A 55,119-nucleotide genomic window follows, 5' to 3' on the forward strand; every position below is an offset into this window, starting at 1 on the left:
AGGCGCCCAAACTGACGCTTACCCCGCCCAAGCCGCCGTTGCTGTTCCAGATCGGGCTGGCTTTGGGCCTGGTCGATCCGCCCCGCGCGCCCAAGCGCAAGGCCCAGCCGACGCCGGGCGAGAAGCTGTATCTGGCGATCCGCGATTTCCTGCTTTACGACTGGCAGGTGCCGCTGATCCCGGCCTATGCGGCTTTGTCGCCGGCCACGGTGGTCGGGCTGGGTCCGCGCATCCTGGACTTCCGCGACCCGCTGAAGCTGCAATTGCTGGCTGACGAAAATATCGGCCACGCCTTGGTCGAGGGGAAGACCCCGCTGCTGCTGTCCGATGCCGGCAAGATGATCAATTCCGACAACATCGACGCCGAGATGCTGTGGAGCGTGTGCCAGAAGATGCGCCTGGGCGCCCTGTTCCCCGATTTCAACGCGACCGAGATGCGCAAGGCGGTGGCGATGATCGCGGCGACCAGCCCGGTGGCGCTGAAGGCGTTCCTGCCGGTCCTGGGCGACGACATCCGCAAGTTCACGCTGTACCTGTTCACCACCTATGCCTGCTTCGGGCCGACCCGCTATCGCCAGGTGCTGGGCGCGCACGCGCAAGGCTGGGTGATCGAGGCGATGGCCAAGCGCGCCGCCCGCGAGCCGGCGCTTTCCGGCACCCACGAGGAAATGAAGGCGACCATCGAAACCTGGCTGAACAGTGCGGTGGCTGCGCTGGATCAGTCGGACAAGGATCGGGCCGAGGCTTACCAGTCACTGGATCGGGTGAAGTAGGCAAGATTTCGCCAATTGCCGCCGACAGGCGCGCCATGCAATCATCCTTCGGGTGTTTTGGAATGATCTCATGGGCAATCTGGACCGACTGCGCGCGCATCGCGACGAAATCCTGTCCCTGGCCTCCAGGTTCGGCGCTCGTAACTTGCGCGTCTTCGGCTCGGTCGCCCGGGACGAGGACAATCCGTCCAGCGACATCGATTTGCTGGTCGAGTGGAGTGATCAGGCCAGTCTGACCGATTGGGTCGGGTTCCAACAGGAAGCCGAGCGGGTCCTGGGGACGAGGGTCGATGTCGTCTCCGAGGCTTCGTTGCACTGGTATGTTCGCGACAAGATTCTGGCGGAAGCTCGCCCGCTGCCATGAAGGACCCCCGCCTCTATCTGCTCCATATCGCCGAGTGCATCGCAAAGATCGCGCGCTATACCGCGGCGGGGGCTACGGCGATGGACGAACCTATGGTGGCTGATGCGGTGTTGCGCAATCTGCAGACCCTCAGCGAGGCGGCGCAGCGTCTGCCCGACGACGTCAAGGCACGGCACCCCGAGATTCCATGGCAAAGAATTGCCGGTTTTCGCAACATCCTGGTGCACGACTATCTTGGCGGGATCGACAATTCGCTGGTCTGGCGGGTGATCCAGGACGAATTGCCGCGCCTGAAAGCAGTAATCGAAGCGGAATTGGCGGCTTAAGCCCCCTTCTCGCGCTTTTCCACCCGCTTCATCGACAAGATCAGGCAGACCACAGCCCAGGCGATGGTGACCGCCAGCGACAGCAGATAAGCGGGCGAGGCCAGCATGGACATGGCGTCGCCATAAAAGGGCGCGCGGATGATGTTCAGCGCGTGGTGCACCGGGTTGATCGCCATCACCACATTGATCCAGCCGGCGGCGCCGGAAACCGGAAACAGGGCGCCCGACAGCATCCACAAGGGCATCAGGAACACCATCATCACCGCGTGGAAGCCCGAGGTCGATTTCATCCCCCAGGCGATCAGGAAGCCCAGGGCGGCGAAGCCGGTGCCGGTCAGCACGAAGCCGGCCAACAACAGCAGGAAGCCGCCGACGCTGAAGGACAATCCCAGGAAGGGGGCGGCGATGGTGAACAGCAGCACCTGGACCAGGGCGATCAGCACCGAGCCCATCACCTTGCCCAGAACGATGGCCAGACGCGACACCGGGGCGACCAGCACGCCTTGCAGGAAGCCGGCGTCGCGGTCCTCGATGATGGTGATGCACGAGAAGATGCTGGCGAACAGCAGCATCATCACCATCACGCCGGGATAGAAATATTCCAGATAGGTCATCTGCTCCATGCCGGCCGGCTTGAAGCTGGTGCCCATGCCGGCGCCCAGGAAGGCCCAGAACATCAGGGGCTGGGCGATGGCGCCGATGACCCTTTGCGGCTGGCGGGCGAAGCGGGTGAACTCGCGGCGTGCCAGCGAGACGGCGACGCGGATCATCTGGGTTCTCCCGGGTGGTCGGCCATCTCGGGCATGGCCCGGCCGGTGACGTGGACGAACACGTCTTCAAGGTCCGGCTGTTTGATGGAAATCGACAAGATGTCGCCCCGCCAGCGTTCCAGGATGCGCTCCAGAAGCGGCAGGCCTTCGCCGTTTTCGGTTTCTTCCAGGCGCAATTCGTCGCCGTGGCGGCGGATGGCCAGGCCCAGATGGGCGCGCAATTCGTCCCCCAGAGAGTCGGGGTCCTTGGCGCGGACCACCACCATCTCGGTGCCGATCAGGGCCCTCAGTGCCGCCGGGCTGTCATAGGCCAGCAGGCGGCCTTCGCGCATGATGGCGACACGGTCGACATTCTCGGCCTCGGCGAAGACGTGGCTGGTCATCAGCACCGTCATGGCCCGCTCCTTTTGCAGCCGGTGCAGGGCGTCCAGGAAGGCCCGGCGCGAACCCGGGTCCAGCCCGGTGGTCGGCTCGTCCAGCAGCAGGACCTTGGGCCGGGTCATCATCACCTTGGCCAGTTCGACCTGGCGGGCCAGGCCGCCCGACAGCGTTTCGACCTTGTCGTTTTGACGATCCTTGAGGTCGGTCCAGGCCAGGGCGTCATCCTTGCGCGCCTGGAACTCGGGCCCGCCGATGCCGTAAAGGTCGGCGTGGATGCGGATGTTTTCCGCCACCGTCAGATGCTTGTCGACCGCCGGGCTTTGGAACACCACCCCCATGATGCGCCGCACCTCGGCGCCCTGGCTGGCCAGGTCGAAGCCGCCGATGGTCACGGCTCCCCGGCTGGGGGTGGCCAGCCCGCACAGGATGCGAAACAGGGTCGATTTGCCCGACCCGTTCGGTCCCGACAGGATGGTGAACTGTCCTTCCGGCACGTCGAGCGACAGGTCGAACAGGGCGGTGCGCTCGGGCTGTTTGCGGCCGGCGGGATAGACGTGGCGAAGCTGGTCGATGCGGATCATGAGGTGCTGCTTACTTCAGGTGGCGGGCGGGCGCAAGCACCCCGGTCAAGCGCGGCAGTTTTATAATCATTTTAAACTTTGCGCAAGGAACGGCAGAAGGCGGCGAAGCGGGGCCCCCATGGGCTGGCGCCGACGCTGCGCAGGTGGGCATAGGTGGCCAGGGCGTTCCTGACGATCAGCCCGTCGCGGTTCTGTCCGATGCCGGCGCCGCGGACCACCTCGTAGGCGAAGCGGGCTTCGGCTTCCAGATTCTCGATGCGGGAATGGTGGAATTCGTGGGCCGGGACCACGGCGGGGCCTTGTTCCAGGCGCGGCCAGGGGAAATCGGCGGTCTCGCGCAGGCGGACATAGCCGCGCCCTTGCGGCCTTGCATGCATCACCGCATCGCCCGGCACCAGCCCGACCATCTCGCGCCGGGTGCCGTGCCAGACGATGGCGCGCGACAGATACATCAGGCCGCCGCATTCGGCATAGATCGGCAGGCCGGCCTGGGCCTTCGTCAGCAGGTCGGCGCGGAAGGATCGGTTGGCCTCCAGCCGTTCCGCGGCTGTCTCGGGGAAGCCGCCACCGATGAACAGGCCATCCAGATCGTCGGGCAGGGTGGAATCGGACAGCGCGTTCAGGAATACCAGTTCGGCGCCGGCGGCCTTCAGGGCATCGAAATCGTCGGGATAATAGAAGCCGAAGGCGGGATCCTTCAGCACGCCGATCCGCAAATCCGGCACGGGCCAGGCGGCGGGCGAGGGGAACACTTCCGTCTCGGGGGCGGTGGCGGCCAGGGCGATGATGGCGTCCAGATCGACCTGAGCGGCGACGCAGGACTGCAAACTGGCGATGGCGGCAGCGGCCTCGGCCGCTTCGTTGGCCGGGACCAGGCCCAGATGGCGTTCCATGATTTCCATCTCGGGCGAGCGATGGACGGCGCCGACCACCGGAATGCCGGTGTAATGGGCGACCACGTCGCGCAGCTTCTTCTCGTGCCGGGGGCCGCCGACCTTGTTCAGGATCACGCCGGCGATGCGAATGGACTCGTCGAAGGCCTGATAGCCCTTCAGCAAGGGCGCGATGCCCCGGGTCATGCCGGTGGTATCGACCACCAGCACCACCGGAGCCTCCAGCCAGGCGGCCAGGCTGGCGCTGGAATTGGACCCTTCCAGATCCATGCCGTCGAACAGGCCCTTATTGCCCTCGATCAGGCTGATGTCGGCGCCACGGCTGAAACGCTCGAAGCTTTCGCGGATCAGCTTGGGCGGCTGGGTGTGGAAATCCAGGTTGCGGCAGGTGCGCCCGCAGGCGGCCGACAGCCACAAGGGGTCGATATAGTCTGGTCCCTTCTTGAAGGGCTGCACCGCCAGCCCCCGGGCGGCCAGAGCGGCGGCCAGCCCGACGGTGACGGTGGTCTTGCCCGAGGATTTATGCGCCGCCGAGATCAGCAGGCGCGGGGCTTGGCGAGTGTTCATGCCCGTGGGCCTACCCACGGGCATGCAGCCGCCATTGAGGCGGCGGCCAAGGGCGCGGATGCGCCCGCCCGGCGAGGGCAAACCAAGTTCACACCGCCCCCGGGATGCGGGTCTTGATGCGGTCGCGCCACATCGCCTGCGCGGCTCCTTCGGCCTCGGCCACCGAGGCGGCGCGGCCGGAATACCGCAGCACGATGGCGATGGTGCCGGCGATGGCGGCGGCCGCCACCTCGTCCTTGTCCTCGCCGGTCCACAGCGCCTTCAGGCGCGGCAACTCCAGCCCGTCCTCCTTGTCGCGGGTGCCGGCGATCAGCGCCGGCCATTCCTCGGTGCCGGGCTGGCCGTCGGCCAGGAAGGCCACCGTGCAATCCTTCTCGGGCCGGCGCTCGACCTCGCCGCCGTCGCCCTTGAACACCGCGGCGAAACGCTCGCCCATCAGGCGCGAGCCTTCCTGGTGCACCGGCATGTAGGGCGGGTGGGTGACGCCGTTGATGGTGAAGGCGGCGCCAAACGGGTTGACCATGCGCGCCACCGTGTGGATCGGCGAGCGCAACCCCAGCAATTGGCGCAGGCCCATCACCTGATGCAGGCGGGGCGACAGGGCTTCCAGCGTCATATAGGCGAAATTGTGGGCACGCAGCTGGGCGCAGGCCTGTTCGGCGCTGGTTGCCGCCGGCACGCCCAGCGAGGCCAGGGCCTCGGACGAATAGACCCGGCCGGCGGTGTGGTTCTCGGCTCCGTGCATGAACACCGAAATGCCGTGCTGGGCCAGGGTCAGCGCTGCCAGCAGGTAATGGGGCAATTGCCGCGACTTGCCGGCATAGGACGCCCAGTCCACGTCCACCTTGGGGGCGTCGGCCGGAAGCGTGATGGAATCCTTGATGGCCAGCGCCAGGCCGGCGGCTTCCTCGGGCAGCTCGGTCTTGACCCGCAGCAGGCACAGGAAGGCGCCCAGCTGGGCCTGTTCGACCTCGCCCTTCATGATCATGGTCATGGCGGCGCGGGCCTCGTCCATGGTCAGTGGCCGCGACAGGTTGGGGCCCTTGCCGAGAATGCGGACATATTGCGCAAAGGGATGTTCCTGCGGCGTGGCGCCATGTGCACGGGGATGAGCCAAAGCCTGTCTTCCTTGATCCAGTGGGGCGGCGGTAAAGGTTCAGTTTATCCTGATATGCCGGGGGAGGCGCAAGCCTTGACCGAACCGCGGCGCACGGTCTATAAAACTGAACCGTTCAGTTCAGAGTCCGCCATGAAAAAGCGCCTGCTTCCCGTGTTGGCCCTCCTGGTCCTTGTCAGCGCCTTCTTCGGCTGGCGGTGGTGGACCGATCTGCGTTTCGAGCAGACCACCGACGATGCCTATGTCGAAGGCGACATCACCCACCTGTCGGCCAAGGTGGCCGGCCATGTCGCGGCGGTGCTGGCCGCCGACAATCAGGCGGTCAAGGCGGGCGATGTGCTGCTGCGCCTCGACGACCGCGACCAGCGGGCCAGGCGCGACGAGGCGGCGGCCCTGGTGGCGGCCAGGGCGGCGCAACTCGAGCAATTGGACGACAAAGTGGCGGTGCAACTGGCGCTGCTGACCCAGGCGGGGGCCGGCATCTCGGCGGCCCAGGCCGATCTGGTCCGCAGCCGCGCCGACCTGGAACGCACCCGCGCCCTGGTGCGCGACGATTATGTCAGCCGCCAGCGCTTCGACAAGGAAACCGCCGACGCCGCCAAGGCCGAGGCCGGGCTGAAGGGCTCGGCGGCCGGGGCCAACGCCGCCAAGCGGCAGGTGGCGGTGCTGGAAAGCGACCGCGCCATCGCCATCGCCCAACTGGACCAGGCCAAGGCGCAATTGACCCTGGCCGAAAGCGACCTGGATTCCACCATCATCCGCGCCCCCATCGACGGAATCGTCGGCAACCGGGCGGCCCGGCTCGGGTCCTATGTGCGGCCCGGCCAGCATCTGCTGACGGTGGTGCCGGTGCATGGTCTGTGGGTCGAGGCCAATTTCAAGGAAACCCAGCTGACCCGCATCCGCCCCGGCCAAGTGGCGCGCCTGAAGGTCGATGCCTTTCCCGATGTGGAATTGACCGGCCGGGTCGCCAGCTTTTCACCGGCCTCGGGGGCCAAGTTCAGCCTGCTGCCGCCGGAAAACGCCACCGGCAACTTCACCAAGGTCGTGCAACGGGTGCCGGTGCGAATCGAACTGGCGGCCGACCATCCGCTGATCGGGCGCCTGGCGCCGGGCCTGTCGGTGGTGGCGACGGTGCGGACCGGGCCATGAGGACCAATCGATGAGTCCGGCCGATCCGCGACTGCTGGTCCGACCGGAAGACCGGGTGGTATCGGTCCGCGACTGGATCGGCTTCATGGCCATGGTGCTGGGCATGTTCATGGCCATCCTGGACATCCAGATCGTGGCCAGCTCGATCGCCCAGATCCAGGCCGGCCTGTCGGCCTCGGCCGACGAGATCAGCTGGGTCCAGACCGCCTATCTGATCGCCGAGGTGGTGATGATCCCGCTGTCGGGCTGGGCGGCGAAGGTGTTCTCGACCCGCTGGCTGTTCCTGGCCTCGTGCGTCACCTTCACTGTCGCCTCGGTGGCCTGCGCCATGGCCTGGAGCATCGAATCGATGATCGTCTTTCGCGCCATCCAGGGCTTCCTGGGCGGCGCGATGATCCCCACGGTGTTCGCCACCTCGTACCTGATGTTTCCGCCGCGCAGCCAGGCCGGCATCTCGGTGCTGATCGGGCTGGTGGCGACCATGGCCCCGACGCTGGGGCCGACGCTGGGCGGCTGGCTGACCGAGGCGTTCAGCTGGCACTGGCTGTTCCTGATCAATATCGTCCCCGGCCTGGCGGTGGCGAGCCTGGTGGCGACCTTCGTCGATGTCGATCGGCCGCGCCTGTCGATGCTGAAGGGTTTCGACATGGCCGGCATCGTGCTGGTGGCGCTGTTCCTGGGCTCGCTGCAATACATCCTGGAAGAAGGCCCCGGCGACGATTGGTTCGACGAGCCGAAGATCGTGGTGATGTCGGCCCTGTGCGCCGTCGCCGGCCTGGCCTTCCTGTGGCGCGAACTGACCTGCGCCCAGCCGGTGGTCGAGTTGAAGGCCTTCGCCGACCGCAACTTCGCCGTCGGATGCCTGTACAGCTTCATCATCGGTATCGGCCTTTACGGCTCGGTCTACGTCATCCCGCTGTTCCTGGGCCGGGTGCGCGGCTATTCCGCCCTGGAAATCGGTCTGACCATGATGGTCACCGGCGCCTTTCAGTTCCTGTCGGCGCCGCTGGCCGGCAATCTGGCCCGCCACATCGACTTGCGCGCCATGCTGGGCCTGGGCCTGGGCCTGTTCGGGGCCGGCCTGTGGCTGAACCATGTGCTGACCAGCGAATGGGGCTATTGGGAGATGTTCCTGCCCCAGGCGGTGCGCGGTCTGTCCTTGATGTTCTGCTTCGTGCCGATCAACGCGGTGGCCTTGGGCCATCTGGCCCCGGCGGCGGTGCAGAACGCGTCGGGGCTTTACAATCTGATGCGCAATCTGGGCGGTGCCATTGGCCTGGCCGCCATCACCACCGCCCTGGGCGATCGCGTCGATTTCCACTATGCCCGGCTGGCGGAAAAGGTGACCTGGGACAATCTGGAAGCGGTGACCCGCCTGGGCGAGATTTCCGCCCGCATGGCGGCGATGGTTCCGGGTGATCCCGATCAGGCGGCCCTGAAGGTGCTGGTCAACCTGACCAAGCAGCAGGCCATGACCATGGCCTTCGGCGACGTCCTGCTGGGCATGAGCCTGGTGTTCGTGGCTGGCCTGGCGTTGATGCCGCTGGTCCACAAGGTCGGCCACCCGTCGGCGGGTGGCGGCGGCCACTGAAAAAAGCGCTGCCCGGGACTGAAGTTTCCTCCAGTCCCGGGCCTGCGACGTCATCCTACCACTTGATCTGTTCCAGGTTGTCGAAATCGACCACGGTCTCGCCATGGGCGGTGGTCAGGTGCACCTCGCCAGCGACGTCCTGGCCGACCGCGTCGGACAGGTCCTGCGTGTCCGCCCAGCCCGAGCCGGCACCACCGATGAAGGTGTCGTTGACGGCACCGGCCTCGATCTTCTCGACGCTTTGGACATTGCCGATCCAGATGGCGTCGTTGCCTTCGGTCATGCTCCCCAGCAAGCTTCGCATCAGGGCAGAAAGCCCGGACGCAATGCGTTCCGGGTGCATGTGAAGTCCATAGCTTGGGAAATTCTAAAAATTACAATCGCAATGTAAGTGAAGTGTAAAAAAGTAAAGAAATATTTGCGCAGTCATCCGCCTGTATTTGTCGCTATCATTTGTAATATTGTCGAATATGTTGGGCATTGTGCGTAAAAATCGTTGGTCATGTCTACGTGTGTCGTTCGTTATGGCCGTTAGTATTTTCATCATAGCGTTTGGGGCTGCGTTCTGACGTCGCCAGCATCAGGATTAGCCCGGCCCCGGCGGCAAGGCCGCCGGTGGCCGCCGGAACGATAGCCCAGGCGCGCATGGTCGCATCCAGCCTGAGATAGACGTTGGCGACCCAGCCCGTGCCGCCCAGCAGCAGCAGCAGGCCGAGGTCGCAATGCCGCCCAGGATGGCGAGCCACGCCGCCAGCCGCATTCCCTTGAGTAACATTCTTCCTGTTCCCCCCTGTGCTTCAACCCCCGCAACCACCAGAAAATCATTCCGTGAAGGGGGGGCGGCCAGCGCAAACTTTGCATTTGTTCTTATCGTTGGGGCGTTTACCCTGTTCAGCCGGATGGGCGTGGGAAATGCGTTGAAGGGGTGGGGGCAGGGGCAGCTATCGGGCACGATCGATCGCGGGTGTGCCCATTTTAGTCCCGACCGTGGCGGGGACTTTCGGCTGGGCAATGGCCTGTTCTGGATCGGTTTTTTCGTGGAGTTTAGTCTGTGGGAGTGATGCTGCGTCTGGTTGGCTACGCTGCCATTTTGTTCGGGCTGGGAGTGGCCGGGGCAATGGTCATGGTCAATTCCGGCGAACTGCAAGTCCTCTTCGGGGTCTTCGCCCTGGGCGGCCTTGGCGTCGTCGTGATTGGTGGCGTGCTGCTCGCCGTCGGCGCTCTTGTGGGACGAGGCAAGGCGAAGGAGTCGGGTCCGCGGCTTACTCCCGAGCAGCAGCAGATTTTGGACGCCCAGGAATTCCAGGCCACACGCGGTGGTGAGCAAGGGTCAGATTAGATCGCCCGGTCTGCGTGGGGGCATTCCCCTGAGAATTACCAAGAACTCAGCCGTAACCTTCCGGCAGTGGGTGGCCGACATTCACGGCCGGGACTGTCGCTCGGAAGCCATCCCAGGATGAAGGGGGGCACTTTCGAGGCGATAATCATGCCTGCGTTGTGACGGCGACAGCGCTGTTACACCAAGATTGCCTTGAGCTTCGTCGCACTGCTTCCGCAGCCCTTCTTTCGGGCTGATCGGCAATGCGTGCTAAGTGTTTGATTTAACTGGTGCCGGCGGAGGGACTCGAACCCCCGACCTTGGCTTTACGAAAGCCCTGCTCTACCAACTGAGCTACGCCGGCATCTAGGGCGGCGCCCAAGTTCGGCACCGCGAAGGCCCGGAAGTTATCCGCAGCCAAAGACAAAAGCAAGGGGTCAGGGACGGACGAACCGGGCTCGGGCGCCTCGCTCGATGGCCGCGGCAACCAGGCGATCGACCTCCAGCTTGTGGCGGATCAGTTCCAGCAAGCGCATCACCTCGGGGTGGGGCTCGCCGTCCGAGGCCGCGACGTCGCAGGCCAGCGCATAGGCGGTTTCGCGCAGCCAGGCCGGCAATGACGCCTTGATGACGTCCAACGCTCCGGCCATCCCGGTTTCAGAATCCAGCAACTCGGCGCAGGCCGCCGTGGTCTTGATCAGCAGCGCCGGATCGTACTCGCGAAAGATCGGCAGAAATCGAACGATTTCACCAATGGTTTCCAGTTCGGCGTCGGTCATGTCACCGTCACACGCGGAAACCATCACCATGACGTAAACCAGACCGGCGTGATGGCTGAGCATGGCTTATCCTCGAAAGCGGCAAACAACAGATTTCCAAGGACTTTAGGCTTGCGGCCTCACGTTCCGTCAAGCATAGAATTCCAGCGGGGTCGCGTTTGCCCGTACGGGCGACAGGAGAAGGCAGGGATGGCCACTAAAACCGTATTAGTTGTGGACGATAGCCGGGTGGCCCGCATGATGACCCGCCACCTGATCGAACAGAACCGGCCAAGCTGGATCATCGTCGAGGCCGAGACCGGCGAGCAGGCGGTCGAGCGCTTCCAGGACGTGCGGCCGGACTTCACCTTGATGGACGTCAACATGCCCGGCATCGACGGGCTGGAGGCCAGCCGGCGTATCCGCGCCATCGATCAGGCGGCGGTGATCACCTTGTTGACCGCCAACATCCAGGACCCGATCCGCCACCATGCCGACGAGATCGGCATCGGCTTCATCAACAAGCCCTTGCGTGTCGAAGCTCTGCTGGCTTTCCTGGTCGAAGAGGCGCCATGACCTTCCTCATCGGTGACCTCGAACGCGACGCCATCACGGAATTGCTGAACATCGCCATCGGACAGGCCGCCGCCGGCCTGTCGCAATTGGTCGAGGACGAGGTGCGCCTGTCGGTGCCGTTCGTCGATTTCCTGACCCCGGACCAGGCCGCCCGGCGCCTGGACATCGAAACCAAGGGCGGCGACGCCGTGGCGGTGCGCCAGCATTTCAACGGCCCATTCGCCGGCGACATCTTGCTGCTGTTCCCGGAACGGCGCAGCCTGGATCTGGTTCGCCACATGCTGGGCGACGAGGTGCCGCTCAGCCAGTTGACCGAGCTGGAGCAAGAAGCGCTGCAAGAGGTCGGCAACATCATCCTGAACGGCTGCCTGGGCAGCCTGGCAAACCAGTTGAACATGCGGGTGGAAAGCTCGCTGCCGACCTATCTGCGCGGGCCGGGCTCGCGCATCCTGGCCGGCGGCGGTGTCGGCGGCGCCCGTGACGCCGCCACGGACAGCCAGGGGCTGGCGATGTTCCTGCACGTCGATTTCGCCCTGTTGAACAAGGATATCGACGGTTACCTCGCCTTCATCATGGACATCGCTTCGGCCGAACGCTTCGTCGATGCCGTCCGTGCCTATCTGGACGGCCGGATCTAGGATGAAGGAACCGGTCCAGCCTCGCCTGCTGCATGCCCTGTCCGATGCCGCCGAGATCGGTTTGGTCCTGACCGACGGTCACGGGCGGGTGATGTTGTGGAACGACTGGATGGCCAAGGCCTCCCGCATCGCCGAAATCGACGCCAAGGGGCGTCGGCTGGACGAAATCTTCCCCCAGCTCGACGGCAAGCGGGTGGTGGCGGCCGTCGACGACGCGGTCGGCAAGGGCCTGTCGGCGGTGCTGACCTCGTCCTTGAACCGGACGCTGTTCCCGCTGTGGCACGACGGACGGATCCCCGGCAAGCCGGAGCCGATGCATCAGATCGTGGTGGTCAAGCCGGTCAATGACGATGGTGGTCAGCAGGTCTGCCTGGTCCAGGTCTTCGACGTCACCAGCATGGCGCATCGCGAGGCATTATTGCGCCAGCAGGCCCGCACCACCGAGGCACTGGCCGAGAATTACCGTCTGTCGGAGCTGCACAACCGGGCCATCGTCGACAATACCGCCGACGCCATCATCACCTTCGGGGCCGACGGCGCCATCGGCACCTACAATCCGGCGGCCGAGCGGATTTTCGGCTACGACCCCTATGAAATCGTCGGCAAGCCGATCTCGGTGCTGATCCCGGAGCTGGTCACCGATCATGGCGGAATCGATGCTGCCGCCTTGTCGGGCGAACACCGCGAGCGGTCGGGCCTGCGCAAGATCGGCGCCACCTTCCCGCTGGAATTGTCGGTCAGCGAGATGGAGTTGGGCGGCCAGCAATTGTACGTCGCCATCGCCCACGACATCACCGAACGAAAACAGGCCGAGGAAGACCTGCGCACCCAGAAGGAATGGCTGTCGACCCTGATCAACGCCATGCCCGATCTGGTTTGCTTCAAGGACGGCAAGGGCCGCTGGCTGGTGGCCAACCAGTTCTATCTGGATGTGGCCGGACTGACCGGGATCGATTATCAGGGCCGTTCCGCCATCGAGCTGGCGCGGGTGTGCAAGGGCGACAGCGATTTCCTGCTGGGCACCCTGGCCTCGGACGAGCGGGCGTGGAAGGAACGCGCCCCCATCGGCTATGAAAAGGAAATCAAAAGCCCGGGCGGGACGCCCAAGATCTTCGACGTGGTCAAGATTCCGCTGTTCCATGGCGACGGCAGCCGGCGCGGCATGGTCCTGGTCGGGCGCGACGTCACCGAGCGCAAGCTGGCCGCCGCCCGCATCGAGCATCTGGCCCATCACGACAGCCTGACCAGCCTGCCCAACCGGGTGCTGTTCCAGGAACGGCTGCGCAGCGCGCTGGGCCAAGCCAAGCGCAACGACTTCCGGGTGGCGCTGATGTTCCTGGATCTCGACAAGTTCAAGGACATCAACGACACGCTGGGCCACCATGTCGGCGACATGTTGTTGAAGGCGGTGGCCAAGCGGCTGCAACGCTGCGTGCGCGAGACCGACACCGTGGCCCGGCTGGGCGGCGACGAATTCGCCGTGGTGCTGACCAATCTGGTCGACCCGGAAGGGGCATCCAACGTCGCCGAAAGCATCATTTCCGCCATCAGCGACCCGTTCGGCCTGGACGAGCACGAGGTGCTGACCTCGACCTCGATCGGCATCACCCTTTACCCCGACGACGCCACCGATTCCGACACCTTGCTGAAGAACGCCGATCTGGCGATGTTTCGGTCCAAGGCGGAAGGGCGCAACAACTACCATTTCTACATCTCGGAAATGGACGCCGAGGTGCAGGCCCGCAAGGTGGTCGAGCGCGACCTACGCCTGGCGCTGGGGACCGAGCAGCTGGAACTGCATTACCAGCCGCTGGTCGAGGTGGCGACCGGCCAGGTGGTCGGCTGCGAGGCGCTGATCCGCTGGAAGCATCCGACCCGGGGCTGGGTCAGCCCGGCCGAGTTCATCCCCATCGCCGAACGCACCGACCTGATCGCCCCCTTGGGTCGCTGGATCCTGCACCGTGCCTGCCTGCAGGGCCGCGACTGGGCGCGCGAGGGGCTGCCGCCGATGAAGATCGCCGTCAATTTGTCGCCGGCCCAGTTCAAGCATCATCAAGGCCTGGTGGCGATGGTGGCCGACATCCTGGCCCAGACCGGCCTGCCGGCGAGCCAGTTGCAGCTGGAAATCACCGAAGGCATCGCCATGCACAATATCGACGCCACCCTCGAGGTGCTGCGTCAATTGCGCGAGATGGGGGCCTTGATCTCGATCGACGATTTCGGCACCGGTTATTCGTCGCTGAACTATCTGAAGCGTTTCCCGGTGGACAAGCTGAAGATCGATCGCTCGTTCGTGGTCGATATCGGGCTGCACCCCGACAATGCGGCGGTGGTGCAGGCCATCGTCAATCTGGGCCACAGCTTGGGCACCCGCGTCAATGTCGAGGGCGTCGAGACCCGCGAGCAGCTGGATTTCCTGATCGCCCACAAGGTGGACGAGGCGCAGGGATTCTTGTTCTCGAAGGCGCTGCCGGCCGACCAATTCGCCGAATTCGTCACCAAGCACAGCCCCTGGCCGATTCACCAGGGGTAAGTCCGGGCCTATTCCACTTCGTGGGTCAGGGCCAGGCGGGCGTAATCGTTGCGGCGATAGCTCTCGATCAACTCGTGGACGTCGGCGGCCGGCACCCCGACGGTGGTCAAGGCGTGGCCGGCCAGGTGCAGGCTGCCTTCCAGGATTTCCGGCACCACCACATGGGCGCCCAGCGCCTCGAGCACCCGGGCCTGGCGGCGGTCGCGGGCGCGCACCAGCAGACGCAGATCGGGGAAGGCGCGCTTCAGGCGCGGCACCAACTTCTCGCGCCCCGAGCCGGAATTGATGGTCATGACCACCAGGCGGGCGCGGGCGGCGCCGACCGCCTTCAGCACATCGACCTTGCGGACGTCGCCGAAATAAACCGGCAGGCCCTTGGCGCGCAGTAATTCGACCATGTGCGGGTCGCGGTCCAGGGCGACGAAGGGGATCGACTTTTCGGCCAGGATGGTGGCGACGATCTGGCCCGACCGGCCGCAGCCCACCAGGACCACATGGTCCTTGAGGTCCTTTGAATCCTCGTCGGGGACATGCGCGGCCCCTTGCAGGCGGCGGTGGCGCCGGATCACCCAATCACCGATCGCCGCCAGGATCGGGGTCAGCGCCATGCTGATGGCGACCACCGCAGTAATGGTCTCGATGGTGGCGGCGTTGGTCAGGCCGACCTGGCCGGCCTTGGCCAGGACCACGAAGGCGAACTCGCCGCCCTGGGCCAGCAGCAGGCCAAGATTCAAGGCGGTCGCCAGCGGAAAGCGGAAGGCCAGCGCCAGCCCGGTCAGGATCAGCGCCTTGCCGGCCAGCAGGGCCCCGACCATGGTCGCCATTTCGGGCAAGCGGGCCAGCACCTGATGCGGATCGACCACCATGCCCACCGTCAGGAAGAACAGGCCCATCAGCAGGCCGCGAATGGGCTGCAGGTCGGCTTCGACCTGATGGCGGAACTCGGTGCTGGCCAGCAGGACGCCGGCCAGGAAGGCGCCCAGGGAATGGGACAGTCCGGCGGCCTCGGTGGCGAAGCTGGTGCCGATCACCGCCAGCAGTGCGGCGGCGACGAACACTTCCGGGGAATGGGTGCTGGCGACCGCCTGGAACAGCGGACGCAGCGCCAGGCGGGCGACGGCGAAGATCAGCGCCATGGCGATGGCCGCCTTGGCCACCGACAGGCCCAGGGCGGTTGCGCCCGACAGGAAATCGTGGCTGGTGGCCAGCAGCGGGATCAGCACCAACAGCGGCACCACCGCCAGATCCTGCAAGATCAGCACCGCCACCGCGACGCGGCCGCCCTGGCTGTTCATGCTGCCCTGGTCCGACAGGATCTGCAGGACGAACGCGGTCGAGGAAAAGGCCAGGGCGAAGCCGATCACCAGGGCCGGGCGGAATTCGGTGCCGACCAGGGTCAGGGCCAGCGTGGCGACCAGGCCGGTCAGCATCATCTGGGCGCTGCCCAGCCCGAAAATGTAGTGGCGGATCACCTTCAGGCGTTCCCACGACAATTCCAGGCCGATCATGAACAGCAGGAAGACGATGCCCAGCTCGGCCAGGCTGCGGGTGCCGTCATTGTCGGCGATCAGGCCCAGCCCGACCGGGCCGACCACCGAGCCCGCCACCAGATAGCCCAGCACCGGGCTGACGCGCAGACGCTGGCACAGCGGCGAGATCACCACCGCGACGGCCAGGAAGACCAGGATGTCCTCGATGATCCCGTGATGCACGTCAGGCTCCGAAGAAGGGCTTCCCGTTGGTCTTAATGGGGAAGCGCCTTCTCGGTAAGTGGGGGATGCCCCTTATGGATTCTACCGGACCAGCGGCTTGTACTTGATGCGGTGCGGCTGATCGGCGTCGGCGCCCAGGCGGCGCTTGCGGTCGGCCTCGTAATCCTGGTAATTGCCCTCGAACCACACCACCTGGGAATCGCCCTCGAAGGCCAGGATGTGGGTGGCGATACGGTCCAGGAAGTAGCGATCGTGGCTGATCACCACGGCGCAGCCGGGGAACTCGGCCAGGGCGTCTTCCAGGGCCGACAAGGTCTCGACGTCCAGGTCGTTGGTCGGTTCGTCCAGCAAGATGACGTTGGCCGGACGGCTCAGCATCTTGGCCAGGTGGACGCGGTTGCGTTCACCGCCCGACAGCACGCCGACCTTCTTTTGCTGGTCGGCGCCCTTGAAGTTGAACAGGCCGGCATAGGCGCGGGAATTGATCTTGCGCTTGCCCAGGTCGATCTCTTCCTGGCCGTCCGAGATTTCCTGGAACACGGTCTTTTCGGGGTCCAGGCTGTCGCGGCTTTGGTCGACATAGCCCAGCACCACCGTCTCGCCGACGGTGAAGGTGCCGCTGGTCGGCTGCTCGGCGCCGGTGATCATGCGGAACAAGGTGGTCTTGCCGGCGCCGTTGGGGCCGATGATGCCGACGATGCCGCCCGGCGGCAGCTTGAACGACAGGTTCTCGTACAACAGATTGTCGCCGAAGGCCTTCGAGACCTTGTCGGCCTCGATGACCTTGCCGCCCAGGCGCGGCCCCGGCGGCACGGTGATGACGGCCGGGCCGGTGGCCTTTTCCTGGCTCTTGGCGACCAGATCCTCGAAGGCGTTGATACGGGCCTTGCTTTTGGTCTGCCGCGCCTTGGGGCTGGCGCGCACCCATTCCAGCTCGTCCCGGATGGCGCGCTGGCGCGCGGTTTCCTCGCGCTCTTCCTGGGCCAGGCGCTTTTCCTTCTGCTCCAGCCAGCTGGTGTAATTGCCCTCGTAGGGGATGCCGTGGCCGCGTTCCAGTTCCAGGATCCAGCCGGTGACGTTGTCCAGGAAGTAACGGTCGTGGGTGATCATGACCACGGTCCCGCTATAGGTTTCCAGGAAGCGTTCCAGCCAGGCCACCGATTCGGCGTCCAGATGGTTGGTGGGCTCGTCCAGCAGCAGCATGTCGGGGTGGGACAGCAGCAGGCGGCACAGGGCGACGCGGCGGCGCTCGCCGCCCGACAAGGTGGTCACCGGCGAATCGCCCGGCGGGCAGCGCAGGGCGTCCATGGCGATCTCGATCTTGCGGGTCAGGTCCCAGGCGTCGAGATGGTCGATCTTTTCCTGCAACTCGCCTTGTTCGGCGATCAGGTCGTTCATTTCGTCGTCGGACAATTCCTCGGCGAACTTGGCCGAGACCTCGTCGAAGCGATCCAGCAGGGCCTTGGTCTCGGCCACCGCTTCCATGACGTTGCCCAGCACGTCCTTGGCCGGGTCCAATTGCGGTTCCTGGGCCAGATAGCCGATCTTGACCCCTTCGGCGGCCCAGGCCTCGCCGCCGAATTCCTTGTCGATGCCGGCCATGATCTTCAGCAGGGTCGACTTACCGGCGCCGTTGGCGCCCAAGACGCCGATCTTGGCGCCGGGCAGGAACGACAGGGTCAGGCCCTTCATGATCTCCTTGCCGCCGGGATAGGCCTTGGTCAGGTTCTTCATCACATAGATGTATTGATAGCTGGCCATGGGATCCTCCGGGCGAGAAAAAGCTTTGGGGCGGGTTTAGACAGCAAGGCGTCAATCGTCAAGAGATTGCACCCCTGCCTTGCCCGTTTCCCCCCTTGCCAGCCGCGCCGACACCTGAAAGCATGGTGCCCTATTCGGTAAAGATGCTTGGGAGGGCCTCGATGACCGGCAAGACACCTTCGCTTCCCCGTTGTGCCGCCCTGGTCGGCCCGTTCGCCGCCGGCAAGACCAGCCTGCTCGAGGCCCTGCTGCTGCGCGCCGGCGCCATCGCCCGCCAGGGCCGCATCAAGGACGGCAACACCGTCGGCGATGCCAGCGCCGAAGCCCGCGCCCGCCTGATGAGCGTGGACCCCACCATCGTCGCCACCGACTATCTGGGCGAGAAATGGACCCTGATCGACTGCCCTGGCTCGGTCGAGTTCCAGCAAGACACCTTCAACGTCCTGGCCGTCGTCGATGCCGCCGTCGTGGTGTGCGAGCCCGATCCCGCCCGCGCGGTGATGGTGGCGCCCTTGTTGAAGTTCCTGGACGAGCGGCGCATCCCGCACATGCTGTTCATCAACAAGGTCGACAGCGCCGGCACCCGCCTGAAGGAAACGCTGGAAGCGCTGCAGGGCGTGTCGGAGCGCCCGCTGGTTCTGCGCGAGGTGCCGATCCGCGAGGGCGACAAGGTCACCGGCTTCATCGATCTGGTCAGCGAGCGGGCCTATAAGTACCAGCCCGGCCAGGCCTCGGACCTGATCAAGATCCCCGATGCCATCAAGGACGAGGAACAATTGGCCCGCCAGGAAATGCTGGAACATCTGGCCGATTTCGACGACCACCTGATGGAAGAATTGCTGGAAGACGTCCAGCCGCCCAAGGACGAGGTCTATGACGACCTGGCCAAGGACCTGGCCGACGATCTGATCGTGCCGGTCTTCTTCGGCTCGGCCGAGACCGACGGCGGCATCACCCGGTTGTGGAAGGCGTTGCGCCACGAGGTGCCGGCCCCCACCGCCACCGCCGCCCGGGTCGGCTTCGCCAATGGCGGCCCTGCCATCGCCCGGGTGTTCAAGACCGTCCATGCCGCCCATACCGGCAAGCTGTCCTATGCCCGCATCCTGCGGGGCGAGTTCGCCGACGGCCAACCGGTCGATGGTTCCCGCGTCTCGGGCCTGTACCTGCCCGCCGTCGGCGGCCCGGCCAAGGCGGCCAAGGCGGGCTTGGGCGAGGTGGCAGCATTCGGGCGCCTGGACAGCGTCAATACCGGCGACGTGCTGGGCGGCGAGGCCAATGGCGGTGCCGCCTGGCCGGCCCCGCTGGAGCCGCTGGCCGGGCTGGCGGTCGAGGCCGAGAAGAAGGGCGACGACGTCAAGCTGTCGGGCGCCTTGGTGAAATTGTGCGAGGAAGACCCGTCCTATCGCCTGGAAAACAACGCCGAGTTCAGCGAGCTGGTGCTGTGGGGCCAGGGCGAGATTCACCTGCTGGTGGCCTTCGAGCGGCTGAAAAGCCGGTTCGGCATGGCGGTGGTGACCCACAAGCCGACGGTTCCCTATAAGGAGACCATCAAGAAGGCGACCAGCGTGCATGGCCGCCACAAGAAGCAATCGGGCGGCCACGGCCAGTTCGGCGACGTCCATATCGACATCCGGCCGCAGCCGCGCGGGGCCGGCTTCGCCTTCGAGGACAAGATCGTCGGCGGCGCCATCCCGCGCAATTATATCCCGGCGGTGGAAGACGGCGTGGTCGAGTTCCTGAAGCAGGGCGCGCTGGGCTTCCCGGTGGTCGACATCGCGGTGACCTTGAAGGATGGCAGCTTCCACGCCGTCGACAGTTCCGACATGGCCTTCAAGACGGCGGCCCGCATCGCCATGGTCGAGGGCATGCCCCAATGCGAGCCGGTGCTGCTGGAACCGATCCTGCAGGTCGAGATTTCGGTGCCGTCGGACTGCACCTCGAAGGCGCAGCGCATCATTTCCGGCCGGCGCGGCCAGATATTGGGCTATGACGGCAAGGAAGGCTGGGCCGGCTGGGATCAGGTGTCGGCCTATCTGCCCCAGGCGGAAATGGGCGACCTGATCGTCGAGCTGCGCTCGCTGACCATGGGCGTCGGCACCTTCTCGTGGCGGTTCGACCATCTGCAGGAACTGACCGGCCGCGCCGCCGACAAGGTGGTGGAAGACAGGAAAGCCAGCCTGGCCAAGAAGGGGTAGGGGGGCGACTTGCAGCTTTTAGGATATGTCTTTATGCTTGCTCCCAATTTCAGGGGGCAGCATGACGACGCAGCCGGGAATCGTTCTCCAGCTTGATATCGACCTGAAGGTTGACTGGCCGACCTTCGTCAACAAACTGGCCGAGGTCGCGGCGCAAGGCTTCGTCACCGCCTTGGGTGGCGACGGCGTCAGCAGCGGGGTTTCGGCCCTGCTGGGGGCGGCCGGCGCCATCAAGACCGACCTGTCGCCGGGCCGGCGCGGCTGGGAATTGTTCTGCCTGTCCTTCGCCTGGGCCTTCGATTCGCTCAGGGCCGATCTTGGCGATCCCCAGGTTGCCAAAGATGCCGCCAAGAAGGCTTTGGCTGTCGCTCGGCAGGCCGTCGAAAAGAACGCCTTCATTCCCACTGGCTTTCTGCGCCAGCCCACCACCCTGCCGATCTATGCGGTGGTGCGCGATGCCTTCGTGAGCCAGCGCGCGTCGTTTCGGCCCCATGGAGGCGAAGAGGCCGCGGTGTTGAAGGCCCGTCTGGATTCCGCCTTCACCCGTGCGGTGTTCGAGGTGTGGTCCAAGGATACCGGCCGGTTCGCCCCCTTGGAAACAGCCTTGAAAGCGCCCGGGGCTTCGGCCAATGCCTTCGAACGGGAATGGGATGCCTATCGCCAGCGCCTGATCTGGGAATTCACCATCAAGCCGGTGTTCGGGCAAGAGGAAACCAAGGTCTCGCTTTCGCAGCTTTACGTGCCGCTGCGCGGGTTGTGGTGGGATAAGGGGCATGGCCCGCGCGGGCAGGGAATGGACCCAGACAAGCCCCCCCATGTCGTCCGTCTGGATGAGATGCTGGACCAGTGGATCGCGTCGGGCGATGCCGATGACTGGCTGCGCTTGATCGGTGGCGGGCCGGGCAGCGGCAAATCCACCACCTTGAAGGCGCTGGCCCGGCGACTGGCCAACCGGCCGAACTTCCGGCCGCTCTATATCCCGCTGCAGCATATCGACCTTGGCGGCGACCTGCGCGAGGCCATCAACCATCATTTCACCGACACCACCGACTGCCCGTTTCGTCACCCACCCCTGGGGCGTGAGGCGATCGAGACCGGGCCGCCCCTGGTGCTGCTGTTCGACGGGCTGGATGAATTGGCGCGGCCCCATGGCGGTGGCGAGACCGACGTCACCGTGCAATTCAGCACCAAGCTTCAAGCCTTGGCGACGGCACTGCGCGGCGACCAGGGGCGTATCCTGCGGGTGGTGGTCAGCGGCCGCCCCGTCGCCTTCCAGACGGCGCGCCGCCATCTGCCGGCCGGGGCCAATAAAAGCTATGAAGTGGCGGGGTTGCTGCCGCTGCCGGACGATTGGCAGGGCGACACGGCGTTGATCGCAACCGACCTGCGGCCGGTTTGGTGGGAACAATATGCCGTCGTCAATGGGCTGGACCGCCAGCCGCCCCCGGCAATGACCGAGCAAGGGCTGATGGAACTGACCGCCGAGCCGTTGCTGTGTTACCTGCTGGCCCTGTCGGGCTATGTCACCGGCAATTGGCAGGAAGCTGCGGACAACCACAATCGAATCTACGAAAAACTGATCGAAGAGGTATGGCGCCGAGGTTGGGGCGACGGCAGTGGCCGGGTGCGGCGGCAGGGGCCGGGGCGCGAATTGACCCATGACGATTTCGTCCGACTGATGGAAACCATCGCCCTGGCCGCCTGGCACGGTGGCGATACCCGCGTCGCCACCGAAGAGCGCTTTGACGCTGCGATGAAAATCTTGCGGACCACCGCCATCTGGCAGGCGTTCAAGAAAATCAATGGCCCCGATGTCGGCAATCTGGCCCTGAATTTCTATTTGAAATCGCACGAGGCCGATCGTCGCGGCTATGAATTCACCCACAAAAGTTTCGGCGACTATCTGACCGCCCGGGCCATAAGCCGGATCGCCGGCGAATTGGTCCGGCAAATCGATTGGCGGATCGAAACTGCTGCCGCCGAATGGCTGACCGCCTGCGGCGACGGTGTGCTAACCTTCGAGATTCTCAAATTCTTAAGGGGCGAGGCGCGTCTGGCTGCGATCGGGAACTGCGTCGCGATCAAGGACGCTTTCGTCCGGCTAGCGTCCCATGCCCTGGCCGACGGCTTTCCCGCCCATCAGGCTGCCACCACCTGGCGGGGGGCCGAACAGCGGCAGAACCGCGCCGAAGCCCTGTGCTGGGCGGTGATGAATGCCAGTGCCTGGGCGCTTCATGGGGGCGGGGCCCCTGTCACCTTGCAAGTCAGCGGTCTTGAGGGTGATACATTCGCCGCAATGACGGCGCGCGTTTCAGGAGGAGGTCCTTTCGGCCAGCGACGTTTCGCTTTCCTGAGTTTGGAAGGCCTTAAGTTTCAAATGCTGAATTTGGGTTTCGCCGATCTGTCTTTCGCAGTTATGACCGGGGTTGGCCTGAGTGGTTCATCATTCGCGTTTGCAGATATGACGGGCGCGATTCTGACCTCCGCCTCATTCGTGAACGTTGACTTTTATGCTGTGACGTTGCGGCAGACTGACCTCCGCGGGGCGTATCTGGATGCCAGCGATTTAGGTCATAGCGTTTGGATAGACGTTGCCGTCTCCGGCCTGACCCTGTCAGAACGAACCGCGGCGGCCATGGCGCTTCCGGACGATGTCTTCGAGCCCGGGACCTTGCGGTTTCTTCCTGGTCGGGTGTCCAATGACAATAGTGACGGCAAATTCATCTTCACCCCCGAGGACGAGGGCTGAACGCAATCACCCCTGCGGTTTCAGCCGGGCGGCATTAAGCGATGCAGGAACACGGATGGCACGGATGCCGCTGCGCGGCCACGGATAACACGGATTTTGGGGATTTACGGCGTCTCCCCACCACCCTTCACGTCATGGCCGGGCTTGGCCCGGCCATTCACGCGCATCCGCATAACGCGCTGTTTCTATTCGATTTTGTTCGGCGCTACGGGGATGCCCGTGTCAAGCACGGGCATGACGAAGGGGGGCGGCGACCCGCGTCCCTTCCGGGCTCGAGGCCCTGAAATCCGTGTCATCGGTGTCTTTCCTTCCCGCCGTTCAAAACGTCAGGAATCCTGCCGCTTCAGCCACGCCTTGTAGCGGGTGTCCTCGGCGACCAGGTGGTCGAGCAGGCCGGCGAGCAGCAAACGGACCACCTGGCGCATGTCGTCCGGGCCGGCACTGTTGGCCAACAGGCTTTCGACGGCGGTGACGCTGGACAGTAATTGACGGTGTTCGTCGGCGTGGGCTTCCTGGTCGGGGAAGTCAGCGCGGGCCAGCATCGCTTCCTCGTCCTGGAAGTGCCGGGTCAGGTCGGCCAGGAAGTGGGTGTAGAAGCGCATCACCTCATCGCGGGAGGCGCCGCTCTCGATGGCGTCCATCACTTCGTCCAGATCGACCAGGAAGGCGCGATGCTGGGCGTCGATCAGCGCGTCGCCGACCGCCAACTCGTCCTTCCAATTGATCCTGATGTCGCCCGTTTTGCTCACGCTATCTCTCTCGTTCCCGGGGCTGGGAACGAGATGATAGGCGAAGCCGGGGGGAGGACCTTAACCGCGATCAAACATTGAAGCGGAAATGGAAGATGTCGCCGTCCTGGACGACATATTCCTTGCCCTCCAGGCGCATCTTGCCGGCTTCCTTGGCGCCCGCTTCGCCGTTGCAGGCGATGAAATCGTCATAGGAAATGGTCTCGGCGCGGATGAAGCCCTTCTCGAAATCGGTATGGATGACGCCGGCCGCCTGGGGGGCCTTCGATCCCACCGGCACGGTCCAGGCGCGCGCTTCCTTCGGCCCGACGGTGAAGAAGGTGATCAGGTGCAAGAGGTCATAGCCGGCGCGGATCACCCGGGTCAGGCCGGTTTCCGACAGGCCCAGGGTTTCCAGGAACTCGGCCCGTTCCTCGTCCGACGACAATTGTGCGACCTCGGCCTCGATGGCGGCCGAGATGACCACCGACGAATTGCCCTCGCGCGCGGCCATTTCGGCGACCCGGGCCGACAGCGCGTTGCCGTCGGCGGCCGAGGCCTCCTCGACATTGCAGGCATAGACCACCGGCTTGATGGTCAGCAGGCCCAGCTGCTTGGCGATGCGGCGCTCGTCCTCGGAATCGAACTTGACCGTGCGGGCCGGCTTGCCGTCGCGCAGAGCCGCCAGCAGCGGCATCATCACCTCGACCTGGGCCTTGGCATCCTTGTCGCCGCCCTTGGCCTTCTTCTCCAGCGCCACCACCCGGCGTTCCAGGCTGTCCAGGTCGGCCAGCATCAGTTCGGTCTCGATGATCTCGGCGTCGCGGACGGGATCGACGCTGTCTTCGACATGCTTGATGTCGTCATCGACAAAGCAGCGCAGCACATGGACGATGGCATCGACCTCGCGGATGTTGGCCAGGAACTGGTTGCCCAGGCCTTCTCCCTTGGACGCACCGCGCACCAATCCAGCGATATCGACGAATTCCAGCTGGGTCGGAATTTCTTTCTGGCTTTTGGCGATGGCGCACAGCTTGTCCAGGCGCGGGTCGGGCACGGCGACGCGGCCGACATTGGGCTCGATGGTGCAGAACGGATAATTGGCCGCCTGAGCCGCCGCCGTCTGGGTCAGCGCGTTGAACAGCGTGCTCTTGCCCACGTTGGGCAGGCCAACGATGCCGCAATTGAAACCCATCGGATCATCCCTTCTTCGCGTCGATCGCCGCCTTCAAAGCCTCGGCCAACGAGCCGGCGACCGGGGGGGCGGTGGTGGTTGTCACGGCTGGACCGGCGGGCTTGGCCGCTGTGTCCGGCTTGTCCTTCTTCGGTTTGGGCGGCGTCACCGCCGTCGTCACCTTGTTCATGAAGCCCGCCTCGTCGCCGGCCAGCAGCAGCCCCAGATGGGCGGCGACGGCGTCGATCAGCGGGTCCAGCCAGGCCTGGTCGGCCTTGGCGAAATCGTGCAGCACGTAATCGGCGACGCGGTCCTTGTCGCCGGGATGGCCGATGCCCAGACGGACCCGGCGGTAGTTCTGGCCCAGATGGGCGTCGATCGATTTCAGCCCGTTATGGCCGCCGGCGCCGCCGCCCCGTTTGACGCGGATGCGGCCGGGCAACAGGTCCAGCTCGTCATGGATCACCAAGACCTGCTCGACCGGAATCTTCAGGAAGCGGGCGGCATTGGCCACCGACTGGCCCGACAGGTTCATATAGGTCAGGGGCTTCAGCGCCAGCACCTTGATGCCGTCGATGCTGCCTTCGGCCAGCTCGCCCTGGAACTTGGCGCGCCAGGGGGAAAAGTTATGGCGGCGGACAAGGCTGTCCGCCGCCATGAACCCGATATTGTGGCGGTTGCCGGCATATTCGCGCCCGGGGTTACCCAGGCCGACCACCAGAACCGCCGACACGATCGTCAGCCGGCAGCCGGGGCTTCGCCAGCGTCAGCGCGCTGCACGGTCGGCGGCGCGATGGTAACCACGGTCGCGGCCGCACCCACATGATAGGGGGTGACGCCGGCCGGCAGGCTCAGCTGGTTGACGTGGACCGAGGCGCCGATATCCAGGCCGGCCAGATCGATGACGATCTCGGCGGGGATGGCGTCGGGGGCGCAGGTGACCTCGACCTCATGCAGCTCGATGGTGACGACGCCACCGCGCTTGACGCCCGGCGACTTGTCGGCGTTGGCGACGTGCACCGGCACCTTGACGTGCACGACGGCGTCGGCCGAAACGCGCATCAGGTCGATGTGGATCGGCTGGTCGTTGACGGGGTGGAACTGCACGTCGCGGGCCAGGCAGCGATGCTTGCCGCCGGCGCCCAGATCGACGTCGAACAGGCGGGTCTTGAAGCCGGGCTTGTGCAGTTCGGCCCAAATGACGCGGGGGTCGATGGCGATGCAGATGGGGGTCTGCTTGGCCCCGTAAATCACTCCGGGCACTTTCCCTTCGCGGCGAGTGGCTCGGGCGGCCCCCTTTCCGGCCCGGTCGCGCAGCTCGGCGGCGATGGCGCTAATCTCGGTCATGGTCATCTCCAATCATGCGAAAAACGCGGCCTCCAGGGGTGCCGCGATGAAGGGGCTTGATCTACACTGCCCAAGCATGATTTGCAAGGGCGATGAACGCCGAACGCCTGACCCGCCAACTGGACTTCGTGCTTGAACTCGACAAGCTGAAGACCATCACCCGCCAGACCCTGCTGGCCGATTCCTCGCGGCCCGAGACCGACGCCGAGCATTCCTGGCAGGTCGCCTTGATGGCGCTGCTGCTGGCCGAATACGCGCCGGCCGGGGCCGAGCCCACCAAGGCCTGCCACATGCTGCTGATCCACGACGTGGTCGAGATCGATGCCGGCGACACCTTCATTCATGACGAGAAGGGCAATGCCAGCAAGGCGGCGCGTGAGGAGGAAGCGGCCCGACGCCTTTACGGGATTTTGCCGCCCGACCAGGGCGAGGCGCTGGCGGCGCTGTGGCAAGAATACGAGGATCGCACCACGCCGACTGCCCTTTATGCCGACGCGCTGGACCGGCTGCAGCCGATCATCAACAATTTCGCCACCCAGGGGGCGACCTGGCATTCGAACCACGTCACCGCCGACAAGGTGCGCGGGCTGGTCAAGCGCATTGCCGCGGGCGCCCCGGCCCTGGGCGAATATGCGGCCAAGTTGGTGGAAGAGGCGGTCCGGCGCGGCTATCTGGCGCCGTGAGTCTTCATCCAGCCGCCCAGCCAGATCAGACCCCAGCCGACCGCGACCAGCGGAATTCCTAGGAACAATCCGCCGACCACCAGGCTTTGCGGCGGAACCATGGGGTGGGGTGCGGCCAAGCCGACCCATTGGACGGCGCCGGTGGCGACGGCGCCCAGGGTGGCCAATCCGGTCAGGGCCATCACAGCGATGCCGGCAAAGATCATGATCTTGCTCATTCGTCGCACCCTAGAAGCGGCAGGCGCGGCGCTCCTTGGCTTCGGTCAAGTGGTCGGCTTATATCCAAGACCCCAAACCTTTGTTATGATTCGGTGACAAGGTCGCGAGGGATGGGATGGACCTGCTGCTTGTCCTGACGGTGCTGACCGTCATCATCGTCTTGCTGTTCGACTACACCAACGGTTTCCACGACGCCGCCAACATCGTCGCCACCGTCATCGCGTCCCGCGCCATGAGTCCAGCCCAGGCGGTGGCGGTGGTCGGCATCTTCGAGTTCCTGGGGCCGCTGTTGGGCGGCACGGCGGTCGCCAACACCATCGGCAAGTTCGTCAGCCTTGGCGACCTGACGGGCCAAGTGGCGCTGACCACGCTGCTGGCCGGCCTGTTGGGGGCCATCGTGTGGAATTTCGTGACCTGGTGGAAGGGGATTCCGTCCAGTTCGTCCCACGCCCTGGTCGGCGGCCTGGTCGGCGCTGTCTGGGTGTCGGCCGGCAGTGACCATGTGGTGTGGGGGCTGTCGGAACTGTTCCGGCACGGCCATTTTACCGGGGTGACCAAGGTGCTGCTGGCCCTGGTGCTGTCGCCGGTGGCCGGCTTCGGGGTCGGCTTCATCATGCATCGGATCGTGCTGGGCTGCCTGCGCGCCGCCAAGCCGTCGGCCAACGCCCGCCTGCGCCGCTCGCAATTCATCACCTCGGCCGGGCTGGCCTTCTCGCACGGGGCCAACGACGCCCAGAAAAGCATGGGTATCCTGACGCTGGCCTTGATGCTGGGGGGCTTCATCCATTCGTTCGAGGTGCCGTTCTGGGTGATGCTGGCCTGTTCGACGGCGCTGACCGCCGGCATCTTGTCGGGCGGCTGGCGCATCGTCCGGACCCTGGGTTTCGCCATCTACCGGGTGCGGCCGATCCATGCGCTGGATTCGCAGCTGACCTCGGCGGCGGTCATCTTCGCCGCCTCGATGGCCGGCGCCCCGGTCTCGACGACCCATGTGGTCGCCACCTCGATCATGGGCATCGGCGCCTCGGAACATCCCCGGGCGGTGCGGTGGGAAAAGGCCAAGGAAATCGCCACCACCTGGATCATCACCATTCCCAGCGCGGCGCTGATGGGGGCAAGTTTCTTCGCCCTGCAGCGGGCGTTCCTGGGCCTTGGCTGAAAGGGCCATCATGACCGACAAGCCTGATTCGCTGATTCGCCGCCTGTTCGACCGGGTGTTCCCCAAGGCGCCCGACTTCTTTTCGCTGCTGTCGGAACAATGCGTTCAGGTCGGCCACACCTCCAACCTGCTGGTCGAGTTCATGGAAACCGACGATCCCCGGGTCGGCGAGCAGATCCGCGCCGACGAGCATCAGGCCGACACCATCAAGGTCAGGAACATCCACATTCTGAACGAGGCGTTCTCGACGCCGATCGACCGCGAGGACATCTACCGCTCGATCACCGATCTCGACGAGATCGTCAATTACTGCAAAAGCACGGTCAACGAGATGGCCGCCCTGGGGGTGACGCCCGACGCCCATCTTCTGGAGATGGCGGTGCAATTGCGCGAGGGGGTCGGGGCCTTGATCAACGGCTATTCCAAGCTGGCGACGAACCCGGCCGCCGCCGCCCACGATGCCGACCTGGCCCGCAAGTCGGAACGCAAGGTGGAAAAGATCTATCGCAAGGCGCTGGCCGACCTGTTCCAGGGCGAGGATTACATCAGCATGTTCAAGCGCCGCGAGATCTATCGCCACGTCGCCAACGCCGCCGACCGCATGGCGCACTGCGCCAACACCTTGCACGACATCGTCGTCAAGATGGCGTAAGGGGGCGTTGCGATTCGGCCTTGCCGGAAGGGGCTGGGGGCGGTATTGGTAAAAATCGTATTTTACCAATACCGCTGAGGGCGACACATGCATCGGCTCAGTCTGGCTCTGCAAACCATGTACGCGGACCTTCTGCAGCGTTGCCTTGATGCGGCCTTCGATGCCGACTTTCCAGAGAATGGCAGCTTCTATCAGCAGGAAAGACGTGGCCGTCGCTATTGGTACTATTCCGGCTACGATCGCGGCGGCCACAAATCCACCAAATATGTCGGCCCCGTCGATGATCCTGACATCAGTGGCCGGGTTGCCCAGTTCGGCCTGCTGAAATCGAGTTTCCGCGAGCGCAGGGGAGCTGTCCGCGCGCTGGTCGCCGGGGGGCTTCCGGCGCTGGATTCGTTCACCGGCAGCATTATCGATGCCTTGGCCAAGGCCGGCCTGTTCCGCCTGCGCGCCTGCCTGGTCGGATCATTGGCGTTCCAGGCCTATTCCGGATTGCTGGGGGTCCGGTTGCCGCAAGCCCAATTGATGACCAGCGATGCCGACATCGCGCAGTTCCTGTCCATCTCGACCGAGGTTTCCGACAGCATGCCGGCCATGATCGGCGTGCTGCAATCGATCGATCCGACCTTCACCGAGATCGGCCCTTTGTCAGATAACGGCACGGCGATCGCTTACAAGAACGCCGCCGATTACCGGGTGGAGCTTCTGGTCCCCAATCGCGGTTCCGACGATTATGCCATCCGGCCACCGCCGATGCCGGCGCTGGGGGGGGCTTCGGCACAGCCCTTGCGCTTTCTTGATTTCCTGATTTGGCAGCCGGTCCGCGCCGTGCTGCTTCACAATGCCGGCATCGCCGTCAATGTGCCAGCGCCGGAACGATATTTGGTTCATAAGCTGATCGTCGCGACCCGCCGTCGCCCCGAGGACATCATCAAAATCGACAAGGATCTGTCCCAGGCGGGGACATTGGTCGAGGCGATGGCGGCCCATCGGCACCATCAATTGTTCGACGCCTGGAGCGAGGCGTGGGAGCGTGGCGATTCATGGCGAGCCGCTTTGAAACAAGGCCGTGGCATGCTGCCACCCGCCATCGGTGAGCTGTTGACCGAAGCCATCAGGCGGGCGTGCGGGGAGAGTGGCGACGATCCGGCCGGCATCGGGTGTGGTGATCGCGGCTGATTCCCCGGTCAGGTTCCGCCCAGAAACTCCCGCGTCACCCGCACCGCCTCGGCCAGGCCGACCTTCTTGACCTCGCAGCCCTCGGGGAAGGCGGAATAAAGGCGGCTGGGCATCATCGGGTCCAGGGCCACGAACACACCATGGTCGCCGGCCCGGCGGATCAGGCGGCCGAAGGCCTGTTTCAGGCGCAGCCGGGCGATCATGTCGTCATAGGCCTTGCCGCCGAACTCGGCGCGGCGGTGGCGGTGCAAGATGTCGGGGCGCGGCCATGGCACCCGGTCGAACACGATCAGCCGCAACGAGCGCCCCGGCACGTCAACGCCGTCCCGGACCGCGTCGGTGCCCAGCAGGCAGGATTCCTCCTCCGAGCGGAAGATGTCGACCAGGGTGGCGGTGTCCAGATTATCCACATGCTGGGCCAGCAGGGTCAGGCCGGCCTGATCCAGTGGGCCGGCAATGCGGCCATGCACCGCCTTCAGGCGCGAGATGGCGGTGAACAGACCCAGCGCGCCGCCGCCGGACGCCAGGAACAGCTCGCGATAGGCCGCCGCCACCTGGGCCATGTCGTCCTTGCGGACGTCAGTCACCACCAGCACCCGGGTCTGGGCGGCATAATCGAACGGCGAGGGCATGGCGGCGCGAAATGGCGCGGCGGCCAGATGGACCGTGCCCAGGCGGCGCTCGGCCGCCAGCCAGCCTTGCTCGGCAGTGCCGTCCCTTAAGGTCGCCGAGGTGATCAGCACGCCGTGCGCGGGCTCCAGCACGGTCTTGGCGAAGGGAATGCCGGGGTCGATCCAGTGGCGGTGCATGCCGGCATCGACGTCGCGGCCGTCGATCCGGTCGATGCCGAACCAATCGACGACGCGATCCTGCGGCCCGGTGTTCAGATCGTCCAGCATGCCCTTCCAGCCGGCCAGCGGCAGCAGCACCCGGCGCTGGATCGAGCGCGACAGGCTTTCGATGCGCGAGCGGGTGGCGCTGTCCAGTTCGCGCGCCTCATCGTCCAGGGCCTTTTCCAGGCAGGTGGCCAGCACGGTCAGGGGTTGGCCCAGGCGGCCCAGATGGTTGGCCAGATCGCCGGCGGCCTCGGGCAGGCCGTCGATGGGCGGCTGGCATTCGGCTTCCAGGCTATAGGGCGAATCGGGGGCCTGGCTGCGGGCCAGCACCTGCTGGCGGGCCAAGCCAAGAAAGCGCTCGGTGGCACCAACGGGCTGGCCCTCGCTGATGCGGGTCTGCCAGCCGGGGCCGGGCAGGCACTGGGCGGCCAGCAGGGCGGCGTCCAGGGCCTCGGGGGCTTCCTCGGCCAGGCCCAGCAGGTCTTCGGCGCGTTTCTTCAAACCGCGTGCCCGCGAGCGGGCGCCGTCGCCCTCGGGGCCCAGCAGCCAGCGGCGCACCTCGGCCGCCTCGAAGCCGGTCAGATGGGCGGAAAAGGCCGAATCGGCCGCTTCGAACAGATGATGGCCCTCGTCGAACACCAGACGCTGCGGCTGGCTTTCGTCGTCCAACCCGCCCAAGGCCGCCTGGACCAGCACCAGGGCATGGTTGGCGATGACCAGATCGGCGCGCCTTGCTTTTCGGATGGCGCGCTCGATGAAGCAGCGGGAAAAGTGCGGGCAGGCCGAGAAGATGCATTCGCCGCGCCGGTCGGTCAAACCGATCGAGCGGGCGCGACCGACCAGATCGGGCAGCCAGCCGGGGAAGTCGCCGCCGACCATGTCGCCGTCGCGGGTGGCCAGGGCCCAGCGGGCCATCAGGCCGGCGCCCACCGCATCGGCCGGGCGGTGGCGGCTGACCATTTCCTCGAAATTCAGCAGGCACAGATAATTCTCGCGGCCTTTCCGGACCACCACCTTGCGGGCCTTGGTGCCGGGATCGCGGTACAGCCGATCCAACTCGCCGTCCAGCTGGCGCTGCAGGTTGCGGGTATAGGTCGATAGCCACACCGGGGCGCCGTTGGCCTCGGCCCACAGCGAGGCGGGCGCGATATAGCCCAGGGTCTTGCCGGTGCCGGTGCCGGCCTCGGCCAGCACCAGGCGGGGCTCGCCCACCCGTTCGCGCGGAATGAAGGCCTGGGAGGCCGCCGAGGCGTAATCGGCCTGGGCCGGGCGGTGCTCGGCGTTGACTCCCAGCAACTCGGCCAGGCGCTTGCGCGCCGCCTCGGGTTCGACCGGCTGGTTGCCGGGCGCCGGCTCGGGCGCGTGTTCCGACCATTCCGGCAGCCGCTCCCACACCCGAAGCGAGCCGCCGCGGCCCAAATCCCCCGACACCCCCAGGGCCGCCAGAACCGAGGTGGACCACGACCAGCCGGCCTTGGCCATCGCCCAGGCCGCCGAGCGGGTGTCGCCGGCCCGGGCGGCACTGTCCTGGCCGGTGCGCTCGGCCAACTCCTCCAGCAAGGTGCGGGCGGCGCGGATCAGCAATTCGGCCGCATCCTCGGCATCGCCGGGCGGGGCCAGGTTCAGCGCCTCGGCCAATCCCCTGGGGGTGGGCAGGCAGAAGCGGGCCGGGCGGACGAAGGCGAACAATTCCAGCAGGTCGATCGCCGCCATCTGGTCAAGGCCCAGCCGGCCGGCCACCGCCGGGGCATGGCAGACCAGGGCGGGCTCGGCGCGGGCGCGGGCGGCGGCCTCGGCCAGGGTCAGGTGGTGGAACTCGCCGTCAAGGTCCAGCCACACCGCCTCGCGGATGCCGGCGATCAGGGCGGGCGCGCGCGGAAGCAGGATGCGGGGAGGGGCGGGCGGCGACATGGGCCGGAGTATAGAGCCAGGCGGCCGGCGATCAAAGCCGGTGGGATGGATTTTTAACCAGGCCGATGGTTGAATGGGGTCAAGCCCTTCACCAGCCTGTGCCGGAGCCCGCCATGCGTCCCTTGATCGCCGCTTTCGTCCTGTCCGCCTTGGCGCTGTCGCCGGCGGTGGCCGCCGACAAGGCGGCCAAGAAGCCGAGCGACGGCACCTATATCCTGACCGACAAGGAGGATGGCACCACCTTCGGCCGCGTCGATGGCGAATCGGTGATGCTGCAAAAGACCCCCGACGGCACCGTCGGCAAGATGGGCAAGGACAAGGTCATCTTGATGAAGGACGGCCAGGGCAACACCATCGGCCGCGTCGGCGACAAGAAGGTGTTCTGCCATCGGGACCCCGAGGCGGGCTTGACCTTCTGCAAGTAAGGGGGGCTTCGCCCCCCCGGCCTGTGGCCGGATCCTTCTGCAAGAAAGGGGGGCTTCGCCCCCCGGCCTGTGGCCGGACCCTTCTGCAAGAAAGGGGGGCTTCGCCCCCCGGCCTGTGGCCGGACCCTTCTGCAAGAAAGGGGGGCTTCGCCCCCCGGCCCCAAGGGCGCCTTACTTCTTCTTGCCGATCTCTTCCAGCTGGCGCTGCAGCATGGCGACCTGGGCCTTCAGGTCGTTCAACTGCGCGTCGCCGCCCTCGGCCGTGCCGTCCACGCCGCCGCCGGGGATGAAGGGGTTGAACATCTTCATGGCGTTCTCGACGAAGGCCATGTTCTGCTTGTTCATCTCTTCCAGCGGATTGAACGGGAAGATGCCTTCCAGGGCGTTCTGCATCACCTGGCGCATCTGCTGCTCGTTGCGCGAGAAGGCCTGCATCGAGGTCTCCAGGTAGCGCGGCACCAGGCCGCCCAGGGAATCGCCGTAAAAGCCGATCAACTGGCGCAGGAAGCTGATGGGCAGCAGGTTCTGGCCGCCCTTGGATTCTTCCTCGACAATGATCTGGGTCAGCACCGAGCGGGTGATGTCCTCGCCCGACTTGGCGTCGTAAACGACGAAGTCGGCACCGTCCTTCACCATCTGGGCCAGGTGGTCCAGGGTGACGTAGGACGAGGTGGCGGTGTTGTAAAGTCGGCGGTTGGCGTACTTCTTGATGGTGATCGGCGCCTGTTGGGCGGTGTGCGCGTCGGACATCCTGTATCGCTTCCTTGGCGTGGCCTCGATGAAATCTAGGGTATCATTGTTTTCTCCATCATGCCGCATCGCAAAGCATTTGTCACCGCAACGCAACGCAGAATCCCTCTGGTCGCACTGGTCATGGCGGTCGGGCTGATCTATACTCCGGGTCATGTCTGAAGCGCCGCCGGATTTCAGGGCGCTCGCGCGCCGCTATCTCGACCTTTGGCAAGAGCAGGTGGCCGCGATGGCCAATGATCCGGCGCTTGCCGAAGCGGTCGCCCGTGGCATCACCTTGATGACCCAGGTGCCGGCCGCCTTCGTCCAAGCGGCAGCCGCCGGCGCTGCCAGTCCCGCGAGCGAGGACCGTTCCAACGATGCCGCAACGGCGAACGTCAGTTCCTCCGACTCACCTGCGCCAGGGGCCCCGGCCTTTGCCGCTGCATCTTCTGACGCATCTATCGACGCTGGCCGGCTCGCGCGCCGCGTTGCCGCTCTTGAAAAGCGGCTCGCTCGGCTGGAAGGAAAGCTTGGCGAACAAGGCGCACGCGTTGAAGGAAAGCCTCGACGCCGCCGGCCCCGAGGCGTGGAATCGGCTTGACGAGGAACTGGCCGCCGAAGCGGCCCGGCGCCATCAGGCGCTGCTGGACGGCATCGAGGCCTATCGCCGCCACCCTTACGCCCGCACCCTTGATCGGCCGCCGGAAATCTGGCGCCAGGGCTCGACCTCGCTGCTGGATTACCGCATCCGGGCCGGCGGCTTGCCGGTGCTGGTCATTCCGTCCCTGGTCAACCGCGCCTATATCCTGGACCTGTCGGCCAGGAAAAGCCTGATGCGCTATCTGGCCGGCAAGGGGTTGGCGCCGTTTTTGGTGGATTGGGACAGCCCCGGCCCCGCCGAGCTGGGCTTCGACCTGACCGCCTATATCACCGGGCCGCTGGCGGGCGCTCTCGAGGCGGTGGTACGCGAGACCGGGCGCAAGGCCGCCCTGGTCGGTTATTGCATGGGCGGCGACCTGGCCCTGGCCCTGGCCCTGCACCGGCCCGAGCGGGTGGCCTCGTTGGCCTTGATGGCGACGCCGTGGGATTTCCATGCCGGCCGCGACGGCCAGGCCGTGCTGGTGCGCGCCCTGATGCAGCCCTTGGGCATGATGATCGACGCCGCCGGCCAGTTGCCGGTCGATCTGCTGCAGGCGATGTTCGCCTCGCTCGATCCCGGCCTCAATGCCAAGAAGTTCGCCCTGTTCGCCCAATTGCCGCGCCGCGCGGCGCGCACCCGCGATTTCGTCGCCCTGGAAGATTGGGCCAATGATGGCGTGCCGCTGGCCGGCCCGGTGGCGCAGGAATGCCTGTTCCAGTGGTACGGCGAGAATTCTCCGGCCAAGGGGCGCTGGCTGGTGGCCGGCCGCCCGGTCGATCCGGCAAGGGTCGCCGTCCCGACATTGGCGATGATCCCGGAAAAGGATCGCATCGTGCCGCCCGATTCGGCGACCCCCCTGGCGGCGGCGATTCCCGGCGCCCAGGTGATGATGGTCAAGGGCGGTCACGTCGGCATGCTGCTGTCGGCCCGTGCCGTGTCGCAGGTTTATCGTCCGCTGGCCCGCTGGCTGGTGGAAAGTTCGGTTCAATAGAGCGGTTGCGCTGCACAGCGTCTCCGGTCTATGACAGTTGCGGTTTATTCTCTTTCGAATAGCCGCGTTATGGGGCAACAAAATTACCCGAGGAGAAGTGATCCATGACCGATATCGTTATCGCCGCCGCCACCCGCACCGCCGTAGGTTCGTTTAGCGGCTCGTTGTCCGGGCTGCAGGCTGCCGACCTGGGCGCCACCGTCATCGCCGAGGTCCTGAAGCGGGCCGGTGTGGCGGCCTCGGACGTTACCGACGTGATCATGGGTCACATCCTGAGCGCCGGCAATGGCATGAACACCGCCCGTCAGGCCGCCATCAAGGCCGGCCTGCCGATCGAATCGACCGCGCTGACCATCAACCAGGTGTGCGGCTCGGGCCTGCGCGCCGTGGCGCTGGGCATGCAGGCCATCCTGGCCGGCGACGCCAAGATCGTGGTGGCCGGCGGCCATGAAAGCATGAGCAACTCGCAGCATGCCGGCTACCTGCGCGGCGGCATCAAGATGGGCCCGATGGGCTTCGTCGATACCATGATCAATGACGGTCTGACCGACGTGTTCAATTCCTACCACATGGGCGTCACCGCCGAGAACGTGGCCAAGGAATACGGCATCAGCCGCGAAGAGCAGGACGAGTTCGCCGTGGCCTCGCAGAACAAGGCCGAGGCCGCCGTCAAGTCGGGCCGCTTCAAGGACGAGATCGTCCCGGTCAAGATCGTGGTCAAGAAGGAAGAGAAGCAGTTCGACACCGACGAGTTCGTGCGCTTCGGCGCCACCTTGGACTCGCTGGCCAAGCTGCGTCCGGCCTTCGACAAGGCCGGCACCGTCACCGCCGGCAACGCGTCGGGCATCAATGACGGCGCCGCTTGCGTCGTGCTGATGACCGCCGAGGAAGCGGCCAAGCGCGGCATCAAGCCGCTGGCCAAGATCAAGAGCTGGGCCACCGCCGGCGTCGATCCCAAGGTCATGGGCATTGGCCCGGTTCCGGCCTCGAAGAAGGCGCTGGAAAAGGCCGGCTGGACCCACGAGCAGCTGGATCTGGTCGAGGCCAACGAGGCCTTCGCCGCCCAGGCCATCGCCGTCAACAAGGGCATGGGCTGGGACACCTCGAAGGTCAACGTCAACGGTGGCGCCATCGCCATCGGCCATCCGATCGGCGCCTCGGGCTGCCGCGTCCTAGTGTCCTTGATCCACGAGATGATCAAGCGTGACGCCAAGAAGGGCCTGGCCACCTTGTGCATCGGCGGCGGCATGGGCATCGCCATGTGTATCGAGCGCTGATAGAATCAGTCGAATTCAGGACCGGGAAGTCGCCGGCCGCCCTGCGGCTTCCCGTTTTATTTCAAGGGGTGGAAGCATGCCGGCACAAAAAACGGCCGGCCAACCAGAAAGACAGGAGAATCTCATGGGGCGTGTAGCAGTTGTCACCGGCGGTACCCGCGGCATCGGCCGGGCTATCTCGGAAGGTCTGAAGAATGCCGGCCGTCGCGTCGTCGCCAGCTATGCCGGCAATGTCGATGCCGCCCGGCAGTTCACCGAAGAGACCGGTATTCCGGCCTATCGCTTCGACGTCTCGAGCTATGCCGAGTGCGAAGCCGCCGTCGCCAAGATCACCGCCGAAGTCGGCCCGATCGAAATCCTGATCAACAATGCAGGCATCACCCGTGACGCCACCCTTCACCGCATGACCTATCAGATGTGGGAAGAGGTGATCCACACCAACCTGACCAGCTGCTTCAACATGGCTCGTCTGACCATCGATTCGATGCGCGAGAAGGGCTTCGGCCGTATCGTCAATATCGGCTCGATCAACGGCCAGGCCGGCCAGTACGGTCAGGTCAATTACGCCGCCGCCAAGTCGGGCATCCATGGCTTCACCAAGGCCCTGGCCCAGGAAGGTGCGGCCAAGAACATCACCGTCAACGCCATCGCGCCCGGCTATGTCGATACCGACATGGTCCGCGCCGTGCCGCCGGCGGTGCTGGAAAAGATCATCGCCAAGATCCCGGTCGGCCGTCTGGGCCGCGCCGACGACATCGCCCGCGGTGTGCTGTTCCTGACGGCCGACGATGCCGATTTCATCACCGGCTCGACCCTGTCGATCAACGGCGGCCAGCACATGTACTAAGCCGGTTTTCCGGTCGGACATGGACAAGGCGGCGGGGCGACCCGCCGCCTTGTTGCGTTTCAGCCCTTCAACACCCGGCCGGCCACCGCGTCCAGCTTGGCGACCAGGCTGGCGTCGCGCTTGTCGCCATGGGTGATGATGGCGTGTTCCAACGCGGTGTGGCAGCCCTTGGCGCAATTGCCGGAACGACCGCCGACATAGGGTACGATGGCCTTGACCAGGGCGCGGGCGCGGTCGGCATTTTCCACCAGCACCTTGATCACCTGTTCCACCGTCACCGCGTCGTGGTCGGGATGCCAGCAATCATAGTCGGTGACCATGGCCACGGTGGCGTAGCACATCTCGGCCTCGCGGGCCAACTTGGCCTCGGGCATGTTGGTCATGCCGATGACGTCGCAGCCCCATTGGCGATACAAATTGCTTTCGGCCTGGGTGGAAAATTGCGGGCCTTCCATCACCAGATAGGTGCCGCCGCGCACCGCGATGATCCCGGCGTCGCTTGCCGCCTTCTCGATGATGTCGCCCAGGCGGCCGCACACCGGGTGCGCCATCGAGACATGGGCGACCAGGCCGGTCTGGAAGAAGCTTTTGACCCGGGCAAAGGTGCGGTCGACGAACTGATCGACGATGACGAAGGTGCCGGGCGGCAATTCTTCCTTCAAGCTGCCCACCGCCGAGACCGAGACGATCTCGGTGACGCCGGCCCGCTTCATGCAGTCGATATTGGCGCGGTAGTTCAGTTCCGACGGCGGGATGACGTGGCCGCGACCGTGGCGGGGCAGGAACACCAGCTTCTGGCCGTCCAGTTCGCCGAACAGCAATTCATCGGACGCCGGGCCGAACGGGCTGTCGATGCGGCGCCATTCCTTGTTGGTCAGGCCGTCGATGTCGTAGACACCGGAACCGCCGATGATGCCGAGAACGGGTGTGGTCATGGTAGGAAACCCCCTGATGATCGATTGCCGCGTTGGTAAAACAAAACGGCCGCCATCGCAAGGATGGCGGCCGGTTTACGTGCCTGGTGGCCTAAAGCCCGAGCGGCGACTGAGCCGCCCGGGACGGGCGCGCCAAGGGCATCAATGCAGGTTCTTCCAGATCTGGACCTTCAGGGCGTACAGCATGGCGGTGAACACCGCCAGGAACAGCATGACCTTCAGACCCAGGGACTTGCGCTCGTCCAGTTCGGGCTCGGCGGCCCAATTCAGGAAGGCGGTGATGTCCTTGGCCAACTGCTCGGGCGTCGCCTTGGTGCCGTCGGTGTAGCTGACCAGATCTTCCATCAGCTGCGGCGGCATGCTGATGGCGTTACCGGGGAAGTAGGTGTTGAAGTACTTGCCCTCGGGGATCGGATGGTCGGCCGGAGCCTCGTCCTTGAAGCCCAGCATCAGCGAGTAGATGTAGTTCGGACCACCGACGCGGGCCTTGGCCATCAGCGACAGGTCGGGCGGCAGCGCCCCACCATTGGCAGCGGCGGCAGCCTTGTCGTTGGGGAACGGGCTGATGAACTTGTCCGACGGACGGCCGGCACGCATCGACACCAGGCCTTCGTCGTTGGGCGCATCGGCGACTTCGCGGGCCGCCGCCACGTCCTTGATCTCTTCCGCGGTCAGGCCGACCGCCGAGAGATTACGATAGGCCACCAGACGCAGGCCGTGGCAGTTCGAGCAGATCGCGTTGAACACTTCGAAGCCACGCTTCAACTGGGCCTTTTCGTACTTGCCGAACAGACCTTCCCACGAGAAGCCGGGCTTCATCAGCGGCTCGCCGCCGCCCGCGGCCAGGGCGGTGCCGGACAGGCCGGCCACCGAGGCGGCGGTCAGCACCGAAAGGATGAGCTTGCGCATTATGCCTTCTCCTTCAGCACGGGCGCCGAGATGCTGGCCGGCAGGGCCTTCGGCTTCTCGATCTTGCCCAGCAGGGGCATGATGATCAGGAAGTGGGCGAAGTAGTAGGCGGTGCAGATCTGGCCGATGGTGACCAGCACCCCCTCGGCCGGCTTGCCGCCGACATAACCCAGAACCAGGCAGTTGATCAGGAAGAGCCAGAAGAACTGCTTGTAGAGCGGGCGGAACTTCGCCGAGCGGACCTTCGAGGTGTCGAGCCACGGCAGGAAGAACAAGATGATGATGGCCGAGAACATCGCCACCACGCCCTGAAGCTTCGCCGAGATCACCCAGATGTCCATGGTGAAGGCGCGCAGGATCGCATAGAACGGCAGGTAGTACCATTCGGGCACGATGTGGGCCGGGGTCACCATCGGGTTCGCCGGGATATAGTTGTCCGGCTCACCGAAGAAGTTCGGCGCCCAGAAAACGAAGCCCAGGAAGAACATCAGGAACACGCCGATGCCGAACAGGTCCTTGATGGTGTAGTAGGGATGGAACGGGATGGCGTCGGCCGGGCTCTGGATTTCCACGCCCAGCGGATTGTTCGACTTCACCGTATGCAACGCCCACACATGCAGCACGACCAGGCCCAGGATGACGAAGGGCAGCAGGTAATGCAGCGAGAAGAAGCGGTTCAGCGTCGGATTATCGACCGAGAAGCCGCCCCACAGCAGGGTGACGATCGGATCGCCGACGATCGGGAAGGCCGAGAACAGGTTGGTGATGACGGTGGCGCCCCAGAAGGACATCTGGCCCCACGGCAGCACGTAGCCCAGGAAGCCGGTGGCCATCATCGCCAGATAGATCAGGATGCCGATCCACCACAATACTTCGCGCGGCGACTTGTACGATCCGTAGTACAGGTTCCGGAAGATGTGGATGTAGACCAGGATGAAGAACATCGAGGCGCCGTTCATATGCAGGTAGCGGATCAGCCACCCGTAATTGACGTCGCGCATGATGCGCTCGACCGAGTCGAAGGCCAGCGAGGTGTGGGACGAATAGTTCATCACCAGGAAGATGCCGGTCAGAAGCATCACCACCAGCACGAACCCGGCCAGCGAGCCGAAGTTCCACCAGTAGTTCAGGTTCTTCGGAGTCGGATACTCGACGGCCGAATGCTGCATCATCGAGAAGATGGGAAGCCGCTGGTCCAGCCAGCTCACCACCTTGTTATTGGTCTGAAAACCGCTCATGGCCGTTCCTTACCCGATGCGGACAGTGGTGTCGGACGTAAACTTGTAGTCCGGCACCGCCAGGTTTGCGGGGGCGGGACCCTTGCGGATACGTCCCGAGGTGTCGTAGTGCGAGCCGTGGCACGGGCAGAACCAGCCGCCGAAATCCCCCTTGGGGTCGGCGGGCTTCTGGCCCAGCGGCACGCAGCCCAAGTGGGTGCAGACACCGATCAGCACCAGCCATTCCGGCTTCTGCGCACGCGAGGCGTCGGTGGCCTTGTCGCGCAGATCGCCAACCGAATCGTCCTTGGCAGCCTGGGCGATTTCCTCAGGCTGACGGTGGCGGACGAAGACCGGCTTGCCGCGCCAGACGACGGTGATCGCCTGACCGGGTTGGATGGCGGAGATGTCCACATCGGTAGTGGACAATGCCAGGGTATCTGCGGCCGGGTTCATGCTGTGCACGAACGGCCACAGGGCAAGACCGGTGCCGACAGCGCCGACAGCGGAGGTGGCATACAGCAGGAAATCCCGCCTGGTCTGCCCGTCCGCCGACGAGGGCTGGGCATGCGTCGCCGTATCAGCCATTGACTTAAACCTCTTGTTTACCCGCGGAAGCGGCCCTATTAACCACATTGGCGAGCCCCGATCAACAGGGGAGTCATGGTAGTTAAGCGAAATCTAATTCATGACGGCATTTTTGCGGCTTGCTCTTTATCAACCGGACATCCCTCAGAACGCGGGGACCCTGCTGCGGCTGGCCGCCTGCATGGGTTTCCCGCTCGACGTGATCGAGCCGTGCGGCTTCCTGTGGGACGATAAACGGATGCGCCGCGCCGGCATGGATTACGTCGCCCATGCCGAGGTTTGCCGCCATGCCTCGTGGGCCGGTTTCCAGCGGGCAAGGGCCGGCGAAAATCATCGACTGATTCTATTGACCACCCGGGGGGACCAACGCCTGGACGGCTTTTCGTTCCGGCCGGGCGATGTCATCATGGTCGGACGCGAAAGTGCCGGCGTACCCGACGAGGTGGCGGCCCAGGCCGATATCTCGCTGGTCATCCCGATGCGGCCCGAGGTGCGGTCACTGAACGTGGCGGTGGCGGCGACTTTGGCGGTGGGCGAGGCGCTGCGCCAATTGGGGGGCTTCCCCGGAAAGGATTGCTCGTGACGACCGACGATTCCAAGCGGATGTTTGCCGCCGAAAGGGCCCAGGCCTACGACCACCGGGTACGCGAGGCCATTCCCGGCTATGACGCCCTGCATCAGCTGTCGTGCATGGTGTTCGCCGAGATGACCGGCGGTCACGGTCGCGCCCTGGTGGTCGGCGCCGGGACCGGTGTCGAATGCATCGCCCTGGCGATGGCCTGCCCCGGCCTTGCCCTGGTCGGGCTGGACCCGGCGCAGGAAATGTTGGCGGTGGCCGAGCGCAAGGTGGCCGAGGCCGGCCTGGCCGGCCGTGTCCGCCTGTACCCGTCGACGGTGGCCGAATTGCCGACCTTCGAGCCGTTCGACGCCGCGACCTTGTTGTTGGTGCTGCATTTCCTGGCCGACGACGGCGCCAAGCTGGAATTGCTGACCGACATTGCCAAGCACCTGAAGCCGGGCGCGCCGCTGATCCTGGCCGATCTGTTCGGCCCGGCCTGGGACGAAGACTGGCAGGCCCAGTTGCGCACCTTCTGGCGCCATCTGCAGCGCGCCGCCGGCATCGACGAAGACGCCATCGACAAGGGTTTCCGTCACGTCGATCGCGACATCCACCCGGTCACCGAGGCGAGGTTGGCCGAACTGCTGGAACAGGCCGGCTTCACCCCGCCGCGCCCCTATTTCCGCGCCTTGTGCTTCGGCGGCTGGGTGACGCGGCGGGCCTAGAGTTTGTCTGGCTTAAATGGAGGCCCTCTCGTTACCCGTCATGGCCGGGCTTGACCCGGCCATCCATGGACCCTCGGGTCAAGCCCGAGGGTGACGAGGGGGAAAGTCGGTTCCTTCAAACTCAGACAGACTCTCGATCAGGGCAGGGGCGTCAGTCCCAGCTTGGCGGCAAGCTTGTCGTGCGCCTCGCGGAAGGCCGTTTCCGGGCCGGTACACAGATTGGAGGCATCGATCTTCAATTGGGTGGCCATGGTGGAATGGGCGACCCGGCTGTCGATATGGTGCTGCTGGCAGCTCTCCTGCAGCAGCGAGAACTCGCTCAGCAGCCATTTGGCGTTGGGCTGCAGGCGCCGCATCTGCGGCCCCAGGACCGTGTCGTTGCCGATGGCGGCGATCAACTCGCGCAGGGCGCCAAGGTCCGCGCCCAGCGGGGAATAGGCCGCCTTCAGCTTGGCATGGGGATTGTCCGCCGGCAGCGTCCCGGTGGGCTGGAAGTCGGTGGTCAGCACCGCGGCCTGCAGGTCGATCCCGTCGCGATAGCCGGCCGCCAACCTGCGGCCCGAGCGCGACAGGTCGACCACGATGTTCCACAGTTGCACCAAGGCGCCGACATAATTCTGCTCGCCCACCGAAGACAGCAGCTTCGAGCCGTCGATGTTGGGCATGCCGGTGACCGCCAGGCTCATCAGCGGGCTGACCGCTTCGATCATCGCCTGGTCGAACGAGGCGACGAAACGGCCTGGGATGGCGCAGCCGCCGGTGGCCGGCGGCGGACAATCGGCCGAGCGGGCATAGGCATAGGCGACACCTAGCGGCCGGGCGGCGGCCATGATCTGCGCATAGATGGCCAGCACCTCGTCGTCGGACTTGTGATGGCGCTGAATCGCCAGATTGCCCAGAACCGACAAGGCGACGGTGCCGCGAAGGGCGCGCATCTGCTTGGAATCGGCCTTGAACACCGAATCGGCCGCTTCGTCGGCCAGGCCGCCTTGGTCGTTGAATGTCGCCGCGCAACCGGACAGGCCGGTGGACAGAAACGCCGCCGCCACCAAGGCGCGGATGGATTTTGACATGCGGATCATGCGAGCCCCTCCCCATTATGACACCCGTCATTGGGGAAAAAGGCTCTCATGAATCTCAACGGGAGTCCACGCTCAAGGCTTGTACAGCTTAAAGCTTCAGCCTCTCGGCCATCTTCTCGTAGCTTTCCAGCTGACCCAGCGGGCCGATGGCGGCGATGGTCGGCGTGGTGGCGAACAGGCGTTTGGCGACGCGGATGATGTCGGCCGATTCCACCGCCTCGACCTTTTCCACCACCTCGGCGGTCGGGATCGGGCGGCCATAGACCAGCAACTGGCGGGCCACCTGCTCGCACCGCGACGAGGTGCTTTCCAGGCTCATCAGGATCGAGGCCTTCAGCTGGGCGCGGGCGCGCTGCAATTCGTCGCCCGACACGCCGGCGCAGATCTTGACCACTTCGTCGCACAGGACCGGCACCAGTTCGGCCACTTCGTCCTCGCCGGTGCCGGCATAGATGCCGAACAGGCCGCCATCGGCATAGGACGAGGCGAAGGAATAGATGGAATAGACCAGGCCGCGCTTTTCGCGGATTTCCTGGAACAGCCGGCTGGACATGCCGCCGCCCAGCAGGATCGACAGCACCGAGGCGGGGTAATAATCCGCGTCGTCATAGGACACGCCGTCGAAGCCGACCACCAGATTGACCTGCTCGATGTCGCGTTCCTCGCGATAATCGCCGCCGACATAGCGGGCGGCGACCTGTGCGGGCTCGGGCATGGTGGCGAGGTTGGCAAAGGCCTTGTCGGCAGCCTCGACCAATTGGTCGTGATCGATGCGCCCGGCGGCGGCCAGCACCATGCGCTCTGCCGAATAATGGCGTTGCAGATAGGACTGGACGGTGTCGCGGGTCATGGCGCGCACCAGATCCTCGGTGCCCAGCACCGGGCGGCCCAGCGGCTGGTCGGGATAGGCGATCGCCTGGAAATGGTCGAAGATGATGTCGTCGGGGGTGTCGATGGCCTGGCTGATTTCCTGCACCACCACCGTCTGTTCGCGGGCCAGTTCTTCCGCATCGACGGTCGAGTGCTGCAAGATGTCGGCGACGATGTCCAGGGCCAGCGCGGTGTCTTCCTTCAGCACCTTGGCGTAATAGGCGGTGTGGTCGCGGGCGGTATAGGCGTTCAGATGACCGCCGACGGCGTCCATCTCCTCGGCGATGGCCCGGGCCGAGCGCCGCTCGGTCCCCTTGAAGGCCATGTGCTCGAGAAGGTGCGAGATGCCGTTGACCTCGGGCTCCTCGTGGCGGGTGCCGGCATCGACCCACACCCCCAGCGAGGCGCTTTCCACCGTCGACATCGGGTCCGAGACGACCCGAAGGCCCGACGGCAGGCGGGTTTCGCGAATGGTCATGAGGTCTTCCGGTTGGCGAAGGCGCGCACGGCCTCGCGGATGGCGCCGACATCGGCGGCGATGGTGTCGTAACGCTCGGGCCGGTCGAACAAATCGGCCAGGTGCGGCGGCAGCGGCGGATGGATGCCGGTCGCCTTGGTCACCGCGTCGGGGAACTTGGCCGGATGCGCCGTCGCCAGCGCCACCATCGGGCTGGTGGCGGCAAGCCTTGCCTTCAGGCCCGCACCGGCGCCGATGGCCGAATGGGGGTCCAGAATCTCGCCGGTGGAATGATAAAGGCTCTTCATCAGGGCCAGGGTCTGGTCGTCGTCGAAGCGGTGGCCCTCGAACAGGGTCCGCATCATGGCCCACGCCCCTTGCGGCATGGCCACCGCGCCGTGGGCGCGGAAATCGTTCATCAGCTTTTCGACGGCAGGACCGTCGCCACCCAGGCTGTCGAACATCAGGCGCTCGAAATTCGACGACACCTGGATGTCCATGCTGGGCGACAGGGTCGGCACCACGCCGTCGGCCTTCATCACGCCGCCTTCGAAGAAGCGGGTCAGGATGTCGTTGCGGTTCGAGCCGACCACCAGCTTGTCGATGGGCAGCCCCATCTTCTTGGCGACATAGCCGGCAAAGACGTTGCCGAAATTGCCTGTCGGCACCGAGAACGTTACCGTCACGTCGGGCGCGCCCAGCGCCACGGCGGCAGCGAAGTAATAGGCCACCTGGGCCATCACCCGGGCCCAGTTGATGGAATTGACCGCGCTTAAGGACAATTCGTCGCGAAAAGCCAGGTCGTTGAACAGCGCCTTGACGATGTCCTGGCAGTCGTCGAACGTGCCTTCCACCGCCAGGTTGCGGACATTGTCCGACAGGATGGTGGTCATCTGGCGGCGCTGCACGTCCGATGTGCGGCCCTTGGGGTGCAGGATCAGGATATCCACCGCCCTGCGGTCGCGGCAGGCCTCGATGGCGGCCGAGCCGGTGTCGCCCGAGGTGGCGCCGACGATCATCACCCGTTCGCCCCGCGCGGTCAGCACATGGTCGAACAGGCGGCCGACCAGCTGCAGGGCGTAATCCTTGAAGGCCAGGGTCGGGCCGTGGAACAGCTCGCAGACCCATTGGTTGTGGCCGATCTGCTTCAAGGGGGCGACGGCCGGATGGGTGAAGCCGGCATAGGCGTCCTTGACCAGGCCGGGCAGAGCGGCTTCGCACACCGAGCCGGCGACGAAGGGCGCCATCACTCGGGCGGCCAGTTGGTCATAGGGCAGGCCGCGCAGTGCGCGGATGTCGGCCATGGAAAAGGTCGGCCAGCTTTGCGGCACGTAAAGGCCGCCATCGCGGGCCAGACCGGCCAACAAGACATCGTCGAAACCGAGAACGGGGGCTTGACCCCTGGTGCTGACGTACTTCACTCGTGCCTCAAGCGTGGAAAACGCGGTCGGCTACACTAGCGGGATGGGGCGCGGTCAGCAAGCGTCGGCGCCCATCAGGCCAGGCCGGGGCTGGATCTGACCAGATCCAGGTCGGCGGACAGCTCGAAATCGATGGCGACCTCGGTCTGGTCGAAGCGGGTTCCCGGGCTGAAATGCCAGTCGCCGGCCAGCGGCAAGGCGTTCAGGAAGGCGGTCAGCCGGTTCATCCCCTCAAGCCCGCGGCTGATGGGGAAGGTCATCACGGAAAAATCGGTCATGGCGAAATCCTTCACCGGAAGGGACGATGTGCGCCTGAACATCGATCTTAATCATTATGCGCGCTTGCCGGCGGCGGCGATATGGATGATGACGCATGGCCGATGGTGGCGAGAACGGGGGGGGGCGGCGCCGGTCAGCGACAGCACGCGATGGGGGATTCTGACGGCGAGAAAAAACTATAAATAGAAAAAATAGCTTTAATAAGCTATGAATGGAGGTGTCTGAAATAACTTCGTTTCCGAAGGGGGCTATGATGGCGCGTTGCATGGCTAGGGTTCTTGCCGCTCTTGTTCCTTGGATATCCTTCTGGGCGCTGGTCGTTCTGATCGCCGCCCATATCATCTGGCCCATCGGCCTGATCGCCGCGGCGGCGCTGGCGGCGTCGTTGGGGATCAGCGTGGGCATGCTGTATCAGGCCTATAAGGCGTGCGATTGAACGCATAGCCAGGAAATGGCAGATTTCTGCCGATTACGAGCGCGGTATAGTAATACCGCGCTCGTAATACATTGATTTCAAACGATTTAAAATCTATTGACTGTGGCGGCTGGCGTGGCATACTCCGCGCCCTTGGAAGGCCGGGGTTCGCCTGGCTTTCGTAACTGGTTTTGCCGTGGGTGCCATGAAGACCTATAACGCCAAACCGTCCGAAGTGCAGAAGAAGTGGGTCATCATCGACGCGGACGGCGTCGTGTTGGGCCGCCTCGCGACCGTCATCTCGATGCGTCTGCGCGGCAAGCACCTGACGACCTACACCCCCCATGTCGACATGGGTGACAACATCATCGTCATCAACGCCGAAAAGGTGAAGTTGACCGGCAACAAGCTGGCCGACAAGACCTTCTACTGGCACACCGGTCATCCGGGCGGTATCAAGGGCCGTACCGTCGGCCAGTTGCTGGGCGGTCGTTTCCCCGAGCGCGTGATCGAAAAAGCGGTCGAGCGCATGATCACCCGTGGTCCGCTGGGACGTCAGCAGATGAAGAATCTGCGCGTCTATGCCGGCGCTGCCCATCCGCACGAGGCTCAGCAGCCGGAAGTGCTGGATGTCGCCGCGTTGAACCCGAAGAACAAGAGGTAGTCCCTCATGGCCGATCTCTCCAGCCTGGCCGATCTCAAGGCCGCCGCTCCTGTCCAGACCGCTCCGGTCCATGAGCGTAAGGTCGACGCCCAGGGCCGCGCCTATGCGACCGGCAAGCGCAAGAACGCCGTCGCCCGCGTGTGGGTCAAGCCCGGTTCGGGCAAGATCATCGTCAACGGTCGCGACGTCACCGTCTATTTCGCCCGTCCGGTTCTGCGGATGCTGATCAATCAGCCGTTCCAGACCGCCCGTTGCGAAGAGCAGTTCGACGTCATGTGCACCGTGACGGGTGGTGGCCTGTCGGGCCAAGCCGGCGCGCTGCGTCACGGCATCAGCCGCGCTCTGACCTTCTTCGATCCGAGCATGCGCTCGCCTCTGAAGGCCGGCGGCTTCCTGACCCGCGACCCCCGCGTCGTCGAGCGCAAGAAGTACGGCAAGCACAAGGCTCGCCGTTCCACCCAGTTCTCGAAGCGCTAATCCGCTTCGATATTCGGGACGAAAGGGCCGCCGGTTTCCGGCGGCCCTTTTTCTTTTGCTTGTCCCCGACTCGCGCTTAGGGCTAAATAGCCGGCATGCAGACCGGCCCCGCCACTAAATCCGCCCCCCTGAATGCGCCCCGCGATATGGCGTCGCATTTCATGGAATGCGGCGCGCTGGATACCAACCTGACCTTGGCCCCCGGTGCCCGTCTGGTCATCACCGACGATCTGTTGAATGGAACGGTGGGCGACCTGGCGGCCTTGTCGATGGCCGCCATCGTCGGGCGCGACGCCATGGTGGCCAAGGCGGCGGTGTTGCCGCTGGGGATCGCCGCCAGCAAGCTGGGTGTCGCCGACCGGGCCCGCTACGAGCGGCTGTTCGCCCTGATCGAGGAAACCGCCTTCGATTCCGGCGTGCGCGAATCGGCCGAGGCGATGATCCATTCGCGCTTCCGCGAAAACCAGATCAAGGAACTGGCCGCCGAGATCGGCGGCACCGTCGGCCCGGCCCGCCAGCGCTATCGCGCCTTCCTGGAAGTGGTCAAGCTGCTGGCCGAGAAGAAGATTTCCGAGGCCTTGTTCCTGGACGAGTTCCTGGAATTCACCCGCGCCGTTGCCGGCAAGCTGGATTTCGGCATCTATGCCCTGTGCGTCGATCGCCTGTTCGTGTCGAGCCAGGTGCCGATCATGGTCAAGGCGTCCTTGTGCAAGGAAGTGTGCAAATACCCGCCGCTGGTGCGCAAGGAACTGATCACCAACCTGTTGTCCTCGCCCAAGGCCGAGCGCGAGTTGGTCGATTACGCCCGCCAGGAGGTGGCCAAGGTCCTGACCCACGACCAATTGACCGAGATCGTGCTGTTTACCACCCTCAAGCTGGCCTGGGCGGCGCAACGCGAACGCCCGCAAAAGGCCCGCGCCTGACCTTCAAGGAATCGTGATGCGCGCCATCGTCTGCCCGGCCTTCGGGGCCGCGCTGGAATTCGTCGACTTCGCCACCCCCGTTCCCGGCCCCGGCCAGGTCCTGATCGATGTCGCCGCCGCCGGGGTCAATTTCGCCGATTCGCTGATTACCGCCGGCAAGTACCAGGAACCGGTCCAGCCGCCCTTCGTGCCCGGCATGGAACTGGCCGGCACCATCGCCGCCCTGGGGGACGGCGTCACCGGCTTCGCCACGGGCGACCGGGTGATGGCGACGGTGACCGGCGGCGCCTTCGCCGAACAGGCGGTGGCCGACGTTACCGACGTCTATCATTTGCCCGACCAACTGGATTTCGTCACCGCTGCCGGCTTTCCGGTGGCCTACGGCACCTCGCATCTGGGCCTCAAGGTCAAGGCCGGTCTGAAAGCCGGCGAGGTTCTGGTGGTGCATGGTGCCGCCGGAGGTGTCGGGCTGACGGCGGTCGAAATCGGCCGCGCCCTGGGCGCCACCGTGATCGGCACCGCCGGCGGGCCCGACAAGGTCAAGGTGGCGTTGGAGCACGGGGCCGATCACGGCATCGATTACAAGGACCAGGACATTCGCGCCCGGGTCAAGGAACTGACCAACGGACGCGGCGCCGACGTGGTCTATGACCCGGTCGGCGGCCAGGTGTTCGACGCCTCGTTGCGCTCGATCGCCCCGGACGGCCGCATCCTGGTGGTCGGCTTCGCCTCGGGGACCGTCCCGCAGATTCCGGCCAACATCTTGCTGGTCAAGAATGTCACGGTGATCGGCTATTACTGGGGGGCTTACCGCAAGCTCAACCCGGCGATGGTGCGGGCCAGCATGCAGGAAGCGCTGGATTGGTGGGCCGCCGGCACGCTGTTTCCCCATGTGTCGAAGACCTTGCCGCTGGCCGAGGCGGCTGAGGCCATCGCCATGCTGAAAAGCCGTTCGGCCACTGGCAAGGTGGTGCTGACGGTGTGATCAGCCGCCGGTCAGCAGCTTATCGGGGTCCAGGCGGATGTCGCGGCGCACCATGCCGGAACTTCCCAGTGACGGCGCCTTCTTGCCATCGACGCTGACGTCCAGGGCGCCGGCATTGCCGACCATCAGGGTCAGGCCGGGACGGTTGGGAACCGAGTAGCTGTCGCCCTTGCGCAAAAGGCGCGACATCAACAACTGGCCGTCCATTTCGCGCACCTGCACCCAACAATCGTCGCCGGTGGCGGTCAGGGTGACGCGCGAGCCGGACGAATCCTGCGAGGTCATCTTCAGGGTGGGGCTCTCGGCCGGCGGTTCGGCGGTCGGCTTGGCGGGCTCGGCCTTGGCCTGTTCGACCTTGGCCGGCTCGGGCTTGGCGATTTCGGGCTTGGCCGGTTCGGGTTTACCCTTTTCAGGCTTTGCCGGCTCGGTCTTGGCCTTTTCGGGCTTGCCCGGCTCGACCTTGGCCGGTTCGGGCTTGGCGGGCTCGGCCTTGGCCTTGGCATCGTCGTCGGATTCCGACGGCGGCACGACTTCCGAATCCTTGGATGATGCCGGGGCGGCGGGGGTCGCGGCCGGCGGCTCGTCGGGCTTGGGGGCGGGCGGCATTGTTTTGGCCGCTTCCTGGGTGCCGACCAGGCCGGACAGGCGGTCGGGCAGGTTCGGCACCAACTCGGCGACCTTCATGTCGCGCGCCGACAGCCAGTACCAGGCGCCATACGCGATGGCGGCGAACATCAGGCCCAGGAACAGGATCGCGCCACCCGGCACGCGGCCTTCCGACACCGGCGAGGGGAAAATCAGCTCGGAGCGAGAATGCAGGTCGCCGGCCGCCTCGGCGCGGAACCGGCGAACCATCTCCTCGCCGTCCAGTCCCAGGAAGTCGCCGTAGGTCCGCAAGAAGCCGATGGCGTAGGTCCCGCCGGGAAGGTCCCGGTGGCGACCCTCTTCCAGTGCCAGCAGGTAAGGTTGGCGGATGCGCAACATGGTCGCGACCTCGGCCAGGCTTTTGCCGGTCTTCTCGCGTGCCGCCTTCAGGGTCGGGCCAACGCCCGTGCTGCGGAAAGCCTGGTCGGTGTCGGATTGCGGTGTCTGTTCCACGGCGTTTCGATCCACCCCCCCCTTATTGGCGGTGTTTGACACCGCGTGGACTTTTAAGATGTAGCAAAGTCAGGGGTATGCAAGCAACCTTTAGACTTGCGCACAGGCCGGGGGCTTAAAGGATGACCCCGTGGTCGATGGCGAAGGCCTTCAGCTTGTCGCGCAAGCTGCGGTCGGGCAGGCGCAACAAGGTGGCGAGATAGGCCCGAAGCGGGCCGACCTCGAGCGAGCGGATCATCGTCTTGACCGGGCCAATGGACGGCGAGGACACCGACAGGATGTGGACGCCGCAGGCGATCAGGCTCATGGCTTCCAGTGGCCGGCCGGCCATTTCGCCGCACACCGACAGCGGAACGCCCGCGGCCTTGCACTTGTCGGCGACGGACTTGATGAAGGACAGCATGGCCGGGGCCAGCGGGTCGTAGCGCTCGGAAATCCGGGGATTGCCGCGATCGACGGCGAACAGGAACTGCGCCAGGTCGTTCGAGCCGATCGAGACGAAATCGACCAGCGGCAGCAGCGCGTCCAACTGGAAGGCCAGGGCCGGGACTTCCAGCATGGTGCCGACCTTGATGGCGACCGGCAATTGGTTGCCGCTTTCGCGTTCGTGTTCGATTTCGAGGTCGAGCACGCGCCGGGCCTGCACCAGCTCGGCCACTTCGGCGATCATCGGGAACATGATCCGCAATTCGCGCCCCGAGGCGGCCCGCAGCAGGGCGCGCAATTGGTGGCGCAGCACCGCCGGCCGGTCCAGCGTGATGCGGATCGAACGCCAACCCAGGGCCGGGTTGTCCTCGTCATAGGGGTTCCAGTAGGGCAGGATCTTGTCGCCGCCGACATCGAGCGAGCGGAACACCACCGGCTTGCCGGCGGCCTGGTCCAGGATCTTGCGGTACAGCTGGGTCTGGGCATCGACGTCGGGCAGGCTGGAGCGGGCCATGAACGGCAGCTCGGTGCGGTAAAGGCCGATGCCGTCGGCGCCGGAATCATGCAGGTGCTGCATGTCCAGCAACAGGCCGGCATTCATCATCAGCCGCACGCTTTCGCCGTCGCGGGTATTGGCCGGCAGGTCCTTCAGGCGGGCGTAATGGGCGGCGCGCTGCTGGCGCTGGCGGATGGCGTCGGAAAAGATGTCGCGGATGTCGTCGGGCGGCCGCAGGAACACCTGGGCGTTGTCGCCATCGACGATGACCGGGTCCAGCACCTCGACCTTGTCCAGCACTTCCTTGCAGCGGCCGACCACCGGGATGTCCAGGGCGCGGGCGACGATCGCCACATGCATGGTCGGGCTGCCTTCTTCCAGCACCAGGGCGCGCAGCCGCTTGGGGTCGTAGTCGAACAGCTCCATCGGCCCCATGGTCCGGGCGATCAGGATGGCGTCGGCCGGCAGTTCGCCGCGCGAGGCCGGGCCGCCTTCGCCGGCCAGGTGCTGCAGCAGCCGGTTGGCCAAATCCTCGAAATCGTGCAGGCGTTCGCGCAGGTAGGGATCGGTCACCTGGCTCATGCGCGCCCGGGTGTCCTCGTGCACCTTCTGGACGGCGGCATCGGCGGTCAGGCCGGTGCGGATGGCTTCGCCGATGCGGCTCAGCCAGCCCTTGTCCTCGGTGAACATCCGATAGGTTTCCAGCACGTCGCGATGCTCGCCGTCGCGCATCTCGGGGCGCGAGAACAACTCGTCCAGCGCGGTCTTGATGCTGGTCAGAGCAAGCCGCAGGCGCTCCAGCTCGATCTCGGGGTCTTCGGCGACCAGGCGGCGGATGGTGATGCGCGGCTGGTGCAGCACGGCGACGCCGATGCCGACACCGCCATTGAGGCGCAGGCCCTCCAGGCGCAACGGCAAGAGCGCGTTGCCGTCGACCGGGACCAGTTCCTCGCGGCTGACCAACTCGCCCGAGGCGACCAGTTCGGCCAGCACCATCGCCACCGTTTCCAGCGTCTCGATTTCCTCGTCGCTGTAATGGCGCTGGGTGCGGTTCTGCACCACCAGGACGCCGACGACACGGCCGCCCCTGATGATCGGCACGCCCATCAGCGAATGGAAGATCTCTTCGCCGGTTTCCGGGCGATAGGCGAAGTGCGGATGGCTTTGGGCGTCGGCCAGGGCCAGCGGCCGGGCGTGGGCGGCGACGTCGCCGACCAGACCTTCGCCGACGCGCAGGCGGGTCTTGTGGACGGCGTCCTTCTTCAGGCCCTCGGTGGCGAACAGTTCCAGCACCTCGCCGGCGCGCATGACGTAGCACGAGCACACTTCGGCGACCATGTCGGCGGCGATCAGCTGGACCACCTTGTCCAGCCGTTCCTCGGCGCTGCCGCCGCCGGCCATGACGTCACGCAGACGGGCCAGCAGGCGACGCGACACCGAAGGCGTCGCGGCGGCCATCAAGACACCGGCAGGGCAGGGGTCGGCAGGCGCCCGGCCAAAGCCGTCAGCGCCTGATCGACCAGTTCGGACAGGATTTCCGCGCAGGGCTGTTCGCGGGTGACCATGCCGACGCTTTGGCCGGCCATCACCGATCCGGTCTCGACGTCGCCGTCGATCACCGCGCGCCGCAGCGCGCCAGCCCAGAAATGCTCGATCTCGAGCTGGGCTTCCTTGTTTTCCAGCTCGCCGGCACGGAAGCGGCGGATCACCTCGTGCTGGAATTCGACGAAGCGGCGCGAGCCCTCGTTGGCCAGGGCGCGGACCGGGATCACCGGAAAGGCCGGATCGACCTGGACGGTCGGCACCGCGTCGCGGGCGGCGGCGCGGATGAAGGCCTTCTTGAAGTTCTGATGGGCCACGCATTCGGTGGCGCAGACGAAGCGGGTGCCCAACTGGGCGCCGACCGCGCCCATTTCCAGATAGCTGACGATGGCCTCGCCGCGCCCCAGTCCGCCGGCGACGAAGACCGGCACCTGGGCCGCCATCTCGGGCAGGATTTCCTGGGCCAGGACGCCGGTGGCGACCGGGCCGATATGGCCGCCGGCCTCGGTGCCTTCGATGACCAGGGCGTCGGCGCCCGAGCGCACCAGCTTCTTGGCCGCCACCAGGGCCGGGGCGAAGCAGATCACCTTGGCGCCGGTGTCCTTGGCCCGCTTGATCGCGGTGGCAGGCGGCAGACCGCCGGCCAGCACGATATGGCCGACCTGAAGCTCGCCGCAGACATCGATCAGGCGATCAAGCTGGGGATGCATGGTGATCAGGTTGACGCCGAACGGCTTGGCGGTCAGCTCTTGGGTGGCGGTGATCTCGGCCGCCAGGCGGTCGGGTTCCATCGAGCCGGCGGCGATCACGCCGAAGCCGCCCGCGTTCGAAATGGCCGAGACGAGATGGCGTTCAGAGATCCACGACATGGCGCCGCCCATGATGGCGACATCCGTGCCCAGGAACTCGAGGCCCCGACGCCACAGTCCGTCCAGTCGCTCGCGCGCTGACGTGATCGTCACTCTCGTCCCTCCGCCTGTCGCCCGGTCAGGCCGCGTCCAGCCCGTAAGCGGTGTGCAGAGCGCGCAACGCCAGTTCGGTGTACTTTTCCTCGATCAGCACGCTGATCTTGATTTCCGAGGTCGAGATCACCTGGATGTTGATGCCTTCCGACGCCAGGGTCTGGAACATCTTCTGGGCGATACCGGCATGGCTGCGCATGCCGACGCCGACCACCGAGACCTTGACGACGTTGGCGTCGCAGATCAGGCCTTCATAGGCCAAGGTGGCCTTGTGGTCCTCGATCACCTTGCGAGCGCGGTCCAGGTCGGCGCGGCCGACGGTGAAGGTCAGGTCGGTCGACTTGCCGTCTTCCGACACGTTCTGCACGATCATGTCGACGTTGACGGCCGCCTCGGCCAGCGGGCCGAAGATGGCGGCGGCGACGCCGGGGCGGTCCGACACGCGGACCAGGGTGATCTTCGCTTCGTCGCGGCTATAGGCGATGCCGCTCACCAGTTCCTTTTCCACGATCTCATCCTCATCGCAAACCAGAG

General features: G+C 65.4%; 55 protein-coding genes and 1 tRNA gene (2 of these 56 running past the window's edge). 27 read left to right on the plus strand and 29 right to left on the minus strand.

All coding sequences use genetic code 11. The features are described from left to right. From MTBLM5_RS16965 to MTBLM5_RS16975, 3 genes are all read left to right on the plus strand, one after another. Positions 1–773: the 3' portion of a hypothetical protein gene (locus MTBLM5_RS16965; protein WP_173977232.1), read on the plus strand. It extends 349 nt beyond the left edge of the window; only the last 773 of its 1,122 coding nucleotides appear in the window; its start codon lies off the left edge, out of view; the stop codon is at positions 771–773. A gap of 70 nt (positions 774–843) precedes the next feature. After that, a complete protein-coding gene (locus MTBLM5_RS16970; protein WP_068504881.1) occupies positions 844–1,137 on the plus strand; it encodes a nucleotidyltransferase family protein in 294 nt (97 codons plus the stop codon). Next, entirely contained in the window at positions 1,134–1,463 is a 330-nt protein-coding gene (locus MTBLM5_RS16975) for a DUF86 domain-containing protein (RefSeq protein WP_173977233.1), read from the plus strand. Before MTBLM5_RS16970 ends, MTBLM5_RS16975 begins: the two co-directional genes overlap by 4 nt. On the opposite strand, the gene MTBLM5_RS16980 is transcribed toward MTBLM5_RS16975, so the two are convergent. The 4 genes from MTBLM5_RS16980 to MTBLM5_RS16995 form a co-directional block, all read right to left on the minus strand. After that, complete coding sequence (locus tag MTBLM5_RS16980) at positions 1,460–2,233, minus strand: ABC transporter permease (RefSeq protein ID WP_173977234.1); 774 nt, start codon at positions 2,231–2,233, stop codon at positions 1,460–1,462. The genes MTBLM5_RS16975 and MTBLM5_RS16980 overlap by 4 nt on opposite strands. Continuing rightward, the gene (locus tag MTBLM5_RS16985) at positions 2,230–3,195 is read right to left on the minus strand and encodes an ABC transporter ATP-binding protein (protein WP_173977235.1); all 966 of its coding nucleotides are present in this window, start codon (positions 3,193–3,195) and stop codon (positions 2,230–2,232) included. Before MTBLM5_RS16985 ends, MTBLM5_RS16980 begins: the two co-directional genes overlap by 4 nt. A 71-nt stretch (positions 3,196–3,266) precedes the next feature. Then, complete coding sequence (locus MTBLM5_RS16990; RefSeq protein ID WP_173977236.1) at positions 3,267–4,655, minus strand: cobyrinate a,c-diamide synthase; 1,389 nt, start codon at positions 4,653–4,655, stop codon at positions 3,267–3,269. An 88-nt stretch (positions 4,656–4,743) separates the two neighbouring features. After that, positions 4,744–5,772 carry a glycosyl transferase family protein gene (locus tag MTBLM5_RS16995; RefSeq protein ID WP_173977237.1) on the minus strand — a complete coding sequence of 343 codons (1,029 nt, stop codon included), beginning with the start codon at positions 5,770–5,772 and terminating at the stop codon, positions 4,744–4,746. 132 nt (positions 5,773–5,904) lie between these two features. On the opposite strand from MTBLM5_RS16995, the gene MTBLM5_RS17000 reads away from it, so the two are divergent. Both MTBLM5_RS17000 and MTBLM5_RS17005 read left to right on the plus strand, forming a co-directional pair. Then, positions 5,905–6,924, plus strand: a complete 1,020-nt coding sequence (locus MTBLM5_RS17000; RefSeq protein WP_173977238.1) for an HlyD family secretion protein — start codon at positions 5,905–5,907, stop codon at positions 6,922–6,924. 10 nt (positions 6,925–6,934) lie between these two features. Then, positions 6,935–8,515: a DHA2 family efflux MFS transporter permease subunit gene (locus tag MTBLM5_RS17005; protein ID WP_173977239.1), complete on the plus strand. Its 1,581-nt coding sequence runs from the start codon at positions 6,935–6,937 to the stop codon at positions 8,513–8,515. A gap of 55 nt (positions 8,516–8,570) precedes the next feature. Here the strand turns inward: MTBLM5_RS17005 and MTBLM5_RS17010 are convergent, their stop codons facing one another. After that, positions 8,571–8,798, minus strand: coding sequence for a hypothetical protein (locus MTBLM5_RS17010; RefSeq protein ID WP_173977240.1), 228 nt, complete (start codon positions 8,796–8,798; stop codon positions 8,571–8,573). 223 nt (positions 8,799–9,021) lie between these two features. After that, positions 9,022–9,261 carry a hypothetical protein gene (locus tag MTBLM5_RS17015; protein ID WP_173977241.1) on the minus strand — a complete coding sequence of 80 codons (240 nt, stop codon included), beginning with the start codon at positions 9,259–9,261 and terminating at the stop codon, positions 9,022–9,024. A gap of 314 nt (positions 9,262–9,575) precedes the next feature. On the opposite strand from MTBLM5_RS17015, the gene MTBLM5_RS17020 reads away from it, so the two are divergent. Beyond that, positions 9,576–9,854: a hypothetical protein gene (locus tag MTBLM5_RS17020; RefSeq protein ID WP_173977242.1), complete on the plus strand. Its 279-nt coding sequence runs from the start codon at positions 9,576–9,578 to the stop codon at positions 9,852–9,854. Between the two features lie 267 nt (positions 9,855–10,121). On the opposite strand, the gene MTBLM5_RS17025 is transcribed toward MTBLM5_RS17020, so the two are convergent. Together MTBLM5_RS17025 and MTBLM5_RS17030 are read right to left on the minus strand one after the other, a co-directional pair. Further along, positions 10,122–10,197, minus strand: a tRNA-Thr gene (locus MTBLM5_RS17025). Positions 10,198–10,270: 73 nt separating this feature from the next. Next, positions 10,271–10,675: a tellurite resistance TerB family protein gene (locus tag MTBLM5_RS17030; RefSeq protein WP_173977243.1), complete on the minus strand. Its 405-nt coding sequence runs from the start codon at positions 10,673–10,675 to the stop codon at positions 10,271–10,273. 126 nt (positions 10,676–10,801) lie between these two features. Here MTBLM5_RS17030 and MTBLM5_RS17035 point away from each other — a divergent pair, with 126 nt between their 5' ends. The 3 genes from MTBLM5_RS17035 to MTBLM5_RS17045 are packed head-to-tail and all read left to right on the plus strand — an operon-like array spanning position 10,802 to position 14,338. Continuing rightward, a complete protein-coding gene (locus MTBLM5_RS17035; RefSeq protein ID WP_173977244.1) occupies positions 10,802–11,167 on the plus strand; it encodes a response regulator in 366 nt (121 codons plus the stop codon). Further along, positions 11,164–11,805 (plus strand): chemotaxis protein CheC, encoded by a 642-nt coding sequence (locus MTBLM5_RS17040; protein WP_173977245.1) that lies wholly within the window; start codon positions 11,164–11,166, stop codon positions 11,803–11,805. Before MTBLM5_RS17035 ends, MTBLM5_RS17040 begins: the two co-directional genes overlap by 4 nt. A 1-nt stretch (position 11,806) precedes the next feature. Further along, on the plus strand, positions 11,807–14,338 hold the full coding sequence (locus MTBLM5_RS17045) for an EAL domain-containing protein (RefSeq protein WP_173977246.1): 2,532 nt from the start codon (positions 11,807–11,809) through the stop codon (positions 14,336–14,338). Between the two features lie 8 nt (positions 14,339–14,346). Here MTBLM5_RS17045 and MTBLM5_RS17050 read toward each other — a convergent pair whose 3' ends face one another. Further along, the gene (locus tag MTBLM5_RS17050) at positions 14,347–16,050 is read right to left on the minus strand and encodes a monovalent cation:proton antiporter-2 (CPA2) family protein (protein ID WP_173977247.1); all 1,704 of its coding nucleotides are present in this window, start codon (positions 16,048–16,050) and stop codon (positions 14,347–14,349) included. A gap of 81 nt (positions 16,051–16,131) precedes the next feature. Next, on the minus strand, positions 16,132–17,811 hold the full coding sequence (gene ettA / locus MTBLM5_RS17055; RefSeq protein ID WP_173977248.1) for an energy-dependent translational throttle protein EttA: 1,680 nt from the start codon (positions 17,809–17,811) through the stop codon (positions 16,132–16,134). Positions 17,812–17,972: 161 nt separating this feature from the next. Here ettA and MTBLM5_RS17060 point away from each other — a divergent pair, with 161 nt between their 5' ends. Continuing rightward, positions 17,973–20,006 (plus strand): elongation factor G, encoded by a 2,034-nt coding sequence (locus tag MTBLM5_RS17060; RefSeq protein WP_173977249.1) that lies wholly within the window; start codon positions 17,973–17,975, stop codon positions 20,004–20,006. A 268-nt stretch (positions 20,007–20,274) separates the two neighbouring features. Continuing rightward, entirely contained in the window at positions 20,275–22,755 is a 2,481-nt protein-coding gene (locus tag MTBLM5_RS17065; RefSeq protein ID WP_173977250.1) for an NACHT domain-containing NTPase, read from the plus strand. Between the two features lie 326 nt (positions 22,756–23,081). On the opposite strand, the gene MTBLM5_RS17070 is transcribed toward MTBLM5_RS17065, so the two are convergent. The 4 genes from MTBLM5_RS17070 to MTBLM5_RS17085 all read right to left on the minus strand — a co-directional run bounded on the left by MTBLM5_RS17070 (position 23,082) and on the right by MTBLM5_RS17085 (position 26,004). Then, positions 23,082–23,504: a bacteriohemerythrin gene (locus MTBLM5_RS17070; RefSeq protein WP_173977251.1), complete on the minus strand. Its 423-nt coding sequence runs from the start codon at positions 23,502–23,504 to the stop codon at positions 23,082–23,084. 70 nt (positions 23,505–23,574) lie between these two features. After that, a complete protein-coding gene (gene ychF, locus MTBLM5_RS17075) occupies positions 23,575–24,678 on the minus strand; it encodes a redox-regulated ATPase YchF (protein WP_173977252.1) in 1,104 nt (367 codons plus the stop codon). Positions 24,679–24,682: 4 nt separating this feature from the next. After that, entirely contained in the window at positions 24,683–25,390 is a 708-nt protein-coding gene (gene pth / locus MTBLM5_RS17080; protein ID WP_173977253.1) for an aminoacyl-tRNA hydrolase, read from the minus strand. Positions 25,391–25,395: 5 nt separating this feature from the next. Further along, positions 25,396–26,004, minus strand: a complete 609-nt coding sequence (locus tag MTBLM5_RS17085) for a 50S ribosomal protein L25/general stress protein Ctc (RefSeq protein ID WP_173977254.1) — start codon at positions 26,002–26,004, stop codon at positions 25,396–25,398. A 92-nt stretch (positions 26,005–26,096) separates the two neighbouring features. Here MTBLM5_RS17085 and MTBLM5_RS17090 point away from each other — a divergent pair, with 92 nt between their 5' ends. Next, complete coding sequence (locus MTBLM5_RS17090; protein WP_173977255.1) at positions 26,097–26,687, plus strand: HD family hydrolase; 591 nt, start codon at positions 26,097–26,099, stop codon at positions 26,685–26,687. Here MTBLM5_RS17090 and MTBLM5_RS17095 read toward each other — a convergent pair. Continuing rightward, complete coding sequence (locus tag MTBLM5_RS17095; RefSeq protein WP_173977256.1) at positions 26,672–26,905, minus strand: hypothetical protein; 234 nt, start codon at positions 26,903–26,905, stop codon at positions 26,672–26,674. The genes MTBLM5_RS17090 and MTBLM5_RS17095 overlap by 16 nt on opposite strands. 116 nt (positions 26,906–27,021) lie before the next feature. Here MTBLM5_RS17095 and MTBLM5_RS17100 point away from each other — a divergent pair, with 116 nt between their 5' ends. The 3 genes from MTBLM5_RS17100 to MTBLM5_RS17110 all read left to right on the plus strand — a co-directional run bounded on the left by MTBLM5_RS17100 (position 27,022) and on the right by MTBLM5_RS17110 (position 29,896). Next, the gene (locus MTBLM5_RS17100; RefSeq protein ID WP_173977257.1) at positions 27,022–28,065 is read left to right on the plus strand and encodes an inorganic phosphate transporter; all 1,044 of its coding nucleotides are present in this window, start codon (positions 27,022–27,024) and stop codon (positions 28,063–28,065) included. 10 nt (positions 28,066–28,075) lie between these two features. Next, complete coding sequence (locus MTBLM5_RS17105; RefSeq protein ID WP_173977258.1) at positions 28,076–28,717, plus strand: DUF47 domain-containing protein; 642 nt, start codon at positions 28,076–28,078, stop codon at positions 28,715–28,717. 117 nt (positions 28,718–28,834) lie between these two features. Then, positions 28,835–29,896 (plus strand): GSU2403 family nucleotidyltransferase fold protein, encoded by a 1,062-nt coding sequence (locus tag MTBLM5_RS17110; protein ID WP_217425052.1) that lies wholly within the window; start codon positions 28,835–28,837, stop codon positions 29,894–29,896. Positions 29,897–29,904: 8 nt separating this feature from the next. Here the strand turns inward: MTBLM5_RS17110 and MTBLM5_RS17115 are convergent, their stop codons facing one another. Further along, a complete protein-coding gene (locus tag MTBLM5_RS17115; protein WP_173977260.1) occupies positions 29,905–32,643 on the minus strand; it encodes an ATP-dependent DNA helicase in 2,739 nt (912 codons plus the stop codon). A gap of 113 nt (positions 32,644–32,756) precedes the next feature. Here MTBLM5_RS17115 and MTBLM5_RS17120 point away from each other — a divergent pair, with 113 nt between their 5' ends. After that, entirely contained in the window at positions 32,757–33,068 is a 312-nt protein-coding gene (locus MTBLM5_RS17120) for a hypothetical protein (RefSeq protein ID WP_173977261.1), read from the plus strand. A gap of 171 nt (positions 33,069–33,239) precedes the next feature. On the opposite strand, the gene phaR is transcribed toward MTBLM5_RS17120, so the two are convergent. Then, positions 33,240–33,818, minus strand: coding sequence for a polyhydroxyalkanoate synthesis repressor PhaR (phaR, locus tag MTBLM5_RS17125; protein ID WP_173977262.1), 579 nt, complete (start codon positions 33,816–33,818; stop codon positions 33,240–33,242). A 416-nt stretch (positions 33,819–34,234) separates the two neighbouring features. Between phaR and MTBLM5_RS17130 the strand changes: the two genes are divergently transcribed. The 3 genes from MTBLM5_RS17130 (at position 34,235) to phbB (ending at position 37,555) form a co-directional block, all read left to right on the plus strand. Next, complete coding sequence (locus MTBLM5_RS17130; RefSeq protein ID WP_254431104.1) at positions 34,235–35,431, plus strand: alpha/beta fold hydrolase; 1,197 nt, start codon at positions 34,235–34,237, stop codon at positions 35,429–35,431. Between the two features lie 104 nt (positions 35,432–35,535). Then, positions 35,536–36,708, plus strand: coding sequence for an acetyl-CoA C-acetyltransferase (locus MTBLM5_RS17135; RefSeq protein ID WP_173977264.1), 1,173 nt, complete (start codon positions 35,536–35,538; stop codon positions 36,706–36,708). A 124-nt stretch (positions 36,709–36,832) separates the two neighbouring features. Continuing rightward, positions 36,833–37,555: an acetoacetyl-CoA reductase gene (gene phbB / locus MTBLM5_RS17140; protein WP_173977265.1), complete on the plus strand. Its 723-nt coding sequence runs from the start codon at positions 36,833–36,835 to the stop codon at positions 37,553–37,555. A 59-nt stretch (positions 37,556–37,614) separates the two neighbouring features. On the opposite strand, the gene MTBLM5_RS17145 is transcribed toward phbB, so the two are convergent. The 4 genes from MTBLM5_RS17145 to petA form a co-directional block, all read right to left on the minus strand. Next, positions 37,615–38,490: an S-methyl-5'-thioadenosine phosphorylase gene (locus tag MTBLM5_RS17145; protein ID WP_173977266.1), complete on the minus strand. Its 876-nt coding sequence runs from the start codon at positions 38,488–38,490 to the stop codon at positions 37,615–37,617. 141 nt (positions 38,491–38,631) lie between these two features. Then, the gene (locus MTBLM5_RS17150) at positions 38,632–39,399 is read right to left on the minus strand and encodes a cytochrome c1 (RefSeq protein WP_173977267.1); all 768 of its coding nucleotides are present in this window, start codon (positions 39,397–39,399) and stop codon (positions 38,632–38,634) included. After that, complete coding sequence (locus tag MTBLM5_RS17155; RefSeq protein WP_173977268.1) at positions 39,399–40,637, minus strand: cytochrome b N-terminal domain-containing protein; 1,239 nt, start codon at positions 40,635–40,637, stop codon at positions 39,399–39,401. Before MTBLM5_RS17155 ends, MTBLM5_RS17150 begins: the two co-directional genes overlap by 1 nt. A gap of 9 nt (positions 40,638–40,646) precedes the next feature. Next, positions 40,647–41,204: a ubiquinol-cytochrome c reductase iron-sulfur subunit gene (gene petA / locus MTBLM5_RS17160; RefSeq protein WP_173977269.1), complete on the minus strand. Its 558-nt coding sequence runs from the start codon at positions 41,202–41,204 to the stop codon at positions 40,647–40,649. 100 nt (positions 41,205–41,304) lie between these two features. On the opposite strand from petA, the gene MTBLM5_RS17165 reads away from it, so the two are divergent. Together MTBLM5_RS17165 and MTBLM5_RS17170 are read left to right on the plus strand one after the other, a co-directional pair. Then, positions 41,305–41,787, plus strand: a complete 483-nt coding sequence (locus MTBLM5_RS17165) for a tRNA (cytidine(34)-2'-O)-methyltransferase (RefSeq protein ID WP_173977270.1) — start codon at positions 41,305–41,307, stop codon at positions 41,785–41,787. Beyond that, the gene (locus MTBLM5_RS17170; protein ID WP_254431105.1) at positions 41,784–42,488 is read left to right on the plus strand and encodes a class I SAM-dependent methyltransferase; all 705 of its coding nucleotides are present in this window, start codon (positions 41,784–41,786) and stop codon (positions 42,486–42,488) included. Before MTBLM5_RS17165 ends, MTBLM5_RS17170 begins: the two co-directional genes overlap by 4 nt. Before the next feature lie 137 nt (positions 42,489–42,625). Here the strand turns inward: MTBLM5_RS17170 and MTBLM5_RS17175 are convergent, their stop codons facing one another. The 4 genes from MTBLM5_RS17175 to MTBLM5_RS17190 form a co-directional block, all read right to left on the minus strand. Beyond that, positions 42,626–43,570, minus strand: coding sequence for a hypothetical protein (locus MTBLM5_RS17175; protein WP_173977271.1), 945 nt, complete (start codon positions 43,568–43,570; stop codon positions 42,626–42,628). Positions 43,571–43,658: 88 nt separating this feature from the next. Then, on the minus strand, positions 43,659–44,918 hold the full coding sequence (locus MTBLM5_RS17180; protein ID WP_173977272.1) for a pitrilysin family protein: 1,260 nt from the start codon (positions 44,916–44,918) through the stop codon (positions 43,659–43,661). Then, positions 44,915–46,318, minus strand: coding sequence for a threonine synthase (gene thrC, locus MTBLM5_RS17185; protein WP_173977273.1), 1,404 nt, complete (start codon positions 46,316–46,318; stop codon positions 44,915–44,917). Before thrC ends, MTBLM5_RS17180 begins: the two co-directional genes overlap by 4 nt. Positions 46,319–46,392: 74 nt before the next feature. Then, entirely contained in the window at positions 46,393–46,596 is a 204-nt protein-coding gene (locus MTBLM5_RS17190; protein ID WP_173977274.1) for a hypothetical protein, read from the minus strand. Here MTBLM5_RS17190 and MTBLM5_RS17195 point away from each other — a divergent pair. From MTBLM5_RS17195 to MTBLM5_RS17220, 6 genes are all read left to right on the plus strand, one after another. Next, positions 46,595–46,783, plus strand: a complete 189-nt coding sequence (locus MTBLM5_RS17195) for a hypothetical protein (RefSeq protein WP_173977275.1) — start codon at positions 46,595–46,597, stop codon at positions 46,781–46,783. The genes MTBLM5_RS17190 and MTBLM5_RS17195 overlap by 2 nt on opposite strands. Positions 46,784–46,862: 79 nt before the next feature. Further along, on the plus strand, positions 46,863–47,033 hold the full coding sequence (locus MTBLM5_RS17200; protein WP_173977276.1) for a hypothetical protein: 171 nt from the start codon (positions 46,863–46,865) through the stop codon (positions 47,031–47,033). Between the two features lie 184 nt (positions 47,034–47,217). Continuing rightward, the gene (gene rplM, locus MTBLM5_RS17205) at positions 47,218–47,676 is read left to right on the plus strand and encodes a 50S ribosomal protein L13 (RefSeq protein ID WP_068504132.1); all 459 of its coding nucleotides are present in this window, start codon (positions 47,218–47,220) and stop codon (positions 47,674–47,676) included. A gap of 6 nt (positions 47,677–47,682) precedes the next feature. Continuing rightward, positions 47,683–48,153, plus strand: a complete 471-nt coding sequence (gene rpsI, locus MTBLM5_RS17210) for a 30S ribosomal protein S9 (RefSeq protein WP_068504134.1) — start codon at positions 47,683–47,685, stop codon at positions 48,151–48,153. A 146-nt stretch (positions 48,154–48,299) separates the two neighbouring features. Next, a complete protein-coding gene (locus tag MTBLM5_RS17215; protein WP_254431106.1) occupies positions 48,300–49,076 on the plus strand; it encodes a hypothetical protein in 777 nt (258 codons plus the stop codon). Between the two features lie 16 nt (positions 49,077–49,092). Continuing rightward, positions 49,093–50,061, plus strand: coding sequence for an NADPH:quinone oxidoreductase family protein (locus MTBLM5_RS17220; RefSeq protein ID WP_173977278.1), 969 nt, complete (start codon positions 49,093–49,095; stop codon positions 50,059–50,061). Here the strand turns inward: MTBLM5_RS17220 and MTBLM5_RS19155 are convergent, their stop codons facing one another. The 4 genes from MTBLM5_RS19155 to MTBLM5_RS17240 form a co-directional block, all read right to left on the minus strand. After that, positions 50,062–51,159 (minus strand): RodZ domain-containing protein, encoded by a 1,098-nt coding sequence (locus tag MTBLM5_RS19155; RefSeq protein ID WP_305792056.1) that lies wholly within the window; start codon positions 51,157–51,159, stop codon positions 50,062–50,064. A gap of 115 nt (positions 51,160–51,274) precedes the next feature. Continuing rightward, positions 51,275–53,539 (minus strand): phosphoenolpyruvate--protein phosphotransferase, encoded by a 2,265-nt coding sequence (gene ptsP / locus MTBLM5_RS17230; protein WP_173977280.1) that lies wholly within the window; start codon positions 53,537–53,539, stop codon positions 51,275–51,277. After that, positions 53,539–54,585: an NAD(P)H-dependent flavin oxidoreductase gene (locus tag MTBLM5_RS17235; RefSeq protein WP_371814029.1), complete on the minus strand. Its 1,047-nt coding sequence runs from the start codon at positions 54,583–54,585 to the stop codon at positions 53,539–53,541. Before MTBLM5_RS17235 ends, ptsP begins: the two co-directional genes overlap by 1 nt. Before the next feature lie 25 nt (positions 54,586–54,610). After that, positions 54,611–55,119: the final stretch of an aspartate kinase gene (locus MTBLM5_RS17240; protein WP_173977281.1), read on the minus strand. 712 nt of this gene lie beyond the right edge of the window; only the last 509 of its 1,221 coding nucleotides appear in the window; its start codon lies beyond the right edge, outside the window; the stop codon is at positions 54,611–54,613.

Source organism: Magnetospirillum sp. LM-5 (genome assembly GCF_902729445.1).
Lineage (GTDB): Bacteria > Pseudomonadota > Alphaproteobacteria > Rhodospirillales > Magnetospirillaceae > Magnetospirillum.

What these genes read in the sequence shown, in the direction of transcription:
- MTBLM5_RS17030 (WP_173977243.1), bottom strand. Translation starts at nt 10,675, where the DNA reads ATGCTCAGCCATCACGCCGGTCTGGTTTACGTCATGGTGATGGTTTCC.
- MTBLM5_RS17040 (WP_173977245.1), top strand. Translation starts at nt 11,164, where the DNA reads ATGACCTTCCTCATCGGTGACCTCGAACGCGACGCCATCACGGAATTG.
- ptsP (WP_173977280.1), bottom strand. Translation starts at nt 53,539, where the DNA reads ATGGCCGCCGCGACGCCTTCGGTGTCGCGTCGCCTGCTGGCCCGTCTG.
- MTBLM5_RS17135 (WP_173977264.1), top strand. Translation starts at nt 35,536, where the DNA reads ATGACCGATATCGTTATCGCCGCCGCCACCCGCACCGCCGTAGGTTCG.
- MTBLM5_RS17085 (WP_173977254.1), bottom strand. Translation starts at nt 26,004, where the DNA reads ATGACCGAGATTAGCGCCATCGCCGCCGAGCTGCGCGACCGGGCCGGA.
- MTBLM5_RS17175 (WP_173977271.1), bottom strand. Translation starts at nt 43,570, where the DNA reads ATGATCCGCATGTCAAAATCCATCCGCGCCTTGGTGGCGGCGGCGTTT.
- petA (WP_173977269.1), bottom strand. Translation starts at nt 41,204, where the DNA reads ATGGCTGATACGGCGACGCATGCCCAGCCCTCGTCGGCGGACGGGCAG.
- MTBLM5_RS17035 (WP_173977244.1), top strand. Translation starts at nt 10,802, where the DNA reads ATGGCCACTAAAACCGTATTAGTTGTGGACGATAGCCGGGTGGCCCGC.
- phaR (WP_173977262.1), bottom strand. Translation starts at nt 33,818, where the DNA reads ATGTCCGACGCGCACACCGCCCAACAGGCGCCGATCACCATCAAGAAG.
- MTBLM5_RS17060 (WP_173977249.1), top strand. Translation starts at nt 17,973, where the DNA reads ATGACCGGCAAGACACCTTCGCTTCCCCGTTGTGCCGCCCTGGTCGGC.
- MTBLM5_RS17120 (WP_173977261.1), top strand. Translation starts at nt 32,757, where the DNA reads ATGCGTCCCTTGATCGCCGCTTTCGTCCTGTCCGCCTTGGCGCTGTCG.
- MTBLM5_RS17200 (WP_173977276.1), top strand. Translation starts at nt 46,863, where the DNA reads ATGGCTAGGGTTCTTGCCGCTCTTGTTCCTTGGATATCCTTCTGGGCG.
- phbB (WP_173977265.1), top strand. Translation starts at nt 36,833, where the DNA reads ATGGGGCGTGTAGCAGTTGTCACCGGCGGTACCCGCGGCATCGGCCGG.
- MTBLM5_RS17165 (WP_173977270.1), top strand. Translation starts at nt 41,305, where the DNA reads ATGACGGCATTTTTGCGGCTTGCTCTTTATCAACCGGACATCCCTCAG.
- MTBLM5_RS17105 (WP_173977258.1), top strand. Translation starts at nt 28,076, where the DNA reads ATGACCGACAAGCCTGATTCGCTGATTCGCCGCCTGTTCGACCGGGTG.
- MTBLM5_RS17095 (WP_173977256.1), bottom strand. Translation starts at nt 26,905, where the DNA reads ATGAGCAAGATCATGATCTTTGCCGGCATCGCTGTGATGGCCCTGACC.
- MTBLM5_RS17115 (WP_173977260.1), bottom strand. Translation starts at nt 32,643, where the DNA reads ATGTCGCCGCCCGCCCCTCCCCGCATCCTGCTTCCGCGCGCGCCCGCC.
- MTBLM5_RS17100 (WP_173977257.1), top strand. Translation starts at nt 27,022, where the DNA reads ATGGACCTGCTGCTTGTCCTGACGGTGCTGACCGTCATCATCGTCTTG.
- MTBLM5_RS16980 (WP_173977234.1), bottom strand. Translation starts at nt 2,233, where the DNA reads ATGATCCGCGTCGCCGTCTCGCTGGCACGCCGCGAGTTCACCCGCTTC.
- MTBLM5_RS17000 (WP_173977238.1), top strand. Translation starts at nt 5,905, where the DNA reads ATGAAAAAGCGCCTGCTTCCCGTGTTGGCCCTCCTGGTCCTTGTCAGC.
- MTBLM5_RS17045 (WP_173977246.1), top strand. Translation starts at nt 11,807, where the DNA reads ATGAAGGAACCGGTCCAGCCTCGCCTGCTGCATGCCCTGTCCGATGCC.
- MTBLM5_RS17215 (WP_254431106.1), top strand. Translation starts at nt 48,300, where the DNA reads ATGGCGTCGCATTTCATGGAATGCGGCGCGCTGGATACCAACCTGACC.
- ychF (WP_173977252.1), bottom strand. Translation starts at nt 24,678, where the DNA reads ATGGGTTTCAATTGCGGCATCGTTGGCCTGCCCAACGTGGGCAAGAGC.
- MTBLM5_RS17220 (WP_173977278.1), top strand. Translation starts at nt 49,093, where the DNA reads ATGCGCGCCATCGTCTGCCCGGCCTTCGGGGCCGCGCTGGAATTCGTC.
- MTBLM5_RS17195 (WP_173977275.1), top strand. Translation starts at nt 46,595, where the DNA reads ATGGCGAAATCCTTCACCGGAAGGGACGATGTGCGCCTGAACATCGAT.
- MTBLM5_RS17180 (WP_173977272.1), bottom strand. Translation starts at nt 44,918, where the DNA reads ATGACCATTCGCGAAACCCGCCTGCCGTCGGGCCTTCGGGTCGTCTCG.
- MTBLM5_RS17150 (WP_173977267.1), bottom strand. Translation starts at nt 39,399, where the DNA reads ATGCGCAAGCTCATCCTTTCGGTGCTGACCGCCGCCTCGGTGGCCGGC.
- MTBLM5_RS17005 (WP_173977239.1), top strand. Translation starts at nt 6,935, where the DNA reads ATGAGTCCGGCCGATCCGCGACTGCTGGTCCGACCGGAAGACCGGGTG.
- MTBLM5_RS17010 (WP_173977240.1), bottom strand. Translation starts at nt 8,798, where the DNA reads ATGACCGAAGGCAACGACGCCATCTGGATCGGCAATGTCCAAAGCGTC.
- MTBLM5_RS17155 (WP_173977268.1), bottom strand. Translation starts at nt 40,637, where the DNA reads ATGAGCGGTTTTCAGACCAATAACAAGGTGGTGAGCTGGCTGGACCAG.
- MTBLM5_RS17090 (WP_173977255.1), top strand. Translation starts at nt 26,097, where the DNA reads ATGAACGCCGAACGCCTGACCCGCCAACTGGACTTCGTGCTTGAACTC.
- rpsI (WP_068504134.1), top strand. Translation starts at nt 47,683, where the DNA reads ATGGCCGATCTCTCCAGCCTGGCCGATCTCAAGGCCGCCGCTCCTGTC.
- MTBLM5_RS17110 (WP_217425052.1), top strand. Translation starts at nt 28,835, where the DNA reads ATGTACGCGGACCTTCTGCAGCGTTGCCTTGATGCGGCCTTCGATGCC.
- MTBLM5_RS16970 (WP_068504881.1), top strand. Translation starts at nt 844, where the DNA reads ATGGGCAATCTGGACCGACTGCGCGCGCATCGCGACGAAATCCTGTCC.
- MTBLM5_RS17020 (WP_173977242.1), top strand. Translation starts at nt 9,576, where the DNA reads ATGCTGCGTCTGGTTGGCTACGCTGCCATTTTGTTCGGGCTGGGAGTG.
- ettA (WP_173977248.1), bottom strand. Translation starts at nt 17,811, where the DNA reads ATGGCCAGCTATCAATACATCTATGTGATGAAGAACCTGACCAAGGCC.
- MTBLM5_RS17145 (WP_173977266.1), bottom strand. Translation starts at nt 38,490, where the DNA reads ATGACCACACCCGTTCTCGGCATCATCGGCGGTTCCGGTGTCTACGAC.
- rplM (WP_068504132.1), top strand. Translation starts at nt 47,218, where the DNA reads ATGAAGACCTATAACGCCAAACCGTCCGAAGTGCAGAAGAAGTGGGTC.
- MTBLM5_RS16985 (WP_173977235.1), bottom strand. Translation starts at nt 3,195, where the DNA reads ATGATCCGCATCGACCAGCTTCGCCACGTCTATCCCGCCGGCCGCAAA.
- MTBLM5_RS16990 (WP_173977236.1), bottom strand. Translation starts at nt 4,655, where the DNA reads ATGAACACTCGCCAAGCCCCGCGCCTGCTGATCTCGGCGGCGCATAAA.
- MTBLM5_RS16975 (WP_173977233.1), top strand. Translation starts at nt 1,134, where the DNA reads ATGAAGGACCCCCGCCTCTATCTGCTCCATATCGCCGAGTGCATCGCA.
- MTBLM5_RS17190 (WP_173977274.1), bottom strand. Translation starts at nt 46,596, where the DNA reads ATGACCGATTTTTCCGTGATGACCTTCCCCATCAGCCGCGGGCTTGAG.